Raw genomic sequence first — 57,056 nt, 5'->3', positions numbered from 1 at the left:
CAGGCAGAGATTCTGGCGCTGATGGATCGGCTCAAGCGCGAAACCGGTACTGCAGTGATGTTCATCACCCATGACATGGCCGTGGTGGCGCAGATGGCTGATCGCGTTGTGGTCATGTTCCGCGGCAACAAGGTCGAAGAGGGCACCGTCCAGGAGATCTTTGATAACCCGCAGCATGACTACACCAAGGCGCTGCTGGCAGCAGTGCCAAAGCTGGGCGAGATGCGGGGCAAGGACTATCCTGAACCGATGAAATTGATGGGCGTGGACGGTCAGAAGATTGAGCCGATCAAAGGCACTGATGAGGTGCTGCTGAATGTGGAAAACCTGACCACGCGGTTCCCTGTTAAAGGTGGCATTCTGCGCCGCACCGTGGCCAATGTGCACGCGGTCGAGGATGTCTCCTTCAAGGTTTTCAAGGGCCAAACCCTGTCGCTGGTCGGCGAATCGGGCTGCGGAAAATCCACCGCCGGCCGGTCGATCCTGCGTTTGGTCGAGCCGCAGTCCGGCAAGGTTGAATTTGATTGCTGCGATGTCATGGGGTTGAAACACAAGGATCTGCATCGGGTCCGTCAGGACATGCAAATGATCTTTCAGGATCCCTTTGCCTCGCTTAATCCGCAGATGCAGTTGCTGGATCAGGTGGCGGAACCGCTGCGCAACTATGGGTTGGCCTCTGGCTCGGAACTGCAGGACCGCGTGGCCAATCTGTTTGACCGGGTGCAGCTGCCGCGCAGCTTCATGCGCCGCTACCCGCATGAGATGTCTGGTGGCCAGCGTCAGAGAATCGCTATTGCCCGCGCCCTGGCGTTGAACCCTAAATTGATCGTCGCAGACGAGGCGGTCTCGGCACTGGATGTTTCTGTACAAGCTCAAGTTTTGAACTTGATGATGGAATTACAGGCAGACCTTGGACTGTCTTTCCTGTTCATCAGCCATGATATGGCCGTGGTGGAACGAGTCAGTCACCAGGTCGGCGTGATGTATCTGGGCCGAATCGTTGAATTGGGCCCTCGTGCCCGCGTCTTTGAAAACCCACAACACGCCTATACCCAGGCGCTGATGAAGGCGGTTCCCATCGCCGATCCGCATCGTCGCAAGAGCGAAAAGGATCTGAACTTCAAACCAATCCCATCGCCGATCCACGGGCTCGACTACCAGCCCGAGCCTTCGCAGTATCTTGAGGTGGAACCGGGGCATTTTGTTCTGACAACTGACAGCGGGTATTGATCCCATGGCAGAAGTTTTGACGCCGCTCCAGATCATGGAGCATCTCGTGGCTTTCCCAACGGTGAGCCGCGACAGCAATCTGCCGCTTGTGGACTGGGTGCAGGGCTACCTGGAGGGGCAGGGCATCACCTCGCATCGCTGGGTTGACCCTGACCAGCCTCATAAAGCAGCGGTTTTTGCCCATGTCGGTCCCGAGGTCGAAGGCGCGGTTGTGCTTTCGGGCCATACGGATGTTGTGCCGATTGATGGCCAGCCCTGGGACACGGATCCCTTTACCGTGGTGGAACGGGACGGCAAGTATTTTGGCCGTGGCACCTGTGATATGAAGGGCTTTGATGCCCTGGCGATCTGGGCCTTGGTTGATGCGCACCATCGCGGGGTCAAACGACCCCTGCAATTGGCGCTCAGCTTTGATGAGGAAATCGGCTGCACCGGCGCACCGCCGATGATCGAAGCCATGCAGCCACTGCTGCCCAAAGGCACGGCAGTTATCGTTGGCGAACCCTCGATGATGGAAGCGGTAACCGGACATAAGGGTGGCACCGGGTTTCGGACCCATATGGTGGGGTTTGAGGTGCACAGCTCCCTGATGCATACTGGCGTCAGTGCTATCATGCAGGGTGCGCGGCTGATCGATTGGGCCAATGCCCGCAATGCGGAAAACATGGCCAAGGAACCGGGCGCTATGCAGTCGCTGTTCAATCCGCCCTTTACCACCTGTCATGTGGGGATGATCTCTGGCGGCACCGCCCACAACATCACCGCCAAAGACTGCGAATTTATGATGGATTTCCGGGTTGTCCCTGGCGAGCAGGCTTCGGATTGGGAAGCCGCCTACCGTCAACAGGCGCTTGACGTTGAGGCAGAGATGCAGGCCATTCACCCAGAGGCCCGCATCAAGATCAGCAAGGGCTTTGACGTTCCTGCTCTGGTCCCCGAAGATGCAGGCGAGGCCGAATCTCTGGTACGTAGCCTGACCGGTGACAATGGCACCCATGTGGTGAGTTACGGAACTGAGGCCGGGCAATTCCAGGCAGCAGGTTACTCTGCGGTGATCTGCGGGCCTGGCGACATCGCCCAGGCGCATCAGCCAAACGAGTTCATCACCGTGGCACAGTTCAATGCGGGCCATGAATTTATGAAAGACCTGGTGGCGCGTCTGGACGTATGATGTCAGGCTTGCGCCTGTTGTCCCGCCCAAAGTCCAAGTGAAAGGTGTCGATGTTGAAGAGTGAAAGCGATCTTCCCAAGGGGATCTATGAGGAGATCGACTTTGCGGTTCTGATGCAGATTGCGGGTCGGATGATCGCGCAACATGTGGAAGCCATCGGCAAAGAGGCCTCCCTTTCGGCAGGGCACCTCAGCGTGCTGGGCATGATCCATCGCAAGCCCGAATTGGTGCAGAACACCTATGGCGCTATCCTGGCCATCAATGACGCCACACTGGGGCGTTATGTCGACAAGCTGGAGGATCACGGGTTGGTTCTGCGCGAACGCTGCGACGAGGACAGGCGCACGGTTCGCCTGTCTCTGACGCCCCCTGGTCTGGCCTATATTGCAGACGTCAAATCCCGGCTCTCTGCGGTGCGTGCTGAAATTGTTGGCGATCTGGGCGATTCAGATATCTCCATTTTGCAAGAAAAACTGGTCACATTTCTGACTGCCCAGGGACCTGATCTGTCAATGGGCTAGGCCTGGGGCATGGACAAGGCATTTTAATTTTCGTACCAATCATCTCAAATGAGAGGAATTGCACCCGTGCCCATTAAGAATCGCTTTGCAGAGATGCAGCAAGAGATCACCGCCTGGCGGCGCCACCTGCACGAAAATCCCGAACTGATGTATGAAGTTCACAAAACGGCGGCTTTTGTTCAGGAAAAGCTAAAGGGCTTTGGCGTTACAGATGTGACGCCGGGGATTGGCAGAACTGGCGTTGTCGCTGTGATTGAGGGCAAAACCAATACCTCTGGTCGCGTCATAGGCCTGCGCGCCGATATGGATGCGCTGCCAATCCACGAGGCCTCCGGCGTGGACTATGCCTCCAAAACACCCGGCGTGATGCATGCCTGTGGTCACGATGGTCATACCGCTATCTTGTTGGGCGCGGCAAAATATCTGGCAGAGACCCGCAATTTTGACGGCAAGGTCGTGCTGATCTTCCAACCGGCCGAAGAAGGCGGCGCTGGTGCTCTGGCCATGTGTCAGGACGGGTTGATGGAGCGTTGGGGCATACAGGAGGTCTACGGGTTGCACAATATGCCCGGCGGTGCGGTTGGCGAATTTGCCATTCGTCCCGGTGCCCTGCTGGCCTCTTCGGATGAGTTTGAGATCCAGGTGACCGGCAAGGGTGGCCATGCGGCAGCGCCTCATGATTCCATCGACACTACGCTGGTGGCCTCGCAGATCGTTGTCTCACTCAATTCCATCGTGGCGCGCAACATCGATCCGGTCAAACGGGTGGTGCTCACGGTGGGGACGTTTCAAACCGACAGCACAGCCTCCAATGTGATTGCCCATACCGCAAAGCTTGAAGGCACCGTGCGCACCCTGGATACCGAGTATCGCGCCCAGGCCGAAGACTGGGTGCGCCGGGTGGCCACCAGCACGGCCGAAGCTTTTGGTGCAACGGCCGAGGTCATCTGGACACCAGGGTACCCTGTGACCATCAACACAGAAACCGAGACCGGCTATGCGATCGAGGCCGCCCGGGCCGTTGGCACTGCGGTGGACGAAGACACCCCGCCAATTATGCCCTCCGAGGATTTTGCCTATATGCTCGAAGAGCGTCCAGGCGCCTATATCTTCCTTGGCAATGGGGATACGCCCATGTGCCATCACCCGGCCTATGTCTTTGACGACGAAGCCATTCCATTGGGCTGTAGCTGGTTTGCCGAGCTCGTCGAGCGACGAATGCCAGCAGTTTAAAACGAGAGAAAAGGACGCGCGCGATGCCAGTAAAAAACCGAATTGCAGACCTGCATGACGAGGTGACCGCCTGGCGCCGCGACATTCATGAAAACCCCGAGATCCTCTATGAGACTCACCGCACCTCGGCGCTGGTCGCGGAAAAGCTGCAAAGCTTTGGCTGCGATGAGGTGGTGACCGGCATTGGCCGCACCGGTGTTGTGGCAGTGATCCGGGGGCGCAGTGATACGGCTGGGCGGGCCATCGGCTTGCGCGCCGATATGGATGCGCTGCCAATGCAGGAGCAAACTGGGTTGGAACATGCCTCCAAAACACCGGATGCCATGCATGCCTGCGGCCATGATGGTCATACTGCGATGTTGCTGGGGGCCGCCAAGTACCTGGCTGAGACCCGCAATTTTGATGGCACCGCCGTGGTGATCTTTCAACCCGCCGAAGAAGGGGGCAATGGTGCCGAGGCCATGTGCAAGGATGGCATGATGGAACGCTTTGGCATTGATGAGGTCTATGCCATCCACAATGCGCCGGGTCTGGAATTGGGCAAATTCGCCATCCGCCCCGGCCCGATCCTGGCCTCGGTGGATGAATTCACCCTGATTCTGCAAGGGCGTGGCGGCCATGCGGCCAAGCCACAGGAGACCGTCGATACCACCGTTATGATGTCCCATATCATCTGCGCCCTGCAAACCGTGATGTCGCGCAATGTGGACCCGGTGCTGCAGGGGGTGCTGTCGGTAACCTCGGCAGAAACCTCGTCCAAGGCTTTCAATGTGATCCCCGATCGCGCCGAAGTCCGCGGCACCGTGCGCACCCATTCGCCTGAAGTGCGGGCGCTGATCCCAGAGCGGCTGCAGGCCATCGTTGATGGCATCGCGCAGACCTTTGGCGGCACTGCGGATCTGTCCTTTCACCTTGGCGTGCCGGTGACTGTGAATGATGCTGCTGCGGCAGATTTTGCCCGTGTGGCGGCTGAAACCGTCTCTGGCGCAGGCGCTTGTGAAGAGGTGCCTCTGGCCATGGGCGGCGAAGATTTCTCTTTCATGCTGGAGGAACGCCCCGGAGCGATGATCCGTCTGGGCAATGGTCCTTCTGCTGGCTTGCATCACCCAGAGTATGATTTCAATGATGAGGCAATCCCCACCGGCATCAGCTGGTTTGCCGAAATGATCGAACAGCGGATGCCGGTGGCGTAACGCCGCCCATCGCTGCACCCCTTCCGTTCAACCCCAGGCCAGCCCGCTGGCCAAGGTACCCCATTCAAATCAACCCGGGCAGAGTTCCGGGAGATCAAAAACCAAGGAGAGTTTCCATGCCGGTCAAGAACCGCTTTGCCGAATTGCAAAAAGAGATCACCGAGTGGCGTCGTGATATTCACGAGAACCCTGAAATCCTGTTTGAAACCCACCGCACCTCGGCACTGGTGGCGGAAAAACTGAAGGCATTTGGCTGTGACGAAATCGTCACCGGCATTGGCCGCACTGGCGTTGTCGGCGTAATCAAAGGCAAGACTGATACAGCAGGTAAGGTCATCGGGTTACGCGCCGATATGGACGCGCTGCCGATCCACGAGGCCACTGGTCTGGACTATGCCTCCAAAACGCCTAATGCCATGCATGCCTGCGGCCACGACGGCCATACAGCCATGCTGCTGGGCGCTGCCAAATACCTGTCGGAAACCCGGAACTTTGACGGTACTGCCGTGCTGATTTTCCAACCCGCCGAAGAAGGCGGCGGCGGCGGCAAGGAAATGTGTGACGATGGCATGATGGATCGCTGGGGCGTTCAGGAAGTCTATGGCATGCACAACTGGCCGGGCGAAGAAACCGGCACATTTGCTATTCGCTCCGGTGCTTTCTTTGCCGCCACAGATCAGTTCGATATCACCTTTGAAGGTCGGGGCGGTCACGCCGCCAAGCCGCAGGAAACCGTGGATACCACTGTGATGTCGGCCCAGGCGGTTCTGGCACTACAGACCATTGCTTCGCGTAACTCTGACCCGGTTGAGCAGATCGTGGTCTCCGTCACCTCGTTCGAGACGTCCTCCAAAGCCTTCAACGTCATCCCTCAGCGGGTGCAGATCAAAGGCACCGTGCGGACCATGTCCAACGAGATCCGCGATCTGGCAGAAAAGCGCATCAAAGAGATCTGCGCCGGTGTTGCTGCCACCTTTGGCGGTACTGCCGATGTGACCTACCACCGAGGTTACCCGGTGATGGTCAACCACCCGGAGCAGACCGAGTTTGCCGCCAAAGTGGCCACAGATATCGCTGGTAGCTGCGATGAGGCGCCTCTGGTGATGGGCGGCGAGGATTTTGCCTTCATGCTGGAAGAGCGTCCGGGCGCCTATATTCTGGTCGGCAATGGGGACAGCGCCTCGGTGCACCACCCCGAATATAACTTCAACGACGAAGCCATCCCTGCTGGCTGTAGCTGGTGGGCCGGTATTGTTGAAAAGCGCATGCCTGCAGCCTGATCTGGCGGATAGTCATCTCTGAACTAGGAAAGGCCCGGCATCTGTCGGGCCTTTTGCTGTCTGGGAAGGGAGAACCCGGCTCAGCCCTTGGCCCAGAGCTCTTGATAGACGGCTTCGATGCCCTGCGCCTCGCGGGCAGCGCTAAAGCTTTCAACTGCCACCTCGCGGGCTTTCTTGCACATAGCCTGATGCTGTTGTGGGTCTTGCAACAAGGCGAGAGCGGCTGTCGCGGCCTCCTCTGGGGCCTCGAGCGGCACAACCCGGCCCGTAGTGCCCTTGGCGGCAAAGGAACGGTAATACCCGGCCTCAGAACCAACAAAGGGCACGGCGCTGGCCATGCCTTCCAGGGGGACCATTCCGTAGCCTTCATACCGCGGCAGTTGCATCACCAGGGACAACCCTCGCAGTATGGCGGGCAAATCTGCGGCCGGCACCTCGCCGGGAAACAGGATGCGGTCCGCCAGACCTGCAGCGGCAATGCGGTCTTTCAACCCCTTGAGGAAACCCTGATGTTCCCGCGCGGCCCGTCCCAGCACCAGCGCTTTGGCGCCGGGCAGCTGCGGCAGCAGGCGCAGCATCGCCTCGACAAACAGATCGGTGCCTTTTTCCGGGCGGATGCGGCCTATGCAGGCAATGCCCAGTGCTCCACCATAGCCAAGCGCCTGCCAGGCCTGCTGCCGGTTGCTTGCCGGGGAAAAAGTATCGGTATCGACCCCATGGGGCACCACCGCGCGCACATGGGGCACAAAACTGGCGGCTTCTTCAGTGGTGGCGACAATGGCGTCCATCCGCGAAATCAGCCAGCGCGGCAGGGCGGAATGGCGCCGTTGCGCTGCCGAGGTAAAGACAATGCGGATTGGCAGGCGCAGAACATCGCGCGACCAGAGGGCGGCGCGCATTTCCGTGTTGCGGCGCACGTGCCAGATGGCAAAGAGCTTGCCCTTTGGGGGCGTCGCCGACAGGCTGCGTGCGGTTTTCAGTGCAATCGGAGCGGGGCAGCCGGGCAGGGGGCGGCCCACCAGTTTTACGTTGTGCAGGGCAACTTGCTGACGCAACACATTGGCAGCGGTGGCGGAGACACCGGTGAAGTTCTTGTTGAAATTGGTGACGTAAAGCTCAGTCATCCGTCTCTTTCAGGCAAAGGTAATTGATCAGGTGGTCGACCATCGCATCCAGCTGGCCGGCCTGCTGCTCCACATAGGCGCGGGCCTCATCGCGGGCCTTTTGCAGCTGGTCAGGCTGGGTCAGCCACAAATCCACCGCCTGCGCCAGATCGGCGGCAGTGTGAACTTCACAGGCGCCCCCGGTTTTGATCATTGGCGGGAAGGTCTCACTGAAATTGCTATAGCCCGGTCCTGTCAGAACTGCGGCCCCGGATTGCGCTACCTCAAAGGGATTGTGACCGCCGATGGGCAAGAGCGAACCGCCCAGAAAGACAATCGGTGAGAGCGCATACCATGTGCCCAACTCCCCCAACGTATCGGCAAGGTATACCTGGCAGTCTGGCGTCGGAGCTTGACCCCGGCCGCGGCGGGCCTGGGTCAGATCGGTCTTGGTGATCAGATCCGCAATCTCACTGGCGCGTTCCGGGTGGCGTGGGGCCAGCAGCAGACAGAGGTCGGGATGATCCACCAGCAGGGATTTGTGCGCGGCAAGGATGATCTCTTCCTCGCCCTGATGGGTGGAGCTGGCAATCCAGAGGGGGCGGGTGCCTAGGGCGGCGCGCATCTCGGAAGTAAGGTTGGGATCCTGCGGCAGGGCGGCGGCGCCGGCCTTGAGGTTTCCACTGGGCAGGACCTTTGCCGGATCCGCGCCAAGCAACACCAGGTCCTTAGCCACGGATGTGTTCTGGGTCAGCAGGAGGTCAAACAGCCCCATGATGTAGCGCGCTGTCGGCAGTTTTTTGCGCCAGCTTGCAACCGACCGGGCGGACAGCCGGGCATTGACCAGCGCCAGCCGGGTACCGCGCGCCTTTGCGGCGGACAGGGTCACCGGCCACAACTCGCTTTCGACAAAAACCCCGGCATCGGGCCGCCAATGGTCGAGAAACCGGGCGACGGCACCGGAACTGTCCAACGGCGCAAACTGGTGCTGGGCACAGGTAGGCAGGCGTTTGTCGGCCATCGCTGCCGAAGTCGCCGTACCCGAGGTCAGCAGAAAACGGGCTGCGGGCAGGCGGGTGGACAACCGGTTCATCAGGGTGATGGCTGCAAGGCTTTCGCCAACAGAAGCGCCATGAAACCAGATCAACGGGCTCTCCGCGGCCATCTCGGGCCGGGGCAGGCTGGCATGGCCAAGCCGTTCACGCTGGCGGGTCTCCGGGATGCCATGGGCGGATAGTTTTGCGGCAACTTTGCGAAAGGCAATGGGCGCCAGCAGCGCGGTCAGGGCGCGATAGCTGTAAAACAGCAGCGTCGGCGTTGCTGTTTGTTCGGGTCTGGTCATCACGTTTCGCTTAACCGCCGGTATGGCTCATGTGGCGCGACATCGTCCCGCCCACTTCCTGGCGAGAGTAGTCAAAATCATGACCCCTGGGCTTGTCACCAATGGCGGCGCGAATAGCATCTTCGAGCACCGCGGAGCCCTCCTCGCTGGCCCGCAGGGGCGCCCGCAGATCGGCAGAGCCTTCCTGTCCGAGGCAGGTATAGATTTCACCGGTGCAGGTGATCCGCACCCGGTTGCAGCTCTCGCAGAAATTATGGCTAAGCGGCGTGATAAAGCCGATCTTCTGGCCAGTCTCTTCGAGCCGCACATAGCGGGCCGGTCCACCGGAGCGTTCTGCCAAGTCACTGACAGTGTAATGATTTTCATATTCAGCCCGCACGTCTTTGAGCGACCAGAACTGACCAATGCGGTTTTCATCACCCATGTCCTCGCCCATCGGCATGACTTCAATCCAGGTGAGGTCCAGATCCTGTTCGGCGCACCAGCGGGTGATGGCAGGCAGCTCAGCTTCGTTGAAATCTTTCAAGGCAACGGCGTTAAGTTTAACCCGCAGCCCGGCCTTTTGCGCGGCTTCTATACCGCGCAGAACCTGCGGCAGGCGGCCCCAGCGGGTGACCTTGGCGAATTTATCCTCGTCCAGCGTATCCAGCGAGATATTCACCCGGCGCACTCCGGCGGCATAAAGCGCCCCAGCGTATTTCTCCAGTTGCGAACCATTGGTGGTGAGGGTTAGCTCCTTGAGCGCGCCACTTTCGAGATGGCGGGTCATGCCTTCAAAGAAGGTCATGATGCCCCGGCGCACCAGAGGTTCGCCGCCAGTGATGCGTAGTTTTTGTACCCCCAGTTTGATGAAACTGGAACAGAGGCGGTCCAGTTCCTCCAGGGTCAGCAGCTCTTTCTTGGGCAGAAAGGTCATGTTTTCCGACATGCAATAGACGCAGCGGAAATCACAGCGGTCGGTGACCGAAACGCGCAGATAGGTGATGGCGCGTGCGAAGGGATCAATCAATGGAGCACTCATGGCATCATAGCTAAGGCGCTCCCCCGCCTAGGGCAAGGACAGACTGTGTTTTGATGCTGGCAAAGCCGTGATGTCATGGCTAGGCTGAGTTCATGAAACAGACGAAATTGACCTTTGTCCCCGCGATCTTACCTGTGATCCTGCCCCTGGTTCTGCTCACCGGGTGCAACTCGCTGAAATGGAACTCTGACATTCTGGGCGGCGCCGCGACAGGTGCAGATCAGGCCGCGGCGATTGATCCCGGTGCGCCACTTTCGGCCATTCCAACGGACGAGTCGATTGCACAGGCCGGGCTGGTGGAGGATCCGGCGGCGGTCTCCTCCAGCACTCTGCCATCAAACTCCGGCGCGCCTGTTGCAGGCTTTCAGGGGCGGGCAACAACCGTGGCCTCGCTGGGGGATCCGGCGATCGGCGGCATGTGGATGGAGACCTCTTTGGTCACAACCGAACAGCAGGCGAAACTGCGCAGCTCTTCCGGCCAGGAGGTTACCGTGACCCTGAAACCCGCCGCAGCAGAGGGCAGCGGACGTCTGTCAATTGCTGCCATGCGCGCCCTTGAGGCGCCCCTGACCGAATTGGTCGAAGTTGAAGTTCTGCCAGCGGGCTAACTGCTCGCCGGAAGGGCTGCCCTATACGTCCTCATCTGGTGAGGATGCCTCGGCTTCGGCCTCCTGTGGGGCGGCAGCGCTGACCAGATCCGGGTATTCAACCGGCTCTTTGAGGTATTTGGCGGCTTCCTTTCGGGCAAAGGGTTTCATTCCAGCGCCATGGGCAACAAGGAAATCGCGGCTTGCCTCGGCGTCATGTTTGCTAAGGTCGCGCACCCACCAGGCGATGGCTTTTTGCAAAAACCAATTGCGGTCGGGCACATAAGAGGTGGCCCAGCCTAAGATACGATCGCGGCGGGCCTGATCTTCGGGTTTGAGATTGTTGAGCTTGGCCCAGGGCAGGCAGGCCACCAGGGCCGCGCGGCGGGTCCACATGTGTTCAGCCGTGGTCCAGGCATCAACCTCATCGAGACGAGAGGGATCTGCCACCAGTCGTTTCTGCATCGCCATGCAGGCGTGATCGGCAATGGCCCAGCTGTCAAAATCCGGTAGCCAGCTTTGCAGCAATTCCCAAACTGCGCCGTCCTCTTTGATGCGCGCCTGGGTCAGCAGCTTGGCGGCGGCGATCCGCGCTTCAAAGACATCGCTTTTCCACAACTCATCCGCCAGGGTGACACGTTCTTCCAGGCTCAGCGATTTGCGCCAGCCCTTTGTGATGTCATTGATGGCGGTGTTGGGGATGCCCAAAACGATACGCTTTTGTTTGTGGTAGCTCACCATCTGTTCGGCGCGACCAGGCTCAAAAGCGGCATTCAGTTCATTCAGGGCATCTTCAAGGGTCATTGGCTGTCTCTTTCGAAAGGCTAGAGAGTAAAAGTGGCTTTCACCCGCTCTGAGATCAGCATGTATGGACACCAGATCAAAACCACAACCAATGATCTGACAAGCTCCTTCACCGTCTGTTCATCAAACATCGGTTCCTCGGGTACGACCATCTTAACTGCAGCCGCATCGGCCACAATGAAGCAAAGTGTCAAAATCGCCATGGCGATATAGAGCTTTGGAAACAAGCGACTTTTCGCAAAGAACTTCACCAGGATCATGACGCTGGCGAGAAGCAGACAGGCATTGATGACCATCTCTCCAACCAGGATGGATGATAAAAGAGGATTATAGAAGTCACTGGATGGAGAGGCCAGAAGCTGCCAAGCTCCCTCTTGGAACAGCGTTCGATACAAGGGGACTAGAGAAATCAGAAAGGAAAAGGGGGTCACCACGACGCCAATTCCAACAAGAATAAGCCAGCCGCCGAATTTTTGCGGCTCTGGCGCCAAGTTTTCAGAATCCAAAAGCGATACCCTTAAATGTGATGGTTGCAGGTCATGCAATCAACCTACGGCGAAGTCATCTACTCCACCGTCACGGATTTGGCCAGGTTGCGTGGCTGATCCACATCGGTGCCTTTGGCCACCGCCGTATGATAGGCCAGCATCTGAGCCGGCAGCGCGTATAGGATTGGCGTCAGGGCGTCGTGCACCTGTGGCATCTGGATCGTTTCCCAGGTGCCTTCGCCGCCGTCCTCTAGCCCAGCTGCATCCGAGATCAACAGCACCTTGCCCTTGCGCGCCATGACTTCCTGCATATTGGAAACGGATTTGTCAAAAAGACCGTCCTTGGGTGCAAAAACCACCACTGGCATCTGTTTGTCGATCAGCGCGATGGGGCCGTGCTTCAGCTCTCCTGAAGCATAGGCTTCGGCATGGATATAGCTGATTTCCTTGAGTTTCAGCGCGCCTTCCAGCGCCAGCGGGAACATCAGCCCGCGGCCCAGGAACAAGACATCTCGGGCTTCGCTCAGCTTTTGTGCCGCCTGACGGATGGTCTCGTTCTGCTCCAGCCCGGCGGCCAGCACATTGGGCAATCCGCGCAGGGCAGAGATATGCGCCTGCAGATCTTCGGCAGAGATTTCACCGCGATCCGTGGCGGCCTTCAGGGCCAGCATCAAGAGCACGCTCAGCTGGCAGGTAAAGGCCTTGGTCGAGGCCACGCCGATCTCGACGCCTGCATGAATGGGAAGCGCCAGATCGCTTTCGCGCGCAATAGAGCTTTCCGGCACATTGACCACCGACAGGATCTTGTCGGCCTTGCCCTCACAGTAACGCAGCGCGGCCAGGGTATCGGCGGTCTCTCCGGATTGGGAGACAAACAGCGCAGCAGTTTTGCCGGGAATGGGCGGCTCGCGGTAGCGGAATTCAGAGGCGATATCGACCTCGACCGGGATGCGGGCGATCTGCTCGAACCAGTATTTAGCGGTGAGGCAGGCATAGAATGCGGTGCCGCAGGCCACCATGGTCAGGCGTTCGATCTTAGAAAAATCAATGCTTTCACCAGGCAGATGCACCGCGTCTTCACCCACCGGCAGATAATGGCGGATCGCCTCGGCAATCACCGTGGGCTGCTCGGCGATTTCCTTCGCCATGTAGTGTTTGTGGCCGGCCTTATCGACCTGCGAGACATCAATCTGGATGGTCTTCATCGCCCGATTGGCCAAGGCGCCTTGGGCATCGCGGATCTCAACGCTGGTGCGGGTCAGATAGACCCGGTCGCCCTCTTCCAGATAGGTGACACGATCGGTGAGCGGTGCCAGGGCAATGGCGTCACTGCCAACAAACATTTCCCCATCGCCGTGTCCTACGGCGAGCGGTGAGCCTTTGCGGGCGGCGATCATCAGGTCTTCTTCACCGTCAAACAGGAAGGCCAGCGCAAAGGCACCCTCCAGACGGTCAAGGGTCTTGTCTGCCGCCTCAACCGGCGAAGCCCCTTCGGCCATATAGCGCTGGGTGAGCAGGGCGATGGTCTCGGTGTCGGTTTCGGTCTGAAACTCGATGCCGAACTCGGCCAGCTCTGCCCGCAGCTCGCGGTAGTTTTCGATGATACCATTGTGCACAACCGCCACAGCGCCAGCGCGATGGGGATGGGCATTGCCGACCGAGGGCACCCCGTGGGTGGCCCAACGGGTATGGCCGATGCCGGATTTTCCGGGAAGCGGGTCATGCACCAAAAGATCGCTCAGGTTGACCAGTTTGCCCAGGGCGCGTCGCCGATCCAGCTTGCCTTTGTTGATGGTTGCAATCCCGGCGCTGTCATAGCCGCGATACTCCAGCCGCTTCAGTGCCTCCACCAGAATAGGAGCCGCTTCATGGTTGCCAAGGACGCCTACGATACCACACATATTATTCGGATCCTTTTGTCAGTCGGGCCTTTTTGGCGCGCAGCATATCCATAATTTTTTCCGCCCGACCGGGCTTGTTTTCCTGCCGGGTGCGGGCAATGGCCAGATCACCATGGTCGAGGTCTTTGGTCACCACGGTGCCCGATGCGGTCATGGTTTCATGGCCTAGGGTCACGGGCGCTACCAGCAGGGTGTTGGAGCCGATGAAGGCGCGCGCGCCGATCTTGGTGCGGTGCTTCATCACCCCGTCGTAGTTGCAGGTGATGGTGCCGGCGCCAATATTGGTCTCCTTGCCGATGGAGGCATCGCCAATGTAGCTCAGGTGGTTGACCTTGGCGCCTTCGGCGATCTCGGCGTTTTTGGTTTCGACAAAATTGCCGATATGGGTGTTTTCGGCCAGTTCGGCACCGGGGCGCAGGCGGGCATAGGGGCCGACCTTGGCACCACGGCTGACATGGCAGCCCTCCAGATGCGAAAAGGCGCGGATCTGAGCGCCACTCTCAACCGTAACACCAGGGCCAAAGACCACATTGGGTTCAACTACTGTGTCGCGGCCAATCACCGTGTCAAAGGCCAGATAAACCGTTTCGGGCGCCATCAGGGTGACGCCGAGCTGCAGCAGGTCCGCCCGCGCCTTGGCCTGAAACACCGCATCTGCCGCTGCTAGATCGGCGCGGGAGTTCACGCCAAGGGTCTCGCTTTCGTCGCAGGCAACAGCGGTGACAGTACGATCCGCAGATCGCGCCAATTCCACCAAATCAGTTAGGTAATACTCGCCCGAGGCATTCTCGTTGCCGATCTGTGACAACAGATCGAACATCAACCCGGCATCGCAGGCCATCAGGCCGGAGTTGCAAAAATCGATGGCGCGCTCATCTTCAGAAGCATCCTTGAATTCGACAATGCGTTCCAGGCTGTCACCCTGCATTATAAGGCGGCCATAGCGGGCCGGGTCTGCGGCGTGAAAGCCAAGCACCACCAGATCAGCATTGGCCCGGGCGGCCACCATGCGCTCCAGCGTTTCAGCGCTGACAAAGGGCGTATCACCATAAAGCACCACCACATCTCCGGAAAACCCTTGCAAGGCCTCCCGCGCCTGATCCACCGCATGAGCGGTGCCCAGTTGCTCTTCTTGCAGGACGACTTCGGCACTTTCATCTATCTCGGCGACAGCGGTGCGCACGGCCTCGGCCTCGTGCCCGGCCACAACAATCACCCGTTCCGGGTCTAAGGCCCGCCCAGCGGCAAGGGCGTGCTCCAGCATCGAGGCCTGGGCAATGGGGTGCAGAACCTTGGGAAGGTCCGAATTCATGCGGGTGCCTTTGCCTGCGGCAAGGACGACAAGGGCCGTGCTCATAATAAGTTTTCTCTTTGGCTTTATTTGCCCCCGTTCTATCGGCTAACAGGTAGGGTGCAAGCCAATGAGGCATCAAAACTGGTTGCGGCTTGCAATAAAAGGCAGCGAAAAGACGCCGATTGGGGGCAAAATGCGTACTGTTATCTTTGATTTGGACGGCACTCTGGCGGATACATCTGGGGATCTTCTGGCGGCAGCCAATGCTTGTTTTCGCCAGATGGGGCTGGGCGATGTGCTGACCGAACCCGGTGATGCGGCCACGGCGCTGCGTGGCGGCAAGATGATGCTGACAGCGGGGATGAAACGTGTCGGGGTTTATGAGGCGCAGAAGGTCGACGACTATTACCCGGTTTTGCTAGACGCCTACCGCGAGGCCATTAACCACCACACCTATCTCTACCAAGGCGCCATGGAGGCCGTCGAGGCGCTGAAACTGGCGGGATATGGCGTTGGCATCTGCACCAATAAGCCTGAGGCACTGGCGGAACAGCTGATGCGCTCTTTGGGGGTGCGGGATGCCTTTGCCTCCCTAGTGGGGGCAGATACTCTGCCGGTGCGCAAACCTGACCCAGAACCGTTGTTTGAAGCCGCCCGCCGCGCTGGCGGTGACCCTGACATGACCATTCTGATTGGCGACAGCGACACTGATCGCAATACCTCTGCCAATGCAGGTGTGCCCTCAGTGCTGGTGACCTTTGGTCCTGCAGGCGGCGACATGGCCGCGCTCAAGCCCGAAGCACTGTTGGATCGCTACGAGGATTTGCCGGGGTTGGTTGCCCGCTTGATTGGCTGATCCTTCATCGGGGCTGCGGGGCAGGGGCGATTTCTCCCCCTTGACCGGAGCCTGAGGGCGGCTCACAAACGGCGCATGAGCGAGAAATTTACCGGCAGCTTCACCCAGCAAGAAGCACTTCCCGAGGCGGCGATCGAGGCCGCCATGACTGTCATGCGCCATGGGCGTCTGCATCGCTATAATGTCGCCGAGGGTGAGCTGGGCGAGACCGCCTTGCTGGAGCAGGAGTTTGCCACCCAGGTCGGGGCAAAATACTGTCTTGCCGTGGCCTCGGGTGGATATGCCATGGCCACCGCCCTGCGCGCGGTTGGGGTGGGGCACGGCGACAAGGTGCTAACCAATGCCTTTACCCTGGCGCCGGTGCCGGGCTCTATTGCCTCTGTTGGGGCCGAGCCGGTGTTTGTTGGCGTCACCGAAGACCTCACCATCGATCTGGCGGATCTTGCGACAAAGGCGGATCAGGCCAAGGTGCTGATGCTCAGCCATATGCGCGGGCATCTGTGTGACATGGACCGGTTGATGCAGATCTGCGACGCCGCAGGCATTACCGTGATCGAGGACTGCGCCCATACCATGGGGGCCTCCTGGAATGGCGTGGCTTCGGGACGGCAGGGCGCGGTGGGCTGCTATTCCTGCCAGACCTATAAACATGTGAATTCCGGCGAAGGCGGGCTGTTTGTAACCGATGACGCAGAGATCGCCGCCCGCGCCATCATGCTCTCGGGGTCTTATATGCTCTATGAGCGCCACCTGGCAGCGCCGGGTCCAGAGGTCTTTGAGCGGGTGAAATATGAGACCCCCAATATTTCGGGCCGGATGGATAACCTGCGCGCCGCCATCCTGCGTCCGCAGCTGGCTGATCTGTACGCTCAGGTGGAGCGCTGGAACGCACGGTACCAAGAACTTGAGGCGGGCTTGCGCGATACCCCCGGCCTGACAGTGGTGGAGCGACCTGAGGCCGAGATCTATGTTGGGTCCTCTATTCAGTTCCTGTTGCTGGACTGGAGTGCCGAGGCCGTGGCCGAGGTGATTTCCCGCTGCGCCAAACACGGTGTTGAGCTCAAATGGTTTGGTGGCGCAGAGCCTGCAGGCTTCACCTCGCGCTATGACAGCTGGCGCTACGCTGAGGCGCAAAGCCTGCCCAAAAGTGATCGTATCCTCGCAGGCATCGTCGACATGCGGGTGCCGCTGACCTTTAGCCTTGAAGACTGCGCGCAGATCGCCCGGATCATCCGCGCCGAGGTGAGTGCGGTCTACCAATCGGGTTGAGCCGTCTTTCACTCCACACTGCAGTCTCAGAGGTTCCCAGATTGGGAGCCTCTTTTTGTTTTGGGCGATGATCTGGAGAAAGGCTCTGTCACGGTAGGACTGATCTGTACTGCCTTTGGACAGTTGGCTTTGGCATTTGGGTGCAAGATTGGGGCTGGGGATTGACCCGAATCGAGGTTTGAGGCTAATAAATGAACAAGTGTTCAGATAACTTGACAGATAGCTTGGAAAAGGGAGCGGGCAATGTTCAATGCAAGCATGCAATTCGATCTTGGGGATGAGGTAAATGCGCTGCGGGACATGGTGCACCGCTGGGCGCAGGATCGCGTCAAACCCATGGCGCAGGAGATCGACCAGAAAAACGAATTCCCACCAGAGCTGTGGAAAGAGATGGGGGAGCTTGGCCTGCTGGGCATCACCGTTCCCGAAGAGTTCGACGGCGCAGGCATGTCCTATCTCGCCCATACCGTGGCAGTCGAGGAAGTGGCCCGAGCCAGCGCCTCGGTCTCGCTGTCTTATGGCGCCCATTCCAACCTTTGCGTCAATCAGATCAAGCTGAACGCCACCGACGAACAGAAGAAAAAATACCTCCCCGGTCTGGTCTCAGGTGAACACGTCGGCGCGCTGGCGATGTCAGAGGCAGGCGCGGGATCCGATGTTGTGTCGATGTCGCTACGGGCCGAAAAGCGCAACGATCACTACCGCCTGAACGGCAATAAATACTGGATCACCAATGGTCCCGATGCTGATACGCTGGTGGTCTATGCCAAGACCGATCCGGATGCGGGCTCCAAAGGTATCACCGCCTTTATCATTGAAAAAGACTTCAAGGGTTTCTCGACCTCGCCGCATTTTGACAAGCTGGGTATGCGCGGGTCCAACACCGCCGAGCTGATCTTTGAAGACTGCGAAGTGCCTTTTGAAAACGTGCTGGGCGAAGAGGGCCGGGGCGTCAAGGTTCTGATGTCGGGTCTGGATTATGAACGTGTGGTGCTGGCCGGGATCGGCACCGGCATCATGGCCGCCTGTATGGATGAAATGATGCCCTATCTGGCTGAGCGGAAACAGTTTGGTCAGCCTATCGGGAACTTCCAGCTGATGCAGGGCAAGATTGCCGATATGTACACCGCAATGAATTCGGCCCGCGCCTATGTTTATGAGGTCGCCAAGGCCTGTGACAAGGGCACTGTCACCCGCCAGGATGCGGCCGCCTGCTGTCTTTATGCCTCAGAGCAAGCCATGGTGCAGGCGCATCAAGCGGTTCAGGCGCTGGGCGGCGCGGGCTATCTGTCCGACAATCCTGTTGGCCGGATCTTCCGCGATGCCAAGCTGATGGAAATCGGCGCCGGCACTTCCGAAATCCGTCGCATGTTGATCGGCCGGGAGTTGATGGGCACCATGTAGGCCAAACAAAAACCCCAGCGGACCGAGGGAGGCTGCTGGGGCATTTGCAAATTGGGGTGTCAGGCCGAGGGGCCTGACAGAGATTTCAGATCAAAGGATCAGAACCTGTGTACGTAGCTGACGCCAATGGTGACCGGATCGATCTCGGCTGTCCCGATGGAGGCGCCGTTCAGATAGGCGTCGGCATCGATATCCATGTAGCGCACGTTCAGACGCAGGGCGCCATTGTCAGAGATCTGCCAGTCAGCACCAGCCTGAACCGAAAAGCCCCAGCTGTCATCCAGTTTCAACACGCCACCACCGACATGGGATTCCTCAAAGAAGGTGGTGTAGTTGATGCCCGCCCCGATGAAGGGTTTGATCTTGCCCTTGGTGGGGAAGTGGTAGTTGAGCGACAGGGTGGGGGGCAGCTGTTTGGATGTACCTGCCAGGGCGCCGCCGATATTGATGTCATGCTCAAAGGGAGAGGCCGCCAAAAGCTCGATGCCGAGGTTGTCACGGATGAAGTACTCAACGGTCAGCGACAACTGCGTGTCATCGGACAATGTGGCGGGGCTGCCTGCCAGAGTACCGTTGTCGGACTTGGGATTGACGTTGATGATACCAGCACCAAAGGTCCAGTCGCCTTGCGATTGCGCAAAGGCTGGAACCGCCAAGACAGTGCAGGCGGTTGCCAAGGCGAGAATGGAAGGGGAGCGTTTCATGGGGAGAATCCCTTTTCTTGTATGTTCGCTTCACTTTTACCATCTGGCCCTGCTGTGAACTCTGATCTGGATCAAAAATGCTTTGGCTTTCCCTTTGGGAATGCAGGAAAAATCGGCATATCAGCTATGCGTTTTGGGAATAGTTTCGATGTCTGAAGCAATTCATTACCCGGGTCTGACGCCTCAAGGTGACTGGCGGCTTGAGGCGCGGATTAATATGGCGCAACAGGCCATGGCCCATGATGCGGACAGACTGGCGATCATCGATCTGACAGGCGCAGCCCGGCGTGATATTTCCCATGGGGCGCTGGCGGCGATGGTCGATGGTCTGGCCCGTTATCTGATGACCCGTATCAAAACCGGTGATCGGGTTGGCGTCTTACTGAGCCAATCCCCCTGGTGCGCCGCCGCACATCTGGCGATCTGGAAACTGGGCGCTATTTCTGTGCCGCTGTTCAAACTGTTCAAACGCGACGCTCTTGCCTCTCGTGCCGGGGATGCTGGGGTCAGCTTTGTTTTCACCGATCCCGAAGGTGCCGAACTGCTGGGTGATCTGGCCGAGGCCGTCCTGGTGGGTCAGGTGGGTCTTGAAGGCGATGCCGTCGCTTTTGCCGATACTCTGGCCGAAACACCGTCTGTGCTGATCTATACCTCCGGCACCACCGGCAGCCCCAAGGGCGCGCTGCATGGCCACAGGGTGCTCACCGGCCATCTGCCCGGCGTGGCGATCAGCCATGATCATTTGGGCCAGCCAGGGGATTGCCTCTGGACGCCAGCGGACTGGGCCTGGATTGGCGGGCTGTTTGACGTCCTGATGCCGGGGTTGGCGCTGGGCGTGCCCGTTGTGGCGGCCCGGCTCGACAAATTCACTCCCGAGGCCTGCGCCGATCTGGTGCAGCGCGGCAAGGTGCGCAACGTGTTTTTCCCCCCCACCGCTCTGCGTATGTTGAAAGCAGCGGGGCAGGGGCTCGACGGTCTGCGCTCTGTTGCCTCTGGTGGAGAGCCCCTGGGCGCCGAGATGCTCGCCTGGGGAGAGGTCAATTTTGGCGTGACTATCAACGAATTCTACGGCCAGACCGAATGTAATATGGTCGCCTCCTCTTGCGGCGCCGATTACCCTCCACGCCCGGGCTGCATTGGCAAGCCGGTGCCGGGCCATGACCTGGCGGTGATCAACGCCGAGGGCAATCCCACCTTGGAAGAGGGCGATGTCGCAGTGCGATGCGGCTCAGCCTCGATGATGCTGGAATACTGGAACCGCCCTGCTGAGACCGCTGCGAAGTTTTGCGGTGACTGGCTGGTGACTGGTGATCGCGGCATCTGGGAAGGTGACTTCCTGCGCTTTGTCGGACGTGAGGATGATGTGATCACCTCGGCAGGCTACCGCATCGGCCCGGCAGAGATCGAAGACTGCCTGATGACCCACCCGGCCGTGGCAACCGTGGGCGTTGTCGGCAAACCGGACCCGCTGCGCACCGAAATTGTCAAAGCCTATGTGGTGCTCAAGCCGGGGGCCGAAGCCTCTGAGCAGGATTTGCAGATCTATGTCAAAGACCGGCTGGCTCAGTATTCTTATCCCCGAGAAATCGCCTTTGTTGATGCCTTGCCAATGACCGTAACCGGCAAGGTGATCCGCAAGGAACTGAAGGCACGCGCGGCGCAGGAAAGCGCAGAACTGAAACAGGAGTCCTCCTCATGAAACTCAAATCCAAGGCGATGCCTTCCTCCGAAGGCTTCAAGGCCAACCAGGCCGTCCATCAAGAGGCCCTGGCGCAGATCTCTGAGGTGGCTGAGGCCGCCCGCCTGGGGGGCGGTCAGAAATCCCGCGCCCGCCACGAGAGTCGCGGCAAGATGCTGCCGCGCCGCCGGGTGGCAAACCTACTGGATCCGGGCTCGCCCTTTCTGGAAGTGGGCGCCACTGCGGCGCATAATATGTATGACAATGCAGCCCCGGCAGCGGGCGTTATCGCTGGCATTGGCCGGGTCCACGGCCAAGAGGTCATGGTGGTCTGCAATGATGCAACCGTAAAGGGCGGCACCTACTTTCCGATGACGGTGAAAAAACACCTGCGCGCTCAGGAGATTGCCGAGGAAAACCGCCTGCCTTGCATCTACCTGGTGGACTCTGGTGGGGCCAACCTGCCGCAACAGGACGAGGTCTTCCCGGATCGCGATCACTTTGGCCGGATCTTCTACAATCAGGCCCGCATGTCCTCCAAGGGCATTCCGCAGATTGCCGTGGTCATGGGCTCCTGTACCGCCGGCGGCGCCTATGTGCCAGCCATGTCGGACGTGACCATCATCGTCAAGGAGCAGGGCACCATCTTCCTGGCCGGTCCCCCCCTGGTCAAGGCCGCCACCGGCGAGGTGGTCTCAGCCGAGGATCTTGGCGGCGGTGATGTGCACACACGCCTCTCCGGTGTAGCGGATTACCTGGCCGAAGACGATTCCCATGCCCTAGCGCTGGCCCGCCGCGCGGTGCAGTCCCTGAACATCACCAAGCCGCAAACCGTAAACTGGGCCAGCCCCGAAGAGCCCGCCTATGATCCCGAAGAGATCCTTGGCGTGGTGCCCGGCGATCTGCGCACCCCCTACGACATTCGCGAAGTGATTGCGCGCCTGGTGGATGGCTCGCGTTTTGATGAGTTCAAGCCGCGCTACGGCGAAACCCTGGTCACTGGTTTTGCCCATGTCAAAGGCTGCCCGGTGGGCATCATCGCCAACAATGGCGTGTTGTTTTCGGAAGCGGCACAAAAGGGCGCGCATTTTGTAGAGCTCTGCTCGCAGCGCAAAATCCCGCTGGTCTTTTTGCAGAACATCACCGGCTTTATGGTGGGGCGCAAATATGAAAACGAAGGCATCGCCCGCCATGGAGCCAAGATGGTGACCGCCGTGGCCTCTACCAATGTGCCAAAGATCACCATGCTGGTCGGCGGCTCCTTTGGCGCGGGCAACTACGGCATGGCCGGGCGCGCCTATCAGCCCCGTTTTCTCTGGACCTGGCCCAACTCGCGGATTTCCGTAATGGGCGGCGAACAGGCTGCTGGCGTGTTGGCAACGGTGAAACGCGACGCCATCGAGCGTCAGGGTGGCAGCTGGTCAATCGAGGAAGAGAGCCAATTCAAGCAGCCCACAATTGATATGTTCGAAGAGCAAAGCCACCCGCTTTATGCCTCGGCGCGTCTGTGGGACGATGGCATCATTGATCCGCGCAAAAGCCGCGATGTTTTGGCCCTGTCGCTGAGCGCCGCCCTGAACGCTGAAATTGATGAAACCCGCTTTGGCGTCTTCCGGATGTAATCCGGGTTCCATCATCTTTCCCAAAATATTCCGGGGGTCCGGGGGCAGCGCCCCTGGTCCGACCTTCCAAACAAAGGACCAACCCCATGTTTGATAAAATCCTGATTGCCAATCGCGGCGAAATTGCTTGTCGGGTTATGGAAACAGCACGCTCTTTGGGCGTCAAAACCGTGGCCGTCTATTCTGATGCCGACCGCGCAGCAAAACATGTCGCCATGGCGGATGAAGCTTGCCACATCGGCCATGGACCGGCCCCAGCCGACAGCTATCTCCTGGGCGATGAGATCATTACCATTGCCAAATCCACCGGTGCCAAGGCGATCCATCCCGGTTATGGCTTCCTGTCCGAAAACCCTGACTTTGTCGACGCGGTCGAGGCCGCAGGTCTGGTTTTCATCGGCCCTTCGGCGGATGCGATCCGCAAGATGGGCCTCAAGGACGCTGCCAAGGTGCTGATGGAACAGGCAGGCGTTCCTGTGGTGCCGGGCTATCACGGCACCAATCAGGAGGCAGATTTCCTGAAAGGTGAAGCCGATAAGATTGGCTATCCGGTCCTGATCAAGGCGGTTGCCGGCGGCGGCGGCAAGGGCATGCGCCTGGTCGAAGCCGGGGATGAATTCGCCGATGCCCTTGCCAGCGCCCAGGGGGAGGCAACCACTTCCTTTGGCAACCCGGATGTTTTGATCGAGAAGTATATTCAGCAGCCGCGCCATATTGAAATTCAGGTCTTTGGCGACGGTAGTCAGGCGGTGCATCTGTTTGAACGCGACTGTTCCCTGCAGCGTCGCCACCAAAAGGTGATCGAAGAAGCGCCAGCCCCCGGCATGACCGCCGAGATGCGCGCCGCCATGGGAGAGGCGGGCGTGCGGGCCGCTGAAGCCATCGGCTACAAGGGGGCGGGCACGGTGGAATTCATCGTGGACGGCAGAAATGGCCTGCGGGCCGACGGGTTTTGGTTCATGGAAATGAACACCCGCCTGCAAGTGGAACATCCGGTCTCTGAGCTGATCACAGGTACCGATCTGGTCGAATGGCAGCTGCGCGTGGCTGCGGGTGAGAGCCTGCCAGCCCAGCAGGATGACCTCTCCATCACCGGCCATGCTTTTGAAGCGCGGCTCTATGCCGAGGACGTGCCAAAAGGGTTCCTGCCCGCGACCGGTACACTGACGCATCTGCAGTTCCCCGCCAGTTGCCGCGCCGACAGCGGCGTGCGGGCAGGCGACACCATCAGTCCCTGGTATGATCCGATGATCTCCAAGGTGATTGTGCATGGTCCCACCCGCGAGATTGCCCTGTCGCGCCTGTCGCAGGCCCTGGCAGAGACCGAAGTGGGTGGTACAGTCACCAACCTGGCCTTCCTCGGCGCGCTGGCCGCCCATGAAGGCTTTGCCGCAGGTGAGGTCGATACCGGATTGATTGCCCGCGATCTTGATACGCTGGTAGAAGCGCCCAAAGTGTTGCCGCATCACCGGGTTGCAGCGGCCATGCAGGCCCTGGATTTGATCGAGGCCAATTGGGACACTGGTTTCACCCTCTGGGCCGATCTGCATCGGTCGGTGCATCTGGTGCATCAGGACGAAGAATTTGAAGCCATGGTTGAGGTCGATGGCCCCACGCGACAGCTCTGGACCATCGGCGAGGATCAGATTGTTGCCTGCCGCAATGGCGGCGCTTGGGACCTTGGTGGCTTCAGCCTGCCTGCGGTGTCGCGATCGGGCGCTGATATCACCGTCTATGATGGCTATGGGCTTGGCTTTGTACTGATTGATCCACTGGACCGTGATGCGACCGCAGGCGGGGACCTCAACCTGATCGAGGCGCCGATGCCAGGTCTGGTCAAGGCTGTTTTTGCCAAAGCAGGTGATGCGGTGAAAGAGGGCGACCGTCTCGCCATTCTGGAAGCCATGAAGATGGAGCATTCCCTGCTGGCCGCCCGTAATGGCGTGGTCGCTGAGGTGCTTGCCGCTGCTGGAGATCAGGTGGAAGCAGGCGCTGCCCTGGTGCGCCTCGAAGAGGACTGAGGCGCGGGCGGCTGACCGGGCTTTTGAATATTTGTAGAAAGGTGATGAGGGAGGGGCTGTCATGGCTCAAACTGTAGAGATCTTTGAGATGGGGCCGCGCGACGGGCTGCAGAATGAAAAGCGGGAAATTCCGGTGGCGGAAAAGATTGCTCTGGTGGATTGTCTCTCCAAGGCCGGGTTCCGCCGCATCGAGGTTGCCAGCTTTGTGTCGCCCAAATGGGTGCCACAGATGGCGGGCAGCGCCGAGGTTCTGGCTGGTATTCATCGGCGTCCGGGGGTGTCCTATGCAGCATTGACTCCGAATATGCGCGGTTATGCGGACGCGGTTGCGGCACAGGCGGATGAGATTGCGGTCTTTGCCTCGGCCTCGGAAGGGTTTTCCAAGGCCAATATCAATGCCAGCGTGGCCGAGAGCATTGAGCGGTTCAAGCCCATCCTGGAGGCCGCGTCTGCGATCAACCTGCCGGTGCGGGGCTATGTCTCCTGCGTGACCGATTGTCCCTTTGACGGCGCCACGGATCCGGAGCAGGTGGCTGAGGTGGCCGAGATCCTGCATCGTTTGGGCTGCTATGAGGTCTCTCTGGGCGATACAATCGGGCAGGGCACACCGGAAACAATCTCCAAGATGCTCACTGCCGTAACGAAACGGGTGCCAGCGGTGCAATTGGCGGGTCATTATCATGATACCGCCGGGCGGGCCTTGCAGAATATCGAAGCTTCACTGGACCATGGTGTGCGGGTGTTTGATGCGGCGGTGGGCGGTCTGGGTGGCTGCCCCTATGCGCCGGGCGCTGCAGGGAATGTCGCCACCGAAGCGGTGCAGGATCACCTGACGGCCTTGGGATATGACACCGGACTGGACCGCGCGGTTCTAAGTGAGGCTGCAGAAAGGGCACAGGCGATGCGCAGTGATAGCTAGGTCCGAGTGTTGACCACAGGGCTTGGTAACTAAAGGAAGAGGGATAAGACGTGTATAAGACAGTTTTGATTGAAACCGATGCGCGCGGCGTTGCCACGCTGACATTGAACCGCCCCGAGAAGCACAATGCCATGTCTGGCGAGATGCTACTGGAGATCAAGGCGGCTGCGGCAGAGCTGGCGGCAGACGAAAAGGTGCGTGTTGTGGTTCTGACCGGGGCGGGCAAAAGTTTCTGCGCTGGTGGCGATCTAGGCTGGATGCAGCAACAGATGCAGGCCGATGCTGCGACGCGCGCCAAGGAAGCTCGGGTTCTGGCAGAAGCCTTGATGCTGCTCAACACCCTGCCGAAGCCGTTGATTGGTGCCATCCAGGGCAATGCCTTTGGCGGCGGTGTTGGCATGGCCTCGGTCTGTGATGTGGCAATTGGCGCGGATCATTTGAAAATGGGCCTGACCGAAACCAAACTGGGGTTGATCCCAGCCACCATCGGCCCCTATGTGGTCGCCCGCATGGGCGAGGCCCGGGCGCGCCGGGTGTTCATGTCGGCGCGGTTGTTTGGCGCCGCCGAGGCGGTGGATCTGGGGCTATTAGCCAAAACTGTTCCAGCGGAGGACCTGGCTGCGGCGGTGGAGGCGGAAGTCTTGCCCTATCTGGCCTGCGCGCCGGGGGCGGTCACTGCGGCTAAAAAGCTCACCCGGGATCTGGGGCCGCGTCTGGATGATGAGACCATCGATATGACCATCCGCGCCCTTGTCGAGCGTTGGGAGGGCGATGAGGCTTCGGAGGGCATTGGCGCCTTTTTTGATAAACGAAAGCCTCGCTGGCAGGGTTGATTTTTCGCCCCTCGTTAACCAATATTTTGAATGTCCGTTTTGTCAGGCGCCAGGAAAAATCTTGGCGCCTTTCCTTATGGAAATAATAAGAAATTAACCCATGATGGCGCAAATAGCGATAAGTGATGCCGCAGGGTCGCGACTTGTGCAGAAAGCCTCTTTCTTCACCATTGGTTTGGTTGACGCTGAGGGGGTGCGCGAGTAGACACATGCGCAAGTCAACACGCCAATTGACGGCGCGCGAGAATCCGCGCGCTCGGAAAGGAGCCACTCGTGGAAGAGATGTTGCGGGAATACCTCCCGATCTTGGTGTTTCTGGTCGTCGCGATCGGCCTAGGAATTGTTCTTGTATTGGCGGCAGTTGTGCTGGCCGTACGCAATCCGGACCCGGAAAAAGTCAGCGCTTACGAATGTGGTTTCAACGCCTTTGATGACGCCCGTATGAAATTTGACGTGCGCTTTTACCTGGTGTCGATTCTTTTCATCATTTTTGATCTGGAAATTGCCTTCTTGTTTCCCTGGGCCGTTGGCTTCAAGGATATGAGCGATACTGGCTTCTGGTCGATGATGGTGTTCCTGGGCGTCCTGACCATTGGTTTTGCCTATGAGTGGAAAAAGGGAGCTCTGGAATGGGAGTGATGACCGGAGCCAATACCGCTGGGATTGACAAGGAAGTCGCCACCCAGGCGCTGAATGCAGAGCTGCAGGACAAGGGATTTCTGCTGACCTCTACCGAAGATATCATCAACTGGGCCCGTACAGGCTCTTTGCACTGGATGACCTTTGGTCTGGCCTGCTGTGCGGTTGAAATGATGCATACCTCGATGCCGCGTTACGATGCTGAGCGTTTTGGCATTGCCCCGCGCGCCTCTCCGCGTCAGTCGGATGTGATGATTGTTGCGGGTACCCTGACCAATAAGATGGCCCCGGCGCTGCGCAAGGTTTACGACCAGATGCCCGAGCCACGCTATGTGATCTCGATGGGCTCCTGTGCCAATGGTGGCGGCTACTACCACTACAGCTATTCCGTCGTGCGCGGCTGTGACCGGATCGTGCCTGTCGATATATATGTGCCGGGCTGCCCGCCCACTGCTGAGGCCCTGCTTTATGGGCTGATGCAGCTGCAGCGCAAAATCCGCCGTACCGGCACCCTGGTGCGCTAAGCGATCTGGCTGGAGAGACAAAATGACTGAAGCACTGCAAGAACTTGGTACTCAGATCGCAGCCAAACGCCCAGACTGTGTCCTGTCCTGGGAAGTGGCTTTTGATGAGTTGAACATCGATGTGGCCCCGGCAAATATCGCCGGTCTGGTCGAGTTCCTCAAAACCGACAGCAACTGCAAGTTTTCCTCGCTGGTGGATATCACAGCCGTAGACTACCCCGAGCGCGGCAAGCGGTTTGATGTGGTCTATCATTTCCTGTCGATGTACCGGAACCAGCGCATTCGCCTGCGGGTTTCCGTGCGCGAAGACGACATGGTGCCCTCGATTGTTGATGTGCATCCTTCGGCCAACTGGTTTGAGCGCGAAGTCTTTGATATGTTCGGCATCCTGTTTTCCGGCCACCCGGACCTGCGCCGCATCCTGACCGACTATGGCTTCCGCGGCTATCCGCTGCGCAAGGACTTCCCCACCACGGGCTATACCGAAGTCCGTTATGACGAGGCCGAAAAGCGCGTCGTCTATGAGCCGGTGAACCTTGTACAGGAATATCGGCAGTTTGATTTTATGTCTCCTTGGGAGGGGGCTGAATATATCCTGCCCGGTGATGAAAAAGAGGGGGCAAAATAATGGACGGCTCCAAATTTGACGACGCCCAGACCGGCGAGCAGAAAATCCGCAATTTCAACATCAACTTTGGCCCGCAGCACCCGGCGGCCCATGGCGTGCTGCGTCTGGTGCTGGAGCTGGACGGTGAAATCGTAGAACGTTGTGATCCGCACATTGGCCTGCTGCATCGTGGCACCGAAAAGCTGATGGAAAGCCGCACCTATCTGCAAAACCTGCCCTATTTTGATCGGCTGGACTATGTGGCGCCAATGAACCAGGAACATGCCTGGTGTCTGGCCATTGAAAAACTGACCGGCGTTGAGGTGCCCCGCCGTGGCTCCTTGATCCGGGTTTTGTATTCCGAGATCGGCCGCATTCTGAACCACCTTTTGAACGTGACCACTCAGGCCATGGACGTGGGCGCGCTGACGCCGCCACTCTGGGGCTTTGAGGAACGCGAAAAGCTGATGTGCTTTTATGAGCGTGCCTGTGGCGCTCGTCTGCACGCGGCCTATTTCCGCCCCGGTGGTGTGCATCAGGATATCCCGGATGATCTGCTCGATGATATCGACCTCTGGGCGCTGGAATTCCCCAAAGTGCTGGCGGATATTGATGGGCTCTTGACCGAGAACCGCATCTTCAAGCAGCGAAACTGCGATATTGGTGTTGTTACTGAGCAAGAAATCCTCGACTGGGGGTTCTCTGGCGTCATGGTGCGCGGTTCCGGCATGGCCTGGGATCTGCGCCGCGCGCAGCCCTATGAATGTTATGACGAATTCGACTTCCAAATCCCCGTGGGCAAGAATGGCGATTGCTATGATCGCTATCTGGTGCGCATGGAAGAGATGCGCCAGTCGCTGTCAATCATTCGTCAGGCCACCGCTAAACTGCGCGAAGCCACCGGTGATGTTCTAGCCCGTGGCAAGCTGACCCCGCCCAAACGTGGTGACATGAAGACCTCGATGGAGAGCCTCATTCACCACTTCAAGCTCTATACCGAAGGCTTCCACGTGCCCGCCGGTGAGGTCTATGCCGCCGTTGAAGCCCCCAAGGGCGAATTCGGCGTCTATCTGGTGGCGGATGGGTCCAACAAACCCTACCGCAGCAAAATCCGCGCGCCGGGTTTCCTGCACCTGCAAGCCATGGATCACGTTGCAAAAGGCCACCAGCTGGCCGACGTCGCTGCCATCATCGGCACCATGGACGTCGTATTTGGAGAGATTGACCGGTGAAGTCTGCGGCAGTTCTCTTTTTGTTGATGTGCAGCTCTGCCTCGCTTGCGCAGGTGAGCGCCACAGAGACCTCATCTGCGCCTGACGGCCAGACTGAGGTTGAAGCCGCAGTGCAGAATCTGGTGAATGCAGTTTCGTCGCCGGAGTTCGAACAATCGCAGTGCAATGCCTTGTTGCGAGAAGCCGAGGCGCAAGTCGCTCGTGTTTTGAACACTCTTGACTACACTTTGGTGCTTTCTGCGAAAGGCAAAGGTGGGATTGTCGGCAATGCTGAATGCCAGCTTTCCGTAGCTAGAACAGTAACTATAGCCAATGGGGAGGCGACAGACTGATGCTGCGCCGTTTGCATTCTGAACAGCCCGAAAGCTTTGCTTTCACAGCCGAGAACCAGAAATGGGCCGAGGCGCAATTGACCAAATTCCCCGAAGGCCGTCAGGCCTCGGCGGTGATCCCGCTTCTGTGGCGGGCACAGGAGCAGGAAGGCTGGGTCTCCAAGCCGGCGATTGAATATATCGCCGATATGCTGGGCATGGCCTATATCCGCGTGCTCGAGGTCACTTCGTTCTACTTCATGTTCCAGATGCAGCCCACCGGCTCGGTGGCGCATGTGCAGATCTGTGGCACCCTGTCCTGCATGATCTGCGGTGCCGAGGATCTGATTGCGGTCTGCAAGGATAAGATCGCCGAAAAGCCCTTTACCCTGTCAGCGGATGACAAATTCACCTGGGAAGAGGTGGAGTGCCTGGGGGCCTGCACCAATGCGCCCATGGCGCAGATCGGCAAGGATTATTACGAGGATCTCACCGCCGCAGGCTTTGCCCAGATGCTGGATGATCTGGCCTCTGGCAAAGCCGTGGTTCCCGGTCCGCAGAACGGTCGCTACGCTGCAGAGCCCAAATCCGGCCTCTCCACGCTGAGCGAATATGACAGTGGCAAAACCCAGTATAATGCCTCTGCCCAACTGGCGGTGGACATAGGCGACAGCGTCAAACGCATTCAGGGCGACGAAGTTCCGCTGTTGACCCCCTGGGTTGGCAAGGATGGTGTAGTCGCCGGTCGCGCCGCAGCGGCGCAGCCGCCCAAAGCACCCGAGGTACCAAAACCTGTTGCCAAACAGGTGGAAGAGGCCAAAAAGCCCACGGCGGCCAAGAAGCCTGCAGCCAAGAAACCTGCCGCCAAGGCCGAAGCCGCCCCGGCGGCTGAGGTTGCAGAGGCCGAGCCTGAAACGCTGAAAGAGGCGCGCGGTGGTCTGCCGGATGATCTGAAACTGCTCAAAGGCGTCGGCCCCAAGCTGGAACAGACCTTGAATGATCTGGGCTTTTTCCACTTTGACCAGATTGCTGCCTGGGGCGCGGCCGAAGTGGCCTGGGTCGACAGTCGGTTGAAGTTCAAGGGCCGCATTGAGCGCGACGGTTGGATCGCCCAGGCGGCCAAACTGGCCGTAGGCGACGAGACGGATTTTGCCAAACAGGCCAAAAAAGACGGCCGTTACGACGACGAATAAGTGACTTGACCGCTCCGGTTCAGGGGCGGGCAGGGCGTGAACATGAGGACCTGAATGAGCGCAGACATGGATAGGGCTATCGCAGCAAAGGGGCGGCACATCTCATTGGTGATTGCCGGAACCATGCTGGCCTGGTTGGCCCTGACCCTGTTCATAGGCCCGGCTGTTGGAATGCCTGGCCGCTACGCGCTCTTGTTTGATTTTGCCGCGCTTGCGGGGCTGATCTATGCGGTGGTCAACATTATGCAACTCTGGCGCATGCGTCAGGCCAGTAAAAACGAAAACCAAGGGTAGGCAGACATGCTGAAGGACCAGGACCGGATCTTTACCAACCTCTACGGTATGCATGAGCGCACCCTGAAAGGCGCGCAGGCACGAGGCCATTGGGATGGCACCTCCGGGATCATCGACAAGGGGCGTGACTGGATTATCCAGACCATGAAGGACTCTGGCCTGCGGGGCCGTGGCGGTGCGGGCTTCCCTACTGGGCTGAAATGGTCCTTCATGCCCAAAGAAAGCGATGGTCGCCCCTCTTATCTGGTGATCAACGCAGATGAATCCGAACCCGGTACCTGCAAAGACCGCGAAATCATGCGCCATGATCCGCACACGCTGATTGAAGGCGCGCTGATTGCCAGCTTCGCGATGCAGGCCCATACCTGCTATATCTATCTTCGCGGCGAATACATCCGCGAGCGTGAGGCGCTGCAGGCGGCCATCGATGAATGCTACGACAAGGGCCTTCTGGGAAAGAACGCGGCGGGCTCTGGCTGGGATTTTGATGTTTTCCTGCACCATGGTGCTGGCGCCTATATTTGCGGCGAAGAAACCGCGCTGATCGAAAGCCTCGAAGGCAAAAAGGGCATGCCCCGGATGAAGCCGCCCTTTCCGGCGGGCGCAGGCCTTTATGGCTGCCCTACAACCGTGAACAATGTCGAAAGCATCGCTGTTGTTCCCACTATCCTGCGCCGCGGCGCCGATTGGTTTGCCGGTTTTGGTCGGCCTAATAACGCAGGCACCAAACTCTTTGCCATCTCGGGTCACGTCAACAACCCCTGTGTTGTTGAGGAAGCCATGTCGATCTCTTTTGAAGAACTGATCGAGAAGCACTGCGGTGGCATTCGCGGCGGCTGGGACAATCTGCTGGCGGTGATCCCGGGCGGCTCCTCTGTGCCTTGCGTGCGCGGCGAAAACATGCGCGATGCGATCATGGATTTTGACTACCTGCGCGGCGAGCTGGGCTCCGGCCTGGGGACGGCGGCGGTGATCGTCATGGATAAGCAAACCGATATCATCAAGGCGATCTGGCGTCTGGCCAAGTTCTACAAACACGAAAGTTGTGGCCAGTGTACGCCTTGCCGCGAAGGTACCGGCTGGATGATGCGGGTGATGGATCGCCTGGTCAAAGGCGAGGCGGATCTGGAAGAGATTGATATGCTGTGGGATGTGACCAAACAGGTCGAAGGCCACACCATCTGCGCCCTTGGCGATGCGGCTGCCTGGCCGATTCAGGGCCTAATCCGCAACTTCCGCGATGAGATCGAAGACCGAATAAAGGTACAGAAAACTGGCCGCAAAAGCGCCATTGCCGCAGAATAACAGGACGTAAGGGACGGATGATGATTGGAAATGTCAAAATACTGACGGTGGCGCTGGTATCTGCGGGCCTGCTTGCAGGCTGCAGCGACAAGGATTCTCGTCCGGTGTTTGATGGTGTTGCCTTTCGCACCAAGGCCTCTGTCGTCGACAAAAAAGTGACGCGCGCCCTGTTTGAGGCCGAAGTCTACGATGTGGCCTCTTCGCCTGTTGGTGCACGCGAAGCCATGCGCTTTGCCGGTACCGCATATTGCATTGAGAACTACGGCACCTCCAAGATCGACTGGCAGCTGGATCTTGAAGATCCAGACGCACCACTGCCGCGCGATGGGGACAATGCTGTGCTGCGGGGGACCTGCAACCCGTGAGCGGATTTTGGGCATATTCTAGCCGATTGGCAGGGGCGTTATTGAATAACGCTGCTGCTTTTGGGCGTTCTGGCCTCTCCAAACTTCAGGAGAGACAGATGAAACATGCCCAAATGAAATCCCCGCTGATTGCCACTGTTGTCGCAACGGCTTTGGCCTTACCCATGGCAGCCACGGCCAAGCCATCGCTGCGGAAGGTCGCAGAGATCGAAGAGCCGCTGTTTGCGATTGCCATGGCCAAGGAAGTTGCGGACCATTGCGACAGCCTAGGGGCGCGTATTTTCAAAGGCATTGGTGAGCTGCGCCGTTTGCGCGCGCGGGCCAATGAACTGGGCTATGCGGACAAAGAAATCCGAGCCTATGTGGAATCCGACGTTGAAAAGGCCCGGATGCGGGCCAGAGGCGAGAAACTGCTCTCGGCCCGCGGCGTCTCATACCAAAAACCAGAAACATTCTGTGCGTTTGGTCGTGCAGAAATACAGAAAAACAGCGCGATCGGCGTGTTACTGAGGGCGAAATAGACCATGTCTGACCTCCGCAAGATCAACATTGACGGAACCGAGATTGAGGTGGACGGGGCGATGACCCTGATCCAGGCCTGCGAAGAGGCCGGGGTGGAAATCCCGCGTTTTTGCTACCACGAGCGTCTGTCGATTGCCGGCAATTGCCGCATGTGCCTTGTGGAGGTTGTAGGCGGCCCGCCCAAGCCCGCCGCCTCCTGTGCGATGCAGGTCCGCGACCTGCGCCCTGGCCCCGAAGGTCAGGCACCGGTGGTCAAGACCAATTCGCCCATGGTCAAGAAGGCCCGCGAAGGCGTGATGGAGTTCATGCTGATCAACCACCCGCTGGATTGCCCGATCTGCGACCAGGGCGGCGAATGCGACCTGCAGGATCAAGCCATGGCTTATGGCGTTGATTTCTCCCGCTTCCGCGAACCCAAACGGGCGGTGGATGATCTCAACCTCGGCCCGCTTGTCTCCACGGCGATGACCCGCTGCATCAGCTGTACCCGCTGCGTGCGCTTCACCTCCGAGGTGGCCGGGATCACCCAGATGGGCCAGACCGGTCGCGGCGAAGACGCAGAGATCACCAGCTATCTGAACGAGACCTTGGACAGCAACCTGCAGGGCAATATCATCGATCTTTGCCCGGTTGGCGCGCTGACTTCAAAACCCTATGCCTTTAGCGCCCGCCCCTGGGAGCTGACCAAGACAGAAACCATCGATGTGATGGATGCGCTTGGGTCGAACATCCGGGTGGATACCAAGGGTCGCGAAGTGATGCGGATCCTGCCGCGCAACAACGACGGGGTGAACGAGGAATGGATCTCGGACAAGACCCGGTTCGTCTGGGATGGTCTGCGCCGCCAGCGTCTGGATCGCCCTTATGTGCGCGTAGGCGGCAAGCTGAAGCCCGCCTCCTGGCCCGAAGCGCTGAATGCCGTCGCCACTGCCATGAAGGGCAGGAAGGTCGCGGGCCTGATCGGTGATCTGGTTTCGGTTGAGGCCGCTTTTGCGCTCAAGCAATTGGTTGAAGGGCAGGGCGGCAAGGTGGAATGCCGGACCGATAATGCCCGCCTGCCCATTGGCAACCGGGCGGCCTATGTTGGCACCGCCGCGATCGAAGACATCGACAGCGCCAAGGCGATCATGCTGATCGGCACTGATCCGCGCAATGAAGCTCCGGTGCTGAATGCTCGTATTCGTCAGGCCTGGATCAATGGCGCAACCGTTGGTCTGGTTGGCGAAGCCGTTGACCTAACCTATGATTATGCGCATCTCGGATCTGACCGCGCTGCGTTGGAAGCGCTGCACAAGGGGGATCACTCTGGTGCCGAGGGCAAGGAAACTCTTGTTATCGTCGGCCAGGGCGCCCTGCGTGAAGCGGATGGTCTGGCAGTTTTGGCCCATGCACAGAAATTTGCCGCCGATACCGGCTCGAAATTGCTGGTTCTGCACACCGCTGCCGCTCGTGTTGGCGCCATGGACATCGGTGCGGTGACCGAAGGCGGCATGACAGCGGCCATTGAGGGCGCCGAAGTGATCTACAATCTCGGCGCGGATGAGGTCGAGATCGAAGCTGGTGCCTTTGTGATCTATCAGGGCAGCCATGGCGATCGCGGAGCCCATCGCGCTGATGTGATCCTGCCGGGAGCGGCCTATACCGAAGAAAATGGTTTGTTCGTGAACACCGAAGGTCGCCCACAGCTGGCGATGCGGGCCGGGTTTGCCCCAGGTGAGGCCAAGGAAAACTGGGCCATCCTACGCGCGCTCAGCGCCGAGTTGGAGGCCACCTTGGCCTATGACTCGCTGGCACAGCTGCGCACAAGCCTGGTGGCAGAGGTCCCGCATCTGGCCAAGGTGGATCAGGTTGCCGAAAACACAGGCGATGCACTGACGCTGGACAAGCTTGGCAAGGCGGCTTTCTTGCCTGCGGTCAAGGATTTCTACCTGACCAACCCGATTGCCCGTGCCTCCCAGGTGATGGCGGAGCTCTCGGCCAATGCCAAAGCCCGCCGGGCAGACAAGATTGCGGCCGAGTGATCCGCGCTGCAATCATATCCTTTTTGACGCTGGCGGGCTGTGCCCCGGTTCCCGGCGGCCCAGCTGACGCGGCCTTTGATCCCGATTACCAAGGGGTTCAGACCAGTCTGCTGGAAGGCGATCTGGTGCAATTTCACGTGACCATGACCGGAGCCCGTTCGGGCGCGGATGTGGATGACTATGCCGAATGTGCGGCTGCACAATATGCGTTGATCCGGGGATACGGGTTTGCGCGTCATGTGCGCACAACAATGAAACAAGAGGGTGGCAATCAGGTCGCTGACGCGGTCTATACGATTTCGCCCTCCCTACCGCGCGGATTGCGCACCATCGACGCCGAAGTCGTGGTGGCGAACTGCGAGGCAAACGGAATACCTACGGTGTGAGGACCTATGGCTGAATTCTTTAACACCCCAGGCGGCATTGCTGTACTGATACTGGCGCAAGTGCTTGCAGTTGTGGCCTTTGTGATGATCTCCCTGTTGTTCCTCGTTTACGGGGACCGCAAGATCTGGGCGGCGGTGCAGATGCGCCGTGGGCCAAACGTTGTGGGGGTCTATGGCATCCTGCAATCGGTGGCCGATGCGCTGAAATATGTGGTCAAAGAGGTGGTGATCCCGGCAGGGGCCGATCGCACCGTCTTTATCATGGCGCCGCTCACCTCTTTTGTGCTGGCCATGGTAGCCTGGGCGGTGATCCCCTTCAACGATGGCTGGGTGCTCTCAAACATCAATGTGGCGATCCTCTATGTCTTTGCGGTCTCCTCGCTTGAGGTTTACGGCGTCATCATGGGCGGCTGGGCATCGAACTCGAAGTATCCCTTCCTTGGCGCCCTGCGCTCCGCAGCGCAGATGATCTCTTATGAGGTCTCCATCGGCCTGATCATCATTGGGGTGATCATCTCTACCGGCAGCATGAACTTTGGCGACATCGTCCGTGCCCAGGATGGCAATGCCGGCCTGTTCAACTGGTACTGGCTGCCGCATTTCCCTATGGTTTTCTTGTTCTTCATCTCCTGTCTGGCAGAGACCAACCGCCCGCCGTTTGACCTGCCGGAAGCGGAATCCGAACTGGTGGCGGGCTACCAGGTGGAATACTCGGCAACGCCCTTCCTGTTGTTCATGGCGGGTGAGTATATCTCCATCTTCCTGATGTGCGCGCTAACCTCGCTGCTGTTCTTTGGTGGTTGGCTGTCGCCAATTCCCGGCCTGCCGGATGGCGTGCTGTGGATGGTCGGCAAGATGGCCTTCTTCTTCTTCCTCTTTGCAATGGTGAAAGCCATCACCCCGCGCTATCGCTATGACCAGCTGATGCGCCTTGGCTGGAAGGTCTTTCTACCCTTCTCGCTGTTCTGGGTGGTCTTTGTTGCCTTTGCTGCCAAATTTGACTGGTTCTGGGGCATCTTCGCCCGCTGGACTGTGGGAGGCTGATCATGACAAACCAGATCGATTATACCCGCGCCGCCAAGTATTTCCTGCTGCAGGATTTCTGGGTTGGCTTCAAACTGGGGCTCAAGTACTTTTTTGCCCCCAAGGCGACCATCAACTACCCGCATGAAAAGGGGCCTCTTAGCCCGCGTTTCCGCGGTGAGCACGCCCTGCGTCGTTATCCCAATGGGGAAGAGCGGTGCATTGCCTGTAAGCTCTGCGAAGCGGTCTGCCCGGCGCAGGCGATCACCATTGACGCGGAACCCCGCGAAGATGGTTCGCGCCGTACCACGCGCTATGACCTCGACATGACCAAATGCATCTACTGCGGTTTCTGCCAGGAAGCCTGCCCGGTGGATGCCATTGTCGAGGGGCCGAATTTTGAATTCGCCACCGAGACCCGCGAAGAACTGTTCTATGACAAGGACAAGCTCTTGGCGAATGGCGAACGTTGGGAAGCCGAGATTGCCCGCAACCTCGAAATCGACGCGCCGTACCGATGAGCTGTTTTGCGGAGCATATGGACCTGATCAGGGCCGGGTCTGACCTTGGGAAGGAGCAAAGCGCCTTCCCGTGGGGAAGGTCAGGCGCGGTCCGTTCCGCAAGCGTCACGGACGAGGGGGCATTACAATGACCGACCCCAAAAACCCATTCGAGGCCATGATGGCCCAGGCGCAGGCCCAGTATCAGGAGATGGTGAAATCCATGAACCCTGATCTGGCGGCAGGTCTGGACCCCATGTCAATGAAAGGGTTCGAGGCTTTTTGGCCAACCATGCCCAAAGAGGTCATGGAAATGATGTTTGGCAAGGCCGTCAACAAGGATGGTCTGGATGCCAAGACCCGGCTTTTGCTCACTTTGGCTGGGCTCACATGCCAGGGCGCTCAGGCAGATACTGCTGTGCGTCAAACCGTACGCCACGCTGTTGAAGCGGGTGCAAAGAAACAAGAGATCGTTGAAACGATCGGACAGATGTCGGTCTTTGCCGGCATCCCGGCCATGAACCGGGCGCTGGACTTGGCGCAAGAGGTCATGGGCGACAAAAGGGACGATGAGACATGAGCGTTTTTGCCTTCTACCTCTTCGCCATAAGCGCCATCACCGGCGGGCTGTTCACTGTGATCAGCCGTCAACCGGTGCATTCGGTGCTGTGGCTGATCCTGGCCTTTATCTCTTCGGCCGGGTTGTTTGTGCTGCTGGGGGCGGAATTCGTCGCCATGCTGCTGGTCATCGTCTACGTGGGCGCAGTCGCGGTACTGTTCCTCTTTGTGGTGATGATGCTGGATGTGGACTTTGCCGCCCTCAAGGCAGAGATGGCGCAATACATGCCGCTGGCCCTGCTGATCGGGCTGGTCATCCTGATGCAGTTCGTAATGGCCTTTGGTTCCTGGGAAGTGGCCCATGGCGCCGCAGAACAGCTGGCGCAGCCAACCCCTACGGACCAACACAACACCGAGGCCCTGGGCCTTATCATCTATGATCAATACTTTCTTCTGTTCCAGCTCTCGGGTCTGATCCTGCTGGTCGCCATGATTGGCGCCATCACCCTGACCCTGCGCCATCGCAAAGATGTCAAACGCCAAGACGTGATGCTGCAAATGTCGCGCGACCCGGCCAAGGCCATGGAACTGAAAGACATCAAACCGGGGCAGGGGCTGTGAAAGTAGGGATTCCAACAATTCTTGCGTTCTGCCTAAGTTCGGCTGCGGCGGTGGCCTGTTCCCCCGCGCCAAATGAACGCGCTTATTCCGAAAAGAACGGGATCTGCGGTGTTACGCATTTTGCCAATGAATATGGTTCGGAAGGACTTTCTGATGCCATAGACCTTGGAAAGGGTTTTGTGTCGCAGTTGTTCTATGATGGAACAGCTTGTGGCAATGCTCATAGCCAGATCGTTTCCGATTGTTCGAAGGCCCAGGCGGTTGTTTTTGGCCCAAGTTCCTATGCTGGGGCAATGACTGAAGAAGAAGAAGCAATTCTCGCATCTGAACCCTTTGCGGTCCTTTCTGCGAGCGTCGAATCTTCGGCAGCTTCTGCTCAACACTTGACACTGGTTGAGATAAAGGAATTGGCCAAGCAAGCGCGAATGATCAATGCCGACATCGTGTCAATCAGTGGCACAGTCATTGGTATCTCCAATACGACTCGGGAACCCGAACATGCGTATGACTTCAGCTGCGGCTGTAAACACTATTATCCGAATACGGCAGGAGCGAATTCATGATCGGCATTGAACATTATCTCACCGTCGCGGCGACCTTGTTCGTCATCGGCATCTTCGGGCTGTTCCTGAACCGCAAGAATGTGATCATCCTGCTGATGAGCATCGAATTGATGCTCTTGGCAGTGAATATCAATCTTGTGGCCTTCTCCAGCTTCCTTGGGGATCTGGTGGGGCAGGTCTTTACCCTGTTCGTGCTGACCGTGGCCGCCGCAGAGGCCGCTATTGGTCTGGCGATCCTGGTCTGCTTCTTCCGTAACCGCGGCACCATCGCCGTGGAAGACATCAATATGATGAAGGGCTAAAGCATCATGGAAACCATCCTCCTCTTTGCCCCTCTGGTGGGCGCGCTGATTTGCGGCTTTGGCCACAAATACATCGGCGAAAAAGCCGCCATGGTGACGGCGACGGGCCTGTTGTTCCTGTCGGCGCTGCTCTCTTGGATTGTCTTTATCAGCTTTGACGGTGTAACCCGCTCGATCGAGATCCTGACTTGGGTCCAGAGCGGCAGTCTGGATACCTCCTGGGGTATTCGCTTGGACCGTTTGACCGCGCTGATGCTAATTGTTGTGACCTCGGTGTCGTCGCTGGTGCATCTCTATAGCTTTGGCTACATGGCGGATGACCCGCAGTGGAAAGACGGCGAGAGCTACAAGCCGCGCTTCTTTGCCTATCTGTCGTTCTTTACCTTCGCCATGCTGATGCTGGTGACCTCTGACAACCTGTTGCAGATGTTCTTTGGCTGGGAAGGTGTGGGCGTTGCCTCTTACCTCTTGATCGGTTTTTATTACCGCAAGCCAACTGCAAATGCGGCGGCGATGAAGGCCTTTATCGTCAACCGGGTTGGGGATTTTGGCTTTGCGCTGGGGATCTTTGGTCTGTTCTTGATGACTGATAGCATCAACTTCTCTGAGATTTTCACGGCCATCCCCTCGGAGGTGGCTGGGCACAAAATCTCCTTCCTCTGGACGGAATGGGATGCGGCCAACCTGCTGGCGATGCTCCTGTTCATCGGGGCCATGGGTAAATCTGCGCAGCTGATCCTTCACACCTGGTTGCCGGACGCGATGGAAGGCCCGACGCCGGTGTCGGCGCTGATCCACGCCGCCACCATGGTGACTGCCGGTGTCTTCCTGGTCTGCCGCATGTCGCCGCTGATGGAGTTTGCACCGCAGGCCACCATGTTCATCACCGTGCTGGGCGCGACCACGGCTTTCTTTGCCGCCACTGTTGGTCTGGTTCAAACCGACATCAAGCGCGTGATTGCCTATTCCACCTGTTCGCAGCTGGGCTATATGTTCGTCGCAGCTGGCGTTGGTATGTATTCAGCCGCCATGTTCCACCTTTTCACCCATGCCTTCTTTAAGGCGATGCTCTTTCTGGGCGCAGGCTCGGTCATCCATGCCATGCACCACGAACAGGACATGATGAACTACGGGGGGCTGCGCAAAAAGATCCCCTATACCTATTGGGCGATGATGATCGGCACCCTGGCCATCACCGGTGTTGGCATTCCGCTGACCCATATCGGCTTTGCCGGCTTCCTTTCCAAGGATGCCATCATCGAAAGCGCCTTTGCCGGTGGCTCCAACTATGGGTTCTGGCTCTTGGTGATTGCCGCCTTCATGACCTCGTTTTATAGCTGGCGCCTGATGTTCCTGACCTTCTTTGGCAAGCCACGCGGTGACAAGCACACCCATGACCATGCCCATGAAAGCCCGATCACTATGCTGATCCCACTTGGGGTTCTGGCTCTGGGCGCAGTGTTCTCGGGTATGATCTGGTACAGCTCCTTCTTTGGTCACACGGATAAGGTCGCCAAATTCTACGGTATCCCCTATGCGGAAGCTGCGGCAGATGCACATGGCGACACTGCAGAGGGCCAGGGGGATGAAGGTCATGGCGAAAGCGGTGATCACGCTGCTGAGGCAGAGCATCACTATGTCTTTGCGGGCCAGCCCGGCGAAGGAGCTCTTTACTTTGCGCCGGACAACCATGTGTTGGACGATGCCCATGCTGCGCCGTGGGAGGTCAAGGTCGCGCCCTTTGTCGCGATGTCCTTTGGTCTGATCCTGGCGGTCTGGTTCTATATCGTGAACCCAAGCCTGCCAGGGCGTTTGGCCAACAACTTCCAGCCGCTCTATCTGTTCCTCAAGAACAAGTGGTACTTTGACGAGCTCTATGATGCGATCTTTGTCAAACCGGCCTTGGCGCTGGGGCGTTTCTTCTGGAAGCGCGGCGACGGCAATGTCATTGACGGCTTCCTCAATGGGGTGGCCATGGGGATTGTGCCCTTCTTCACCAAACTGGCCGGTCGCGCGCAGTCCGGTTTCATCTTTACCTATGCCTTCTGGATGGTGCTGGGCATTGCAGCCCTGATCACCTGGATGTCGATCGGCGGAGGATCCCACTGATGGACAACCTGCTTTCTATTGTTACCTTCATCCCCGCCGGGGCGGCCGCTGTCATGGCGCTGCTTATGCGTGGCGAGGACGAAGCGGCGCAACGCAATGCCAAATGGCTGGCGCTCATGGCGACTTCGCTCACCTTCCTGGTGTCCCTGGGGATCTACACCCAGTTTGATCCGGCCAATACCGGGTTCCAGTTCGTGGAAGAGCGCGACTGGATCTTTGGCCTGCAGTACAAAATGGGTGTTGATGGCATTTCGGTGTTGTTTGTGATGCTCACCACCTTTGTGATGCCGCTGACCATCCTGGCCAGCTGGAATGTCGCAACCCGCGTCAAAGAATACATGATTGCCTTCCTGCTCTTGGAGACCCTGATGCTGGGTGTCTTCATGGCGCTGGATCTGGTGCTGTTTTATGTGTTCTTTGAAGCAGGTCTCATTCCGATGTTCCTGATCATCGGCATCTGGGGCGGCAAGGATCGCATCTACGCCTCTTTCAAATTCTTCCTCTATACCTTCCTCGGCTCGGTTCTGATGCTGGTGGCCATGGTGGCGATGTACGTGGATGCCAAGAGTACCGATATTGAGTTTCTGCTGACTCATACCTTTGCCTCGAACAGCTTTGACGTACTAGGCATCCATGTCATCGGTGGGATGCAAACCCTGATGTTCCTGGCTTTCTTTGCCTCCTTCGCGGTGAAGATGCCGATGTGGCCGGTGCATACCTGGCTGCCGGATGCCCACGTGCAGGCGCCAACTGCTGGCTCTGTGGTGCTGGCGGCGATCCTTCTGAAGATGGGCGGCTATGGCTTCCTGCGCTTCAGCCTGCCGATGTTCCCGGTTGGCGCCGATGTGATGACCGATCTGATCCTGTGGATGTCGGCCATCGCCGTGGTCTATACCTCGCTGGTGGCCATGGTGCAGGAAGACATGAAAAAGCTGATCGCTTATTCCTCGGTCGCACATATGGGCTTTGTCACCATGGGGATCTTTGCGGTGAACCAGCAGGGTGTCGATGGCGCGATTTTCCAGATGCTGAGCCACGGCTTCATCTCTGCGGCGCTGTTTCTCTGTGTGGGTGTGATCTATGATCGGATGCACACCCGTGACATCAACGCCTATGGCGGCCTGGTCATTCGCATGCCCGCCTATGCGCTGGTCTTCATGTTCTTCACCATGGGCAACGTCGGCCTGCCGGGCACCTCTGGCTTTGTCGGTGAATTCCTCACCCTGATGGGGGCCTTCCAGAAAAACACCTGGGTGGCTGCGGTTGCGGCCTCTGGGGTGATCTTCTCGGCCTGCTATGCGCTTTGGCTCTATCGTCGGGTGGTTTTTGGCGACCTGATCAAGGGCAGCCTGAAAACCATTCAGGATATGGATGCGCGTGAACGCTTTATCTTTGCGCCGCTGGTGGTGATGACCATCCTGCTGGGCGTTTATCCTTCGCTGGTCACCGATATCATCAGTCCCTCGACTGAAGCGCTGATCGCCAACTTCAACCAGTCGCTGGCTGCTGCGGATACCTCTGCAGCCGTCCAGACTGCGTCGCACTAAGGGAGCATGGGCAGATGATCCAAGCTGATCTTTCCGTTGTCCTGCCAGAGATTATCCTGGCACTCTACGCAATGGCGGCGCTTTTGGGCGCGGTCTATACTGGCAAAGACAAGCTCGCCTCGGCGCTGATCTGGTCCACCTCGGGTCTGATGGTGGCCTTGGCGATCTGGATTGGCACCAGCGGCAGCGGCGCCAATACCGCTTTTGGCGGCATGTTCGTCGACGATGGCTTTGCCCGTTTTGCCAAGGTGGTGATCCTGCTGGCGGCGGCCGCCGTACTGGTCATGGGGCAAGAATACATGTCCCGCCGGGGCATGCTGCGCTTTGAATACCCGATCCTGGTTGCGTTGAGCGCCGTTGGCATGATGATGATGGTCTCTGCTGGCGATCTGATGTCGCTTTACATGGGGCTGGAGCTGCAATCGCTGGCGCTCTACGTGGTTGCTTCTATGCGCCGCGACAGCATCAAATCTACCGAAGCTGGCCTCAAGTATTTTGTGCTGGGAGCGTTGTCCTCGGGCCTGCTGCTTTATGGTGCTTCGCTGGTTTATGGCTTTGCTGGCACTACCAAATTTGCAGGCATCATCCAGGTTGCCCAGCATGGCGAAGTTTCTATTGGTCTGCTCTTTGGTCTGGTGCTGCTGATTTCCGGCCTTGGCTTCAAGGTCTCTGCGGTGCCGTTCCATATGTGGACGCCCGACGTCTATGAAGGCGCACCAACGCCTGTGACGGCTTTCTTTGCCTCGGCACCAAAGGTTGCGGCCATGGGGCTCTTTGCCAGGGTCATGCATGATGCCTTTGGCCATGCGGTTTCTGATTGGAGCCAGGTGGTTGCAGTGCTTTCTGTTCTGTCGATGTTTGTTGGCGCCGTGGCTGCGATTGGCCAGCGCGATATCAAACGCCTGATGGCCTATTCTTCGATTGCCCATATGGGCTATGCGCTGATGGGACTTGCCGCTGGTACCGTGCTGGGTATCGAGGCCATGCTGGTCTATATGGCAATCTATGTCTCGATGAATATCGGCACTTTTGCCTTTATCCTGATGCTGCAGAAAGACGGTCAGCCGATCACGAATATTGGTGCGCTGAACCAGTATTCCCGTCGCGAACCAGGCAAAGCGCTGGCTGTGTTGATCCTGATGTTCTCGCTGGCGGGTGTGCCGCCGATGCTGGGCTTCTTTGGCAAGCTCTATGTGCTGCGTGCCGCTTATGAGGCCGACCTGGCCTGGCTGGCAATTGCTGGTGTTGTGGCCTCGGTCATTGGCGCCTTCTACTATCTTCGTATCGTCTACTTCATGTATTTTGGCGAAGAGGGCGAAGATCTGGACCGGACTTCTTCTCCTGTGCTTTGGGCCTTCCTTATGGGGTCGGCTGCGGTGATGATTTTGGGCATTATCAACATGTTTGGTGTCGATGGCGTGGCTGCTGCTGCTGCTGCGGCCTTGGTCAACTGAACGGTTTGAAATCTCCGACAAAGGGCCTGGTCCAATGGACCGGGCCTTTTGCCTTTGAAGGAATGGTGCAATGACAGACTGGCCCGACGGCTATGGAAAACGCATCCTGGACGAGGTGGACAGCACCCTGGATGAGGCCGCGCGCATCGCGGGCGACCTTGGGGGTCCTGAATGGATCCTGGCCAAACGCCAGACCAAGGGGCGAGGCCGTCGCGGGCGCGACTGGAAGGACCCGACGGGGAACCTTGCCGCCACCCTGGTGCTGCGCCCGAGCGAGCCGCCACAGGTAGTGGCCCTGCGCAGTTTTGTGGCGGCGCTGGCCGTCTATGACGCCTGCGAGGCCCTTACAGGCCGCACCGCAGGGCTGGCACTAAAATGGCCCAATGATGTGCTGCTGAACGGGGGCAAGCTGTCCGGTATCCTGCTAGAAAGCGCTGGCGATGGGCAGGGGGTCAACCATCTGTCCATTGGTATTGGCGTCAACCTGGTGGAAACGCCGATGAAGGAATGGCTGGAACCCGGCGCGGTTTGGCCGGTGTCGCTCTTGTCGGAAACCGGCATGCAGGTCACGCCCGAGGAATTCCTGACAGCACTGGCGGCCTCCTATGCCCGCTATGAGCAACAGTTCACCACCTATGGGTTTGACCCGATCCGAACCGCCTGGCTGGCCCGCGCTGCCAAGCTGGGAGAGGTAATAACTGCAAGAACTGCCAATTCAGAGACGACAGGCACCTTTGAGACGGTAGACGCCGAGGGCAACCTTGTCTTAAACAGCGCCAAAGGCCGGGTGACGATCCCTGCCGCTGATATCTTTTTTTGAGCGTAAGGGCACCTCATGCTTCTGGCTGTTGATTGTGGCAATACCAATACCGTCTTCTCGATCTGGGATGGCGAGCAGTTCATCGGCACCTGGCGCACCGCAACAGATTGGCGGCGCACTGCGGATCAGTACTTTGTCTGGCTCAATACGCTGATCCAGGCTCAGGACATCAAGGCAGATATCACCGATGTGATCATCTCGTCCACCGTGCCTCGCGTGGTGTTCAATCTGCGGGTTCTGGCGGATCGTTATTATAACACCCGACCCTTTGTGGTGGGGAAATCCGATTGTCTGCTGCCAGTGGATGTGCGGGTCGATGAGGGCACCGCCGTAGGGCCCGATCGCTTGGTCAATACGGTGGCTGGGTTTGACCACTATGGTGGCAATCTGGTCATGGTCGATTTTGGCACCGCTACCACCTTTGACGTGGTGGCCGAGGATGGCGCCTATGTGGGCGGGGTGATTGCCCCTGGGGTGAACCTTAGCCTTGAAGCGCTGCACCAGGCGGCCGCCGCACTGCCACATGTGGATATTTCCAAACCCGAGCATGTCATCGGCACCAATACGGTGGCCTGTATGCAATCAGGTGTGTTCTGGGGCTATATCGGCCTGGTGCGCGAGATCTGCGCCCAGATCAAAGCCGAACGCGGCGTTCCAATGAAGATTATTTCAACAGGCGGGCTGGCGCCTCTTTTCCAGCAAGCTGCTGATCTGTTTGACGCATATGAGGATGATCTCACGATGCATGGTCTCCAGATCATTCACAAATACAATAAGGATAACGGTACTCCTGTATGAGCACTGATGAACGACTGATCTATCTGCCCCTTGGTGGGGCAGGTGAAATTGGCATGAATGCCTATGTCTATGGCTATGGCAAACCCGGCAAAGAACGCCTGATCCTGGTGGATCTGGGAGTGGCTTTCCCGGATATGGACAGCACTCCCGGTGTTGATTTGATCATGCCCGACATTACCTGGCTGCGTGAGCGTGTAGACCAGCTGGAGGCGATCTTTATCACCCATGGTCACGAGGACCATATTGGCGCGGTATCGCATCTCTATGGCCAGTTGAACGTGCCGGTCTATGCCCGCGCCTTTACCGCCAATCTGGCCCGTCGCAAGATGGAAGAGCGCGGCCATGATCCGCTGGTGGTGAAAACCGTTGGCGCCTGGCCCGAAGTGACCAAGCTCGGCCCCTTCACTGTGGGCTTTGCCCCCATGGCGCATTCGATCCCCGAAAGCGCCGGGCTGGTGATCGACAGCCCCGAGGGCCGTGTGGTGCACACTGGTGACTTCAAACTGGACCGTACCCCGCTGGTGGGCGAAGCCTTTGATCCCGAAATGTGGGTCGAGATCGCCAAACCGGGAATCAAGGCACTGATCTGCGATTCTACCAATGTGTTTTCCAAAACACCGGGGCGCTCGGAATCAGAGCTGCCAGATGAAATCCGCCGCCTGATCAGTGAAGCCAAAGGTATGGTTGCGGCCACTACCTTTGCTTCCAACGTCGCACGGGTGAAAACCCTGGCAGACGCAGGCACCCGGGCAGGGCGCTCTGTGGTGCTTTTGGGGCGTGCCATGCTGCGCATGGTCGAAGCCGCCAAGGAAACTGGCGTACTCAAGGATTTCCCAACCGTCTATTCTCCGGAAGAAGCCAAGGACATACCGCGCAACAACCTGATGCTGATCACCACCGGCAGCCAGGGCGAGCGCCGGGCAGCCTCGGCGCAGATGGCACGGGGCAAGTATCGCGGACTGGAGCTGAAAGAAGGCGATCTCTTCCTGTTTTCCTCCAAGACCATCCCTGGCAACGAGCGCGGCGTCATTCGCATCATCAACCAGTTCTCGGAACGCGGTGTGGATGTGGTCGACGACAGCTCGGGGCTTTACCACGTCTCTGGCCATGCCAATGGCCCGGATCTGGAAGCCCTGCATGCCCTGCTGCAACCGGCGATGCTGGTGCCGATGCACGGCGAACACCGTCACCTGCGCCAGCACGCCCGTCTGGGTGAAGCCAAGGGCATTCCCAGCATTGTAGCTGTCAACGGTATGATGCTGAGCCTCTCGGGCAACCGGCCTTCTGTGCTGGAATACATCGACACCGGCCGCACCTATCTGGATGGCTCGATCAAGATCGGCGCCATGGATGGCGTTATTCGCGATCGTATCCGCATGGCGCTGAATGGCCATCTAGTGGTGACACTGATCCTGGACGAAGAAGACGAACCCCTGGGCGAGCCGTGGTGTGACATTAAGGGGCTGACCGATAACGGCAGCTCCAATGCGGCCCTGACAGAAGTGTTGGAAGAGGATCTGAACCAGTTTCTGATGCGTGCCGGTGCCAAGACACTGAAGGATGATGACAAGCTGGAAGGCGAGCTGCGCCGCATCGCACGTCAAAGCTGCCAGAATGAGATTGGCAAAAAGCCGGAAGTCACCGTGGTGATCAGCCGGATGCGCTAAAACGCGGCGCTTATGACAAGAAAAAACGCCTCGGCAGGATCTGCCGAGGCGTTTTCGTGAGTGGTGACGGTTTGAAATAGTCACTTGGGCAATAATATATACTGCGTGGCAGGCCTTGCTTAGGCAGTGCGGGGGCGGTGCAGCAGTGTAGAGACCTTGTGAAACACAGCGCGCAGGCCACGGCCCATGGTGCGCAGTGCATCTGCCAAGGCCTGCGCACGCATTTCATGCGCACGGGTCTCGATTGCTTGAATTTGTGCGGCGGTGAGGATTACTGGCTGGAACTCGGTCATCATTTTCTCGGTCTATAACGTTGTCTGATGCAGCCCATTTAGGGGTGTTTCGGTGTCACGACATCGCCTATTTGGGCAATGCCGTCATGCTGCACCTGCAAGGGTGTCCCTGTGTAGCCCCACAGGGCTGAGGTATTAAGCCCCCTTTTCAGCAACTTGCACCGCGTTAACCAAACATGCCTTGGCCCATAAAAAAGCGACCGTAGTTTCGAACTACGGTCGCCTTTTCAGATTTTGACTTGTGGATCTACCCGGTGCGGCGCTCTGCAAAGGAGAGGGCAATAAAGCTGGGCATGTGATCGCCCATGCCGACGACAGTCCGGTCATCGCGGCGACCGCCCTGTTTGCCACCACGGCCGCGGCTGTTTTTAGAGCCCGAAGAAGACTGGCCAGATATGTCTTCGGAGGTCTTGTTGCCGCCCTTGCGGGAACGGGAGCGGCCTTCGGACTTGGAGCCCTCCGATTTGCGCGAGTCTGACTTGCGCTCTTCTGGTTTGCTGGCCTCAGCAGGGGCCGCTACAGGGTCTGTGCTCTCAGCTACTGCGGGTTCCACAGTTTCTGAAACGGTCTTCTCTGCCTTTGACTTACCACGTGTGCTCTTGCTGCGTGTTTCAGTCTCTGTAGGTTTGTCAGCAGTCTTCTTGGTCGCGTTGCGCTTGGCAGGTTCTGCCTTCTTCGCCGGATTGTCCAGGCGTGGGATTTCCTTTTGCAGCAGGCTCTCAACTGCAGCCAGGGCTTTTTCATCGCGACCAGAGCAGATGGTGATTGCCTTGCCTTCACGGCCGGCGCGACCGGTGCGGCCAATCCGGTGCACATAGTCTTCGGGGTGGCCGGGGACGTCAAAGTTGAACACATGGCTGACACTGGGAACGTCCAAGCCACGGGCGGCCACATCAGAGGCCACCAGAATGCGCAGTTTGCCTTCGCGGAACCCATCGAGGGTCTTTGTCCGCTGGCTCTGATCCAGGTCGCCGTGGATCGGCGCGGCATCATAGCCGTATTTCTTCAGCGACTTGGCAACAATATCCACGTCCGACTTGCGGTTGCAGAAGATGATACCATTGGTCAGCTTCTCGCCTTCGGCATCAATCAGCGCCCGTAGGGCAGTACGCTTTTCGCTGGCTTCGCGGTCTTTGCGCGAGGCTTTGAACAGAACCACGTTCTGTTCGATTGTCTCTGAGGCGCTGGCCTGACGGGCGACTTCGATTCGCTCAGGTGCCGACAGGAATGTATTGGTGATCCGTTCGATCTCAGGCGCCATCGTAGCCGAGAAGAACAGCGTTTGCCGGGTGAAGGGTGTCAGCGAGAAGATCCGCTCGATATCTGGGATGAAGCCCATGTCCAGCATCCGGTCGGCCTCATCTACCACCATGATCTGCACGCCCGTCAGCAGCAGCTTGCCACGTTCGAAATGGTCGAGCAGACGACCGGGGGTGGCGATAAGAACATCGACACCTTTGTCGATCAGCTGATCCTGCTCTTTGAAGCTGACGCCGCCAATCAGCAGCGCCTTGGTGAGCTTCAAGTGCTTGGTATAGGTGTCAAAATTCTCAGCCACTTGGGCTGCCAACTCGCGGGTTGGGCACAGAACCAGACTGCGAGGCATCCGCGCCCGAGCCCGTCCACGCGCCAGCATAGTGATCATTGGCAGGGTAAAGGATGCGGTTTTTCCGGTGCCGGTTTGGGCAATGCCCAGCACGTCGCGTCCTTCAAGTGCGGGCGGAATAGCGCCTGCCTGAATGGGGGTCGGAGATTCATAGCCGGCCTCAGCAATAGCTTTGAGGACCTTCGCATTCAGGTTCAGATCGGTAAATTTTGTCATATGCGTCCGTTTTTGCGGACACTGACTTGGCCCGCGCGTGTTTTGACAAAGCCGGGTCCGCAAAGGCTTGCGGTGTGACAACATCCAGCTTTTGGCGGGACATAACAAAATCTAGCCTAAGGGTCAATTAATGGCTGGGCGGGGTGGTTAAGAGCAGCGGCGGAAAGGCGCGGGTGTGACCTTCTGGTCAAAATGAGTGAGCTTTGAAATCCTTAGGGAAAATTCGGGAAATATTTGCGACGGGTCTGAGCCAGGTTGAGATCGCGGATCCGCAACAATCCTTCCGCCGCCAGGCGCTGGCGCAGGTCGGGTGTATCTCGGCAAACCTCATCGTAGAATACCCGCAAACCTTCTTCGCCCTCTTCGGCTTCGATCGCCGTTAAAAGCTCATGAACTGAGATTCCGCCCTTTTCGCGCGGTCGGGCAGGGGAGAGCTCTGATCGGTAGGAGCCACGTTGCAGCCTAAAGCGGTAATGGGCCAGCCAGTGTTGCCAGTTCGGGGCGTGAAAATGGCACAGGTCGACCTCTGTCAACTCCTGAAGGCCGGGGTTTTCCACGGTTTCAGGAGGCGTAGTATGATGTTTCTGAAAGGCATTATGGATACGGAGCGAAACATTTGGCAGCCCGGTGCGCATAAAGATCTTGCCTTGGATATGGCTCAGGAACCCGCCTTTCACATGGGCGCCATGGCGCGGATAGAGGCGACCCAGGGTTGCGCCCTGGTCTGGTCCCTTGGGGATATAGCCTTTGAAGCCGGTGCCATCTCCGGCCAGGGCTTCAATCGGTCGGGCGCGAGAGCAAAGGGTGGCATCTGGCAGCTCGGCCAGGATCTGGCCGATGGGGCGCTCTGCCCAAAGGAATTCATCCACATCTATATGGGCCAGCCAGTCCAGATCATCGGCCTGACGGCGATAGGCACGGGTTGCATTTAGGCTCTGGCGAGCCTGGTGTTTCTCGGGCTTGCCGGTCTTTTTACGACGCTGCTGCCACGACTCATCGGTGCAATCAAAGATCCGGATCTTTGGGTGGGCCTTCAGAAGTGGGCGGGCCTCGGGGCAGGGCGCATCCAGATAGATGAACAGCCGATGGGCGCCGGCCTCCAGGTGATAGGCTGCAAAGTTCAAAATCGCTTCTGCCGGGGCCTTGATGGTACTGACCACCCCCCATCTAACGCTGCTTTGATCCGTTGCCTCTGCCATTGGCTGCCCTTCTTGTGGTTTGCCTTTTGCGGCAATACTGCCGTGGCCCTGGCCCAATAGTCCAGAGGAGGCTTTTGCTGTATGCAAAGAGGCGGCTGAGACGATGAAAAAGGGCGCGCCTCAGGCCCGCCCTTAATCAAAAAGAAATTTGGTTTAGCGTTAAACCATCATTTCCTTAGTCGCTGTCAGCTTCACGTCCGGGTAGTCACGTTCAACCCGGTCAATGTCCCATTGCAGGCGGGTGAGGTAGACGATGTCACCATCATGGTCATAGGCGATGTGTTGTTTGTTGGTATCAACAAACTTATCAAGCGCTTGCTTATCGCCACTGGCCCAACGGGCCGAGGTGAACTGGGAATTGTCAAACCGCACCGGCAGGCCATATTCCAGCTCGATCCGGCTGGCGAGCACTTCGAACTGAAGGGCGCCAACAACGCCAACGATAAAGCCAGAGCCAATCGAGGGTTTGAACACTTTGGCAGCACCTTCTTCGGCAAATTGCATCAGCGCCTTTTCCAGGTGTTTGGACTTCATTGGATCGCCCGCGCGCACGCCCTGCAGCAGTTCCGGTGCAAAGGAGGGAATGCCAGAGACGCGCAGTGCCTCACCTTCGGTCAGGGTATCGCCAATGCGCAGCTGGCCGTGGTTCGGAATACCGATGATATCGCCGGCCCAGGCTTCCTCGGCCAATTCGCGGTCAGAGGCCAGAAACAGCACCGGGTTGGAGATCGCCATGGGTTTCTTGGTGCGCACATGAGTGAGCTTCATGCCACGTTTGAAATGGCCTGAAGCCATGCGCACAAAGGCAACCCGATCGCGGTGCTTGGGGTCCATATTGGCCTGCACCTTAAAAACAAAGCCTGCGACTTTCTTTTCTTCGGGGGCAATCTTGCGCGGCTGCGCGGTCTGGATCTGCGGTTCCGGGCCATAGGCGCCAATGCCATCCATCAGTTCTTTGACACCAAAGGAGTTGATCGCAGAGCCAAACCAGATCGGGGTCATATGGCCTTCGAGCACCGCCTGCGGATCTAGTTTGGGCAGCAGCTCGCGGGCCATTTCGACCTCTTCGAGCAGCTTGTCCAGCAGATGCGCGGGAACATGTTCGGCCAGTTTGGGGTCGTCCAGCCCTTCGATGGCGATGCTTTCGGCCACCTTGTTACGGTCAGCGCGGTCCATCAGCTCCAGCCGGTCACGCAGCATGTCGTAGCAGCCGATGAAATCTCGTCCCACCCCGATGGGCCAGGCCGCAGGAGTCACGTCGATGGCCAGATTTTCCTGGATCTCATCAATAATTTCAAAGGTATCGCGACTTTCGCGGTCCATCTTGTTACAGAAGGTCAGGATCGGCAGATCGCGCAATCGGCAGACTTCAAACAGCTTCTGTGTCTGGCTCTCAACCCCCTTGGCCCCGTCAATCACCATAACGGCGGCATCTACGGCCGTCAGCGTGCGATAGGTATCCTCAGAAAAATCCGAGTGGCCCGGTGTGTCCACCAGGTTGAAGCGAAAGCCGTCAAAGTCAAAGGACATGGCGGAGGCCGAGACCGAAATGCCCCGGTCCTTTTCCATCTGCATAAAGTCCGAGCGGGTCCGGCGGGCTTCGCCCTTGGCGCGCACCTGTCCCGCCATCTGAATCGCACCACCATAAAGCAGGAACTTTTCAGTCAGCGTGGTCTTGCCCGCATCCGGATGCGAGATGATCGCAAAGGTGCGGCGCCGCGCGATTTCGGGCGGCAGGTCTGGGCGGTTTGCAGCGGTATCCAACATGGGTCTGGCTCTAGCCAGAAACGACGGGGGAGGCAAGGAAAACAGGGGGAGGCCAACAGCCCGTGCAGCAGGTGAGGCAAAGCGAGCGAATGCACTAACGCATTGCGTTGTGCGGCCCTCTCTTGGTTTCAACACGCAGTGACCCTAACTGTGAGCCGAGTAGGAAGGGCCTAGGCACGGTCTAATGGCCTTAACGCTTTGTGTTCCTTAGTTGGGCAGAGTAGTGGGCATCCTTCTAGGTGCGATACTGTCCCGATTGATGTAGAGTTGAAGTATGAGTAAGCGAGAACTGGTTGAGCGTTGGTTTGGGGATTTCTGGGAAAGAGGCGATTTCTCGGCTCTGGATACACTATTGGCCCCCTCATTGGACACGAATGACCTTTTGGACGGGCTGACCACTCCGCGCAGGGACTTCCCTCAACTGGTCGAGATCATCCACCAACTGATCGGGAAGCCCAGAATCGAAATCCTGCTGTTTCTTGAGGATGGCGACTGGACCACCACACGCTATGTCATGCGCTCTGATGGGCCGGATGGCGGTACGCCCCTGTCGGTAGAAGGGATCACTCTGATCCGGTTTGAGGGAGACAAGATTGCCGAGCTGTCGTCAAAGTTCGACTCTTTTACCCTGTTTGAACAATTAGGTCAGCTCCCGCCAGAGGCGTTAGTGGCCTGTCTTTCTGGCAACAGCTTGACCTGGGCCTAGCTCCCTTGGCTTTGGTTAACTTCGGAATGTGCAAAACGGTCGGCAGGTAGCCAAGTAGGTCCAAGGAGGGCGGGCAGTCCACATCACTCCCGTACCAGTGCACCATCTGGTTTGCGTTGCTGGCCGGACAAATCCAGTGCCTGACCGGGGTGCCACCATTTATCAATTCCACAAGCCTGCGAGGCATTGGCAGCGGACTTTGAGGGCCTAAGGAATGATGGGGCAAAACGTGCCTATTTATCACGCAAATTGAGTGCCTTGTCGACAGAACGTAGCAGATCCTTCCTGCTCACGGGTTTCATCAATCTGATGTCTCTTGGCCGCAGGCCGTTTCCGTGAACGGTTGCTTCATTGGCATAGCCGGATAAAAAAACCACCGGCAGTTCTTTTTTGAGACGCCGCAGTTCAGTAGCGAGGGCGGTGCCTTTCAATGATCCGGGCATAACTATATCCGTCATCAAAAGGTCAAATTCCGTGTCTTTTTTGAATATTTTCAAAGCTTCGTCACCGGAGGTGGCGGTTACGACACAAAATCCGACCGAGCGAAGGATGGCCTGAAGAATGGACAGAACTTCGGCCTCATCTTCGACCAGTAAAATCCTTGTTTTTCCGCGGTTTGCGGCCGCATCATTTTCTGTCTCAGGTTCGATTTTAGGGCGGGATCCATCAGTTTCACAGGCTTTGAAGTAAAGCTTGAAAGTGGTTCCCAAACCGAGTTCGCTGTAAACTTGAATGCTGCCTCCCGACTGTTTGACAAAACCTTGCACCATCGAAAGACCCATTCCAGAACCTTTCCCTGCTTGTTTGGTGGTGAAAAACGGATCAAAAACACTGCTCAGGTTGTCTTGGTGAATGCCTTCGCCTGTGTCGCTGACAGCAAGCATGACATATCGGCCTGGTTCGATGTCTTCGTGTCTTGTCTGAATGTATTCTTCCTCAATGCGCATATTCGCAGTCTCGATCGTTAGACTGCCGCCGTCAGGCATTGCATCTCGTGCATTCAGGATAAGGTTCAGCAAGGCACTTTCTAAAGAGTTCTGATCCACCTCAGTTGACCAAAGACCCGCCAACAAGGATGTTTCGATCAAAATGTCCTCTCGAAGTGTCCGCGCAATCCAGTTTTTCGTGTGTCGTACGACAGAGTTGATGTCTTGCTGGGTTGGTTCCAGTTCTGCGCGTCGAGCAAAGCTCAGCATATTCCGGGTCAAGCCTGCCCCGCGCAGTGTCGCCTCAATCGCAGACTCTATGAAGTCTTCACCGCCGACGCCCCTGTGTTCTTCCTGCAAAAGCTCGAGGTTCCCGAGGATTACTGCCAACAGATTGTTAAAATCATGGGCGACACCGCCTGTAAGTTTGCCGATAGATTCGAGTTTCTGTGCCTGCCTGATCTGGTTATCCCGTTCGATTTCATCAGAGATATCCTGAAGCGTGCCGTAATAGCCTACGGCTTCTCCAGTGATGCCTGTCTCAACAGCACCGCGGAACCGAAAGTGCTTTTCTGGCTGACCATCACGCTGAATACGAGTTTGATATTCAAAAGGTTCCTTTGTTTCCAAGGCTTGTTCGATAATCTGTTCAATCTTCAACCTTTCCTCAGGGGGGTAGAGGCTGCGAGCAAAATCCAGTGTTGGTGCAAAGCTGAATGGCTCAAAGCCCAACTGCGTAAATGCACCCTGAGACCACTCGAGCTCCCCGGTGCCAGTATCCACGCTCCAGTTTCCGAGGCGAGCTATCTCTTCAGACCGGAAAAGGTCTTTTTTTACGCGTTCTAGATCGTCCAGAACTCTGACAACGCCAATCAGATGCGTCGGCTTTCCATTTCCATCATGGACTAGCGTACCCCGCGTTAAAGCCCAGGAATAACGCCCAGAGGCGTGACGCATTCTACATAAGGTCTCATAGGACTCGCCACTGTCAAAAAGCCGCCGTGTGGCATCCCTTGTACGCTCGATATCGTCGGGATGAAGCAACCAGCTCAATACTTCGCCTCGGGTCATGCCGGGGAGAGTGTCAAAGCCTGTCAAACGCAGCATGCCCTGGCTGGTTTCTATAATATCGTTGTCGATATCCCAGAGCCAGAGGCCGATATTCGATCTGTCGATTGCGGTGATAAGTTCACCTCGGGCAAGCTCGACGATCTTCCCAAAGATTGGGTCATGCTTGTAATTGCCCATCAAACCAGTTCCTTAGACAGTTCCATCTGAAGTTGGCCCTCGGATGGAACGCTGGATTCAGGTTAGTCCATAGACATTCAATCTGGCAAGATGTTCCAATTGTTCCAAAATTACATGCTGTCAGCTGGGCCTTTGCTGTAGCCCCAATACGAGGCGGGCTGGAGTAGGCGGAACTCTGACAGGCGCGAAGCCGCCTACCGCAACGACGACCGTTTCAACAGATCCACTGCGTCAGGGCGGTCGAGCAGGGCTTTTTGCACCTCGAGCCCATGGGCGTCGCGGCGTTGCATCTCCTCTGGCTGTTCAGAAATTCGGGTCAGAATCTCATCCGGTAGGGCGGGCTGGGTCAGCGCGTCGAGAAACAGGCTTTCGGCGGCAATGCCCTCAGCATAGACAATATGGTGGCGGTCAAACAGCAGATGGAAATAGTCGACAAAGCCGCCGTCCTGCACCATGACGGTATCGCCATTGACCAGATCACGGGCGCGCAGCAGCAGCTCGGGGCAGCCTGTGCCAAGCGCGTCCTGGCGTTGATAAACCATCAGCCTATGGTCAGGGCTCACCAGCAGGTCATTGGCGTTGTTCAGCGCGCCCGCACGGATCAGTACTGGCGCCATGCGGCCTACCGCACGGGCAGTGCTTTGGCCAATCCAGCGCAATTCCTGCACGCCATCGTCGCGGGTAAGGATGCGGTCACCAGCCTGGAGCTCTTCGATGGGCTTTTGCGCGCCAGTTGCCAGGGTGATGCGGGTACCACGGGTAAAGGAGACACAGGCCATCTGCGCCAGTTTGCGCCGGGCATTGTCGCGTTCGGCGCGCACCAGAGTGTAGCTTTGCTGGATGTTCAGCGGTGCCATCGGCAGTAGGTAAATCCCGGCAATCATCTCATCCGCGTCCACTTCGACCATGACCAAGGCTTCGACATTGTCACCGGAGTGCGGCATCAGGGTCAGGCTGCAATCAAGATGCAGCGCGGCGCCGACCTCTCCTAATTCGGAGTCCTGAGCAATGCTAAAGCTGCCCTCTGATCCTGTGTGGATTGTCAGCCGTTGAGGGATGTCGGGGGGAGAGAGCTGATAGATATCGTCCAGCATCAGCTCATCCAGCACCCCGAGAGGGTCGCCCATATTGGCGCCGATCTCAACCCGAAATTGTTCTGCCGGATAGGCGGGGATGGACTGAATGGCGTGGTCTACAGCTGTCACAAGAGCCCCCCTTGGCTGAGCTTGGTTTCTGGATGCGGCCTGCCGCAGAATCTGT

At 58.2% G+C, this 57,056-nt stretch carries 54 protein-coding genes (1 of these 54 running past the window's edge); 40 read left to right on the top strand and 14 right to left on the bottom strand.

The features are described 5' to 3' along the window. The 6 genes from ABJP42_RS19910 to ABJP42_RS19885 form a co-directional block, all read left to right on the top strand. On the top strand, positions 1-1,230 hold the 3' portion of the coding sequence (locus ABJP42_RS19910; protein WP_348343563.1) for an ABC transporter ATP-binding protein. Its footprint begins 591 nt before the window's first position; 1,230 of the gene's 1,821 nt are visible here — the last part of the coding sequence; its start codon lies off the left edge, out of view; the stop codon is at positions 1,228-1,230. A 4-nt stretch (positions 1,231-1,234) separates the two neighbouring features. Then, a complete protein-coding gene (gene argE, locus ABJP42_RS19905; RefSeq protein WP_348343561.1) occupies positions 1,235-2,401 on the top strand; it encodes an acetylornithine deacetylase in 1,167 nt (388 codons plus the stop codon). Positions 2,402-2,451: 50 nt separating this feature from the next. Next, positions 2,452-2,922 carry a MarR family winged helix-turn-helix transcriptional regulator gene (locus ABJP42_RS19900; RefSeq protein WP_348343559.1) on the top strand — a complete coding sequence of 157 codons (471 nt, stop codon included), beginning with the start codon at positions 2,452-2,454 and terminating at the stop codon, positions 2,920-2,922. A 66-nt stretch (positions 2,923-2,988) separates the two neighbouring features. After that, on the top strand, positions 2,989-4,155 hold the full coding sequence (locus tag ABJP42_RS19895; RefSeq protein ID WP_348343557.1) for a M20 aminoacylase family protein: 1,167 nt from the start codon (positions 2,989-2,991) through the stop codon (positions 4,153-4,155). 23 nt (positions 4,156-4,178) lie between these two features. Further along, on the top strand, positions 4,179-5,348 hold the full coding sequence (locus ABJP42_RS19890; RefSeq protein WP_348343555.1) for a M20 aminoacylase family protein: 1,170 nt from the start codon (positions 4,179-4,181) through the stop codon (positions 5,346-5,348). Positions 5,349-5,464: 116 nt separating this feature from the next. Beyond that, entirely contained in the window at positions 5,465-6,628 is a 1,164-nt protein-coding gene (locus ABJP42_RS19885; RefSeq protein WP_348343553.1) for a M20 aminoacylase family protein, read from the top strand. A gap of 80 nt (positions 6,629-6,708) precedes the next feature. Here ABJP42_RS19885 and ABJP42_RS19880 read toward each other — a convergent pair whose 3' ends face one another. From ABJP42_RS19880 to moaA, 3 genes are read right to left on the bottom strand one after another with little or no spacing between them, the layout of a single operon-like run. Beyond that, a complete protein-coding gene (locus tag ABJP42_RS19880; protein WP_348343551.1) occupies positions 6,709-7,752 on the bottom strand; it encodes a glycosyltransferase family 4 protein in 1,044 nt (347 codons plus the stop codon). After that, entirely contained in the window at positions 7,745-9,073 is a 1,329-nt protein-coding gene (locus ABJP42_RS19875; RefSeq protein WP_348343549.1) for a 3-deoxy-D-manno-octulosonic acid transferase, read from the bottom strand. The genes ABJP42_RS19880 and ABJP42_RS19875 overlap by 8 nt, the downstream gene beginning before the upstream one ends. 10 nt (positions 9,074-9,083) lie before the next feature. Further along, complete coding sequence (gene moaA, locus ABJP42_RS19870) at positions 9,084-10,094, bottom strand: GTP 3',8-cyclase MoaA (protein ID WP_348343547.1); 1,011 nt, start codon at positions 10,092-10,094, stop codon at positions 9,084-9,086. Between the two features lie 92 nt (positions 10,095-10,186). Between moaA and ABJP42_RS19865 the strand changes: the two genes are divergently transcribed. Next, the gene (locus ABJP42_RS19865; RefSeq protein WP_348343545.1) at positions 10,187-10,702 is read left to right on the top strand and encodes a hypothetical protein; all 516 of its coding nucleotides are present in this window, start codon (positions 10,187-10,189) and stop codon (positions 10,700-10,702) included. 21 nt (positions 10,703-10,723) lie between these two features. Here the strand turns inward: ABJP42_RS19865 and ABJP42_RS19860 are convergent, their stop codons facing one another. The 4 genes from ABJP42_RS19860 to glmU are packed head-to-tail and all read right to left on the bottom strand — an operon-like array spanning position 10,724 to position 15,231. Then, entirely contained in the window at positions 10,724-11,485 is a 762-nt protein-coding gene (locus ABJP42_RS19860; protein ID WP_348343543.1) for a DNA alkylation repair protein, read from the bottom strand. A 20-nt stretch (positions 11,486-11,505) separates the two neighbouring features. Further along, a complete protein-coding gene (locus tag ABJP42_RS19855) occupies positions 11,506-11,991 on the bottom strand; it encodes a DUF2569 domain-containing protein (protein WP_348343541.1) in 486 nt (161 codons plus the stop codon). Positions 11,992-12,050: 59 nt separating this feature from the next. Next, positions 12,051-13,874 carry a glutamine--fructose-6-phosphate transaminase (isomerizing) gene (glmS, locus tag ABJP42_RS19850; protein ID WP_348343540.1) on the bottom strand — a complete coding sequence of 608 codons (1,824 nt, stop codon included), beginning with the start codon at positions 13,872-13,874 and terminating at the stop codon, positions 12,051-12,053. 1 nt (position 13,875) lies between these two features. Continuing rightward, the gene (glmU, locus tag ABJP42_RS19845) at positions 13,876-15,231 is read right to left on the bottom strand and encodes a bifunctional UDP-N-acetylglucosamine diphosphorylase/glucosamine-1-phosphate N-acetyltransferase GlmU (RefSeq protein ID WP_348343538.1); all 1,356 of its coding nucleotides are present in this window, start codon (positions 15,229-15,231) and stop codon (positions 13,876-13,878) included. A 130-nt stretch (positions 15,232-15,361) separates the two neighbouring features. On the opposite strand from glmU, the gene ABJP42_RS19840 reads away from it, so the two are divergent. From ABJP42_RS19840 to ABJP42_RS19830, 3 genes are all read left to right on the top strand, one after another. Then, positions 15,362-16,024, top strand: coding sequence for an HAD-IA family hydrolase (locus ABJP42_RS19840; RefSeq protein WP_348343536.1), 663 nt, complete (start codon positions 15,362-15,364; stop codon positions 16,022-16,024). Between the two features lie 75 nt (positions 16,025-16,099). Beyond that, a complete protein-coding gene (locus ABJP42_RS19835) occupies positions 16,100-17,293 on the top strand; it encodes a DegT/DnrJ/EryC1/StrS family aminotransferase (protein ID WP_348343534.1) in 1,194 nt (397 codons plus the stop codon). Positions 17,294-17,536: 243 nt separating this feature from the next. Then, complete coding sequence (locus ABJP42_RS19830; protein WP_348343532.1) at positions 17,537-18,697, top strand: isovaleryl-CoA dehydrogenase; 1,161 nt, start codon at positions 17,537-17,539, stop codon at positions 18,695-18,697. Between the two features lie 98 nt (positions 18,698-18,795). Here ABJP42_RS19830 and ABJP42_RS19825 read toward each other — a convergent pair whose 3' ends face one another. Further along, a complete protein-coding gene (locus ABJP42_RS19825; protein WP_348343530.1) occupies positions 18,796-19,401 on the bottom strand; it encodes an OmpW/AlkL family protein in 606 nt (201 codons plus the stop codon). A gap of 148 nt (positions 19,402-19,549) precedes the next feature. On the opposite strand from ABJP42_RS19825, the gene ABJP42_RS19820 reads away from it, so the two are divergent. The 29 genes from ABJP42_RS19820 (at position 19,550) to ABJP42_RS19680 (ending at position 47,835) form a co-directional block, all read left to right on the top strand. Next, positions 19,550-21,100 carry an AMP-binding protein gene (locus ABJP42_RS19820; protein ID WP_348343528.1) on the top strand — a complete coding sequence of 517 codons (1,551 nt, stop codon included), beginning with the start codon at positions 19,550-19,552 and terminating at the stop codon, positions 21,098-21,100. Next, the gene (locus tag ABJP42_RS19815; RefSeq protein WP_348343526.1) at positions 21,097-22,701 is read left to right on the top strand and encodes a carboxyl transferase domain-containing protein; all 1,605 of its coding nucleotides are present in this window, start codon (positions 21,097-21,099) and stop codon (positions 22,699-22,701) included. Before ABJP42_RS19820 ends, ABJP42_RS19815 begins: the two co-directional genes overlap by 4 nt. An 86-nt stretch (positions 22,702-22,787) precedes the next feature. Next, positions 22,788-24,722, top strand: a complete 1,935-nt coding sequence (locus ABJP42_RS19810; RefSeq protein ID WP_348343524.1) for an acetyl/propionyl/methylcrotonyl-CoA carboxylase subunit alpha — start codon at positions 22,788-22,790, stop codon at positions 24,720-24,722. Positions 24,723-24,783: 61 nt separating this feature from the next. Further along, positions 24,784-25,641: a hydroxymethylglutaryl-CoA lyase gene (locus ABJP42_RS19805; RefSeq protein ID WP_348343522.1), complete on the top strand. Its 858-nt coding sequence runs from the start codon at positions 24,784-24,786 to the stop codon at positions 25,639-25,641. A 50-nt stretch (positions 25,642-25,691) separates the two neighbouring features. Further along, entirely contained in the window at positions 25,692-26,474 is a 783-nt protein-coding gene (locus ABJP42_RS19800; RefSeq protein ID WP_348343520.1) for a crotonase/enoyl-CoA hydratase family protein, read from the top strand. 273 nt (positions 26,475-26,747) lie between these two features. Continuing rightward, positions 26,748-27,113 carry an NADH-quinone oxidoreductase subunit A gene (locus ABJP42_RS19795; protein ID WP_348343518.1) on the top strand — a complete coding sequence of 122 codons (366 nt, stop codon included), beginning with the start codon at positions 26,748-26,750 and terminating at the stop codon, positions 27,111-27,113. Then, positions 27,104-27,637 carry a NuoB/complex I 20 kDa subunit family protein gene (locus ABJP42_RS19790; RefSeq protein WP_027239745.1) on the top strand — a complete coding sequence of 178 codons (534 nt, stop codon included), beginning with the start codon at positions 27,104-27,106 and terminating at the stop codon, positions 27,635-27,637. Before ABJP42_RS19795 ends, ABJP42_RS19790 begins: the two co-directional genes overlap by 10 nt. A gap of 22 nt (positions 27,638-27,659) precedes the next feature. Then, positions 27,660-28,265, top strand: a complete 606-nt coding sequence (locus ABJP42_RS19785; protein WP_348343516.1) for an NADH-quinone oxidoreductase subunit C — start codon at positions 27,660-27,662, stop codon at positions 28,263-28,265. Further along, positions 28,265-29,476, top strand: coding sequence for an NADH-quinone oxidoreductase subunit D (locus ABJP42_RS19780; protein WP_174214194.1), 1,212 nt, complete (start codon positions 28,265-28,267; stop codon positions 29,474-29,476). The genes ABJP42_RS19785 and ABJP42_RS19780 overlap by 1 nt, the downstream gene beginning before the upstream one ends. Next, complete coding sequence (locus tag ABJP42_RS19775) at positions 29,473-29,808, top strand: hypothetical protein (protein WP_348343514.1); 336 nt, start codon at positions 29,473-29,475, stop codon at positions 29,806-29,808. Before ABJP42_RS19780 ends, ABJP42_RS19775 begins: the two co-directional genes overlap by 4 nt. Beyond that, positions 29,808-30,980: an NADH-quinone oxidoreductase subunit E gene (locus tag ABJP42_RS19770; RefSeq protein ID WP_348343512.1), complete on the top strand. Its 1,173-nt coding sequence runs from the start codon at positions 29,808-29,810 to the stop codon at positions 30,978-30,980. Before ABJP42_RS19775 ends, ABJP42_RS19770 begins: the two co-directional genes overlap by 1 nt. 54 nt (positions 30,981-31,034) lie before the next feature. Further along, a complete protein-coding gene (locus ABJP42_RS19765; RefSeq protein ID WP_348343510.1) occupies positions 31,035-31,274 on the top strand; it encodes a DUF5337 domain-containing protein in 240 nt (79 codons plus the stop codon). Between the two features lie 6 nt (positions 31,275-31,280). Next, positions 31,281-32,579 carry an NADH-quinone oxidoreductase subunit NuoF gene (nuoF, locus tag ABJP42_RS19760; RefSeq protein ID WP_348343508.1) on the top strand — a complete coding sequence of 433 codons (1,299 nt, stop codon included), beginning with the start codon at positions 31,281-31,283 and terminating at the stop codon, positions 32,577-32,579. 17 nt (positions 32,580-32,596) lie between these two features. Further along, a complete protein-coding gene (locus ABJP42_RS19755; protein WP_348343506.1) occupies positions 32,597-32,944 on the top strand; it encodes a hypothetical protein in 348 nt (115 codons plus the stop codon). Between the two features lie 98 nt (positions 32,945-33,042). After that, positions 33,043-33,465: a DUF5333 domain-containing protein gene (locus ABJP42_RS19750; protein WP_348343504.1), complete on the top strand. Its 423-nt coding sequence runs from the start codon at positions 33,043-33,045 to the stop codon at positions 33,463-33,465. Positions 33,466-33,468: 3 nt separating this feature from the next. Next, positions 33,469-35,487: an NADH-quinone oxidoreductase subunit NuoG gene (gene nuoG / locus ABJP42_RS19745; protein ID WP_348343502.1), complete on the top strand. Its 2,019-nt coding sequence runs from the start codon at positions 33,469-33,471 to the stop codon at positions 35,485-35,487. Beyond that, positions 35,484-35,873, top strand: a complete 390-nt coding sequence (locus ABJP42_RS19740) for a YNQ4 family lipoprotein (RefSeq protein WP_348343500.1) — start codon at positions 35,484-35,486, stop codon at positions 35,871-35,873. Before nuoG ends, ABJP42_RS19740 begins: the two co-directional genes overlap by 4 nt. A gap of 6 nt (positions 35,874-35,879) precedes the next feature. Beyond that, complete coding sequence (gene nuoH, locus ABJP42_RS19735; RefSeq protein WP_348343498.1) at positions 35,880-36,917, top strand: NADH-quinone oxidoreductase subunit NuoH; 1,038 nt, start codon at positions 35,880-35,882, stop codon at positions 36,915-36,917. A 2-nt stretch (positions 36,918-36,919) separates the two neighbouring features. After that, the gene (nuoI, locus tag ABJP42_RS19730; protein WP_122075207.1) at positions 36,920-37,417 is read left to right on the top strand and encodes an NADH-quinone oxidoreductase subunit NuoI; all 498 of its coding nucleotides are present in this window, start codon (positions 36,920-36,922) and stop codon (positions 37,415-37,417) included. Between the two features lie 127 nt (positions 37,418-37,544). After that, complete coding sequence (locus tag ABJP42_RS19725; RefSeq protein ID WP_348343496.1) at positions 37,545-37,976, top strand: carboxymuconolactone decarboxylase family protein; 432 nt, start codon at positions 37,545-37,547, stop codon at positions 37,974-37,976. Beyond that, positions 37,973-38,575, top strand: coding sequence for an NADH-quinone oxidoreductase subunit J (locus ABJP42_RS19720; RefSeq protein ID WP_348343494.1), 603 nt, complete (start codon positions 37,973-37,975; stop codon positions 38,573-38,575). Before ABJP42_RS19725 ends, ABJP42_RS19720 begins: the two co-directional genes overlap by 4 nt. Beyond that, a complete protein-coding gene (locus ABJP42_RS19715) occupies positions 38,572-39,138 on the top strand; it encodes a hypothetical protein (RefSeq protein ID WP_348343492.1) in 567 nt (188 codons plus the stop codon). The genes ABJP42_RS19720 and ABJP42_RS19715 overlap by 4 nt, the downstream gene beginning before the upstream one ends. Continuing rightward, the gene (gene nuoK / locus ABJP42_RS19710) at positions 39,135-39,440 is read left to right on the top strand and encodes an NADH-quinone oxidoreductase subunit NuoK (RefSeq protein ID WP_009808916.1); all 306 of its coding nucleotides are present in this window, start codon (positions 39,135-39,137) and stop codon (positions 39,438-39,440) included. The genes ABJP42_RS19715 and nuoK overlap by 4 nt, the downstream gene beginning before the upstream one ends. Before the next feature lie 6 nt (positions 39,441-39,446). Then, positions 39,447-41,549, top strand: coding sequence for an NADH-quinone oxidoreductase subunit L (gene nuoL / locus ABJP42_RS19705; protein WP_348343490.1), 2,103 nt, complete (start codon positions 39,447-39,449; stop codon positions 41,547-41,549). Then, positions 41,549-43,096 carry an NADH-quinone oxidoreductase subunit M gene (locus tag ABJP42_RS19700; RefSeq protein WP_348343488.1) on the top strand — a complete coding sequence of 516 codons (1,548 nt, stop codon included), beginning with the start codon at positions 41,549-41,551 and terminating at the stop codon, positions 43,094-43,096. The genes nuoL and ABJP42_RS19700 overlap by 1 nt, the downstream gene beginning before the upstream one ends. A 14-nt stretch (positions 43,097-43,110) precedes the next feature. Further along, the gene (nuoN, locus tag ABJP42_RS19695; RefSeq protein WP_348343486.1) at positions 43,111-44,550 is read left to right on the top strand and encodes an NADH-quinone oxidoreductase subunit NuoN; all 1,440 of its coding nucleotides are present in this window, start codon (positions 43,111-43,113) and stop codon (positions 44,548-44,550) included. 70 nt (positions 44,551-44,620) lie between these two features. Further along, complete coding sequence (locus tag ABJP42_RS19690; RefSeq protein ID WP_348343484.1) at positions 44,621-45,370, top strand: biotin--[acetyl-CoA-carboxylase] ligase; 750 nt, start codon at positions 44,621-44,623, stop codon at positions 45,368-45,370. A gap of 15 nt (positions 45,371-45,385) precedes the next feature. Continuing rightward, positions 45,386-46,168, top strand: coding sequence for a type III pantothenate kinase (locus ABJP42_RS19685; protein ID WP_348343482.1), 783 nt, complete (start codon positions 45,386-45,388; stop codon positions 46,166-46,168). Beyond that, the gene (locus ABJP42_RS19680; protein WP_348343480.1) at positions 46,165-47,835 is read left to right on the top strand and encodes a ribonuclease J; all 1,671 of its coding nucleotides are present in this window, start codon (positions 46,165-46,167) and stop codon (positions 47,833-47,835) included. Before ABJP42_RS19685 ends, ABJP42_RS19680 begins: the two co-directional genes overlap by 4 nt. Before the next feature lie 119 nt (positions 47,836-47,954). Here the strand turns inward: ABJP42_RS19680 and ABJP42_RS19675 are convergent, their stop codons facing one another. The 4 genes from ABJP42_RS19675 to ABJP42_RS19660 form a co-directional block, all read right to left on the bottom strand. Further along, entirely contained in the window at positions 47,955-48,128 is a 174-nt protein-coding gene (locus ABJP42_RS19675; RefSeq protein WP_348343478.1) for an RSP_7527 family protein, read from the bottom strand. A gap of 247 nt (positions 48,129-48,375) precedes the next feature. Continuing rightward, on the bottom strand, positions 48,376-49,950 hold the full coding sequence (locus ABJP42_RS19670; protein ID WP_348343476.1) for a DEAD/DEAH box helicase: 1,575 nt from the start codon (positions 49,948-49,950) through the stop codon (positions 48,376-48,378). 212 nt (positions 49,951-50,162) lie between these two features. Then, positions 50,163-51,149: a glycosyltransferase family 2 protein gene (locus ABJP42_RS19665; RefSeq protein WP_348343474.1), complete on the bottom strand. Its 987-nt coding sequence runs from the start codon at positions 51,147-51,149 to the stop codon at positions 50,163-50,165. A gap of 159 nt (positions 51,150-51,308) precedes the next feature. Beyond that, entirely contained in the window at positions 51,309-52,916 is a 1,608-nt protein-coding gene (locus ABJP42_RS19660) for a peptide chain release factor 3 (RefSeq protein WP_348343472.1), read from the bottom strand. 274 nt (positions 52,917-53,190) lie between these two features. Here ABJP42_RS19660 and ABJP42_RS19655 point away from each other — a divergent pair, with 274 nt between their 5' ends. Then, complete coding sequence (locus ABJP42_RS19655) at positions 53,191-53,622, top strand: ester cyclase (protein WP_348343470.1); 432 nt, start codon at positions 53,191-53,193, stop codon at positions 53,620-53,622. Between the two features lie 233 nt (positions 53,623-53,855). On the opposite strand, the gene ABJP42_RS19650 is transcribed toward ABJP42_RS19655, so the two are convergent. Together ABJP42_RS19650 and ABJP42_RS19645 are read right to left on the bottom strand one after the other, a co-directional pair. After that, on the bottom strand, positions 53,856-55,796 hold the full coding sequence (locus tag ABJP42_RS19650; RefSeq protein WP_348343468.1) for a hybrid sensor histidine kinase/response regulator: 1,941 nt from the start codon (positions 55,794-55,796) through the stop codon (positions 53,856-53,858). 194 nt (positions 55,797-55,990) lie between these two features. Beyond that, a complete protein-coding gene (locus ABJP42_RS19645) occupies positions 55,991-57,001 on the bottom strand; it encodes a Hint domain-containing protein (RefSeq protein WP_348343466.1) in 1,011 nt (336 codons plus the stop codon). Between the last annotated feature and the right edge of the window lie 55 nt (positions 57,002-57,056).

Source organism: Pseudophaeobacter sp. (genome assembly GCF_039971195.1).
GTDB lineage: Bacteria > Pseudomonadota > Alphaproteobacteria > Rhodobacterales > Rhodobacteraceae > Pseudophaeobacter.
Note: the sequence above shows the minus strand (reverse complement) of the source record. Positions and strands in the feature narration are given on the sequence as shown.

Bases quoted from the DNA above. Each gene is read 5' to 3' on its own strand.
- nuoK (WP_009808916.1), top strand. From the start codon at position 39,135: ATGATCGGCATTGAACATTATCTCACCGTCGCGGCGACCTTGTTCGTC.
- ABJP42_RS19750 (WP_348343504.1), top strand. From the start codon at position 33,043: ATGAAACATGCCCAAATGAAATCCCCGCTGATTGCCACTGTTGTCGCA.
- ABJP42_RS19865 (WP_348343545.1), top strand. From the start codon at position 10,187: ATGAAACAGACGAAATTGACCTTTGTCCCCGCGATCTTACCTGTGATC.
- ABJP42_RS19770 (WP_348343512.1), top strand. From the start codon at position 29,808: ATGCTGCGCCGTTTGCATTCTGAACAGCCCGAAAGCTTTGCTTTCACA.
- ABJP42_RS19755 (WP_348343506.1), top strand. From the start codon at position 32,597: ATGATGATTGGAAATGTCAAAATACTGACGGTGGCGCTGGTATCTGCG.
- ABJP42_RS19685 (WP_348343482.1), top strand. From the start codon at position 45,386: ATGCTTCTGGCTGTTGATTGTGGCAATACCAATACCGTCTTCTCGATC.
- ABJP42_RS19835 (WP_348343534.1), top strand. From the start codon at position 16,100: ATGAGCGAGAAATTTACCGGCAGCTTCACCCAGCAAGAAGCACTTCCC.
- ABJP42_RS19885 (WP_348343553.1), top strand. From the start codon at position 5,465: ATGCCGGTCAAGAACCGCTTTGCCGAATTGCAAAAAGAGATCACCGAG.
- ABJP42_RS19815 (WP_348343526.1), top strand. From the start codon at position 21,097: ATGAAACTCAAATCCAAGGCGATGCCTTCCTCCGAAGGCTTCAAGGCC.
- nuoL (WP_348343490.1), top strand. From the start codon at position 39,447: ATGGAAACCATCCTCCTCTTTGCCCCTCTGGTGGGCGCGCTGATTTGC.
- ABJP42_RS19860 (WP_348343543.1), bottom strand. From the start codon at position 11,485: ATGACCCTTGAAGATGCCCTGAATGAACTGAATGCCGCTTTTGAGCCT.
- glmU (WP_348343538.1), bottom strand. From the start codon at position 15,231: ATGAGCACGGCCCTTGTCGTCCTTGCCGCAGGCAAAGGCACCCGCATG.
- ABJP42_RS19820 (WP_348343528.1), top strand. From the start codon at position 19,550: ATGTCTGAAGCAATTCATTACCCGGGTCTGACGCCTCAAGGTGACTGG.
- nuoH (WP_348343498.1), top strand. From the start codon at position 35,880: ATGGCTGAATTCTTTAACACCCCAGGCGGCATTGCTGTACTGATACTG.
- ABJP42_RS19765 (WP_348343510.1), top strand. From the start codon at position 31,035: ATGAGCGCAGACATGGATAGGGCTATCGCAGCAAAGGGGCGGCACATC.
- nuoF (WP_348343508.1), top strand. From the start codon at position 31,281: ATGCTGAAGGACCAGGACCGGATCTTTACCAACCTCTACGGTATGCAT.
- ABJP42_RS19830 (WP_348343532.1), top strand. From the start codon at position 17,537: ATGTTCAATGCAAGCATGCAATTCGATCTTGGGGATGAGGTAAATGCG.
- ABJP42_RS19650 (WP_348343468.1), bottom strand. From the start codon at position 55,796: ATGGGCAATTACAAGCATGACCCAATCTTTGGGAAGATCGTCGAGCTT.
- nuoI (WP_122075207.1), top strand. From the start codon at position 36,920: ATGACAAACCAGATCGATTATACCCGCGCCGCCAAGTATTTCCTGCTG.
- ABJP42_RS19900 (WP_348343559.1), top strand. From the start codon at position 2,452: ATGTTGAAGAGTGAAAGCGATCTTCCCAAGGGGATCTATGAGGAGATC.
- ABJP42_RS19780 (WP_174214194.1), top strand. From the start codon at position 28,265: ATGGACGGCTCCAAATTTGACGACGCCCAGACCGGCGAGCAGAAAATC.
- ABJP42_RS19665 (WP_348343474.1), bottom strand. From the start codon at position 51,149: ATGGCAGAGGCAACGGATCAAAGCAGCGTTAGATGGGGGGTGGTCAGT.
- ABJP42_RS19890 (WP_348343555.1), top strand. From the start codon at position 4,179: ATGCCAGTAAAAAACCGAATTGCAGACCTGCATGACGAGGTGACCGCC.
- glmS (WP_348343540.1), bottom strand. From the start codon at position 13,874: ATGTGTGGTATCGTAGGCGTCCTTGGCAACCATGAAGCGGCTCCTATT.
- ABJP42_RS19655 (WP_348343470.1), top strand. From the start codon at position 53,191: ATGAGTAAGCGAGAACTGGTTGAGCGTTGGTTTGGGGATTTCTGGGAA.
- ABJP42_RS19875 (WP_348343549.1), bottom strand. From the start codon at position 9,073: ATGACCAGACCCGAACAAACAGCAACGCCGACGCTGCTGTTTTACAGC.
- ABJP42_RS19720 (WP_348343494.1), top strand. From the start codon at position 37,973: ATGAGCGTTTTTGCCTTCTACCTCTTCGCCATAAGCGCCATCACCGGC.
- ABJP42_RS19805 (WP_348343522.1), top strand. From the start codon at position 24,784: ATGGCTCAAACTGTAGAGATCTTTGAGATGGGGCCGCGCGACGGGCTG.
- moaA (WP_348343547.1), bottom strand. From the start codon at position 10,094: ATGAGTGCTCCATTGATTGATCCCTTCGCACGCGCCATCACCTATCTG.
- nuoG (WP_348343502.1), top strand. From the start codon at position 33,469: ATGTCTGACCTCCGCAAGATCAACATTGACGGAACCGAGATTGAGGTG.
- ABJP42_RS19810 (WP_348343524.1), top strand. From the start codon at position 22,788: ATGTTTGATAAAATCCTGATTGCCAATCGCGGCGAAATTGCTTGTCGG.
- ABJP42_RS19675 (WP_348343478.1), bottom strand. From the start codon at position 48,128: ATGACCGAGTTCCAGCCAGTAATCCTCACCGCCGCACAAATTCAAGCA.
- ABJP42_RS19680 (WP_348343480.1), top strand. From the start codon at position 46,165: ATGAGCACTGATGAACGACTGATCTATCTGCCCCTTGGTGGGGCAGGT.
- ABJP42_RS19690 (WP_348343484.1), top strand. From the start codon at position 44,621: ATGACAGACTGGCCCGACGGCTATGGAAAACGCATCCTGGACGAGGTG.
- ABJP42_RS19840 (WP_348343536.1), top strand. From the start codon at position 15,362: ATGCGTACTGTTATCTTTGATTTGGACGGCACTCTGGCGGATACATCT.
- ABJP42_RS19825 (WP_348343530.1), bottom strand. From the start codon at position 19,401: ATGAAACGCTCCCCTTCCATTCTCGCCTTGGCAACCGCCTGCACTGTC.
- nuoN (WP_348343486.1), top strand. From the start codon at position 43,111: ATGATCCAAGCTGATCTTTCCGTTGTCCTGCCAGAGATTATCCTGGCA.
- ABJP42_RS19880 (WP_348343551.1), bottom strand. From the start codon at position 7,752: ATGACTGAGCTTTACGTCACCAATTTCAACAAGAACTTCACCGGTGTC.
- ABJP42_RS19785 (WP_348343516.1), top strand. From the start codon at position 27,660: ATGACTGAAGCACTGCAAGAACTTGGTACTCAGATCGCAGCCAAACGC.
- ABJP42_RS19700 (WP_348343488.1), top strand. From the start codon at position 41,549: ATGGACAACCTGCTTTCTATTGTTACCTTCATCCCCGCCGGGGCGGCC.
- ABJP42_RS19790 (WP_027239745.1), top strand. From the start codon at position 27,104: ATGGGAGTGATGACCGGAGCCAATACCGCTGGGATTGACAAGGAAGTC.
- ABJP42_RS19660 (WP_348343472.1), bottom strand. From the start codon at position 52,916: ATGTTGGATACCGCTGCAAACCGCCCAGACCTGCCGCCCGAAATCGCG.
- ABJP42_RS19670 (WP_348343476.1), bottom strand. From the start codon at position 49,950: ATGACAAAATTTACCGATCTGAACCTGAATGCGAAGGTCCTCAAAGCT.
- ABJP42_RS19725 (WP_348343496.1), top strand. From the start codon at position 37,545: ATGACCGACCCCAAAAACCCATTCGAGGCCATGATGGCCCAGGCGCAG.
- argE (WP_348343561.1), top strand. From the start codon at position 1,235: ATGGCAGAAGTTTTGACGCCGCTCCAGATCATGGAGCATCTCGTGGCT.